At 63.7% G+C, this 57,383-nt stretch carries 53 protein-coding genes and 1 tRNA gene (1 of these 54 cut by a window edge); 25 read left to right on the top strand and 29 right to left on the bottom strand.

Annotation, left to right across the window (positions count from 1 at the left end; genetic code table 11):
• Positions 1-1,876, top strand: partial view of a M23 family metallopeptidase gene (locus EB233_RS08220; RefSeq protein ID WP_027054010.1) — the 3' portion only. 95 nt of this gene lie to the left of the window's left edge; 1,876 of the gene's 1,971 nt are visible here — the last part of the coding sequence; its start codon lies beyond the left edge, outside the window; it ends in the stop codon at positions 1,874-1,876.
• A gap of 4 nt (positions 1,877-1,880) precedes the next feature.
• Here the strand turns inward: EB233_RS08220 and EB233_RS08215 are convergent, their stop codons facing one another.
• The 9 genes from EB233_RS08215 to EB233_RS08175 all read right to left on the bottom strand — a co-directional run bounded on the left by EB233_RS08215 (position 1,881) and on the right by EB233_RS08175 (position 15,414).
• Positions 1,881-3,443 (bottom strand): MFS transporter, encoded by a 1,563-nt coding sequence (locus tag EB233_RS08215; protein ID WP_064992380.1) that lies wholly within the window; start codon positions 3,441-3,443, stop codon positions 1,881-1,883.
• 141 nt (positions 3,444-3,584) lie between these two features.
• Positions 3,585-5,105, bottom strand: coding sequence for a L,D-transpeptidase family protein (locus EB233_RS08210; RefSeq protein ID WP_064992492.1), 1,521 nt, complete (start codon positions 5,103-5,105; stop codon positions 3,585-3,587).
• Positions 5,106-5,251: 146 nt separating this feature from the next.
• The gene (locus EB233_RS08205; protein ID WP_064992381.1) at positions 5,252-5,617 is read right to left on the bottom strand and encodes an MmcQ/YjbR family DNA-binding protein; all 366 of its coding nucleotides are present in this window, start codon (positions 5,615-5,617) and stop codon (positions 5,252-5,254) included.
• Between the two features lie 115 nt (positions 5,618-5,732).
• Positions 5,733-8,339 carry an ATP-dependent chaperone ClpB gene (gene clpB, locus EB233_RS08200; protein WP_064992382.1) on the bottom strand — a complete coding sequence of 869 codons (2,607 nt, stop codon included), beginning with the start codon at positions 8,337-8,339 and terminating at the stop codon, positions 5,733-5,735.
• 220 nt (positions 8,340-8,559) lie between these two features.
• Positions 8,560-9,543, bottom strand: coding sequence for a DUF4167 domain-containing protein (locus tag EB233_RS08195; RefSeq protein WP_064992383.1), 984 nt, complete (start codon positions 9,541-9,543; stop codon positions 8,560-8,562).
• 310 nt (positions 9,544-9,853) lie between these two features.
• Positions 9,854-10,726, bottom strand: a complete 873-nt coding sequence (prmC, locus tag EB233_RS08190) for a peptide chain release factor N(5)-glutamine methyltransferase (protein ID WP_064992384.1) — start codon at positions 10,724-10,726, stop codon at positions 9,854-9,856.
• On the bottom strand, positions 10,719-11,798 hold the full coding sequence (prfA, locus tag EB233_RS08185) for a peptide chain release factor 1 (protein ID WP_064992385.1): 1,080 nt from the start codon (positions 11,796-11,798) through the stop codon (positions 10,719-10,721). The genes prmC and prfA overlap by 8 nt, the downstream gene beginning before the upstream one ends.
• 10 nt (positions 11,799-11,808) lie before the next feature.
• Positions 11,809-14,079: a phosphoenolpyruvate--protein phosphotransferase gene (ptsP, locus tag EB233_RS08180; protein ID WP_027054018.1), complete on the bottom strand. Its 2,271-nt coding sequence runs from the start codon at positions 14,077-14,079 to the stop codon at positions 11,809-11,811.
• 81 nt (positions 14,080-14,160) lie between these two features.
• Positions 14,161-15,414: an aspartate kinase gene (locus EB233_RS08175; RefSeq protein ID WP_027054019.1), complete on the bottom strand. Its 1,254-nt coding sequence runs from the start codon at positions 15,412-15,414 to the stop codon at positions 14,161-14,163.
• 261 nt (positions 15,415-15,675) lie between these two features.
• Here EB233_RS08175 and EB233_RS08170 point away from each other — a divergent pair, with 261 nt between their 5' ends.
• The gene (locus EB233_RS08170; RefSeq protein ID WP_081294383.1) at positions 15,676-17,514 is read left to right on the top strand and encodes a CHASE3 domain-containing protein; all 1,839 of its coding nucleotides are present in this window, start codon (positions 15,676-15,678) and stop codon (positions 17,512-17,514) included.
• A 103-nt stretch (positions 17,515-17,617) separates the two neighbouring features.
• Positions 17,618-18,367, top strand: a complete 750-nt coding sequence (gene ubiG / locus EB233_RS08165; RefSeq protein ID WP_064992387.1) for a bifunctional 2-polyprenyl-6-hydroxyphenol methylase/3-demethylubiquinol 3-O-methyltransferase UbiG — start codon at positions 17,618-17,620, stop codon at positions 18,365-18,367.
• A 39-nt stretch (positions 18,368-18,406) separates the two neighbouring features.
• On the opposite strand, the gene EB233_RS08160 is transcribed toward ubiG, so the two are convergent.
• Positions 18,407-19,297, bottom strand: coding sequence for a DMT family transporter (locus EB233_RS08160; RefSeq protein WP_064992388.1), 891 nt, complete (start codon positions 19,295-19,297; stop codon positions 18,407-18,409).
• Between the two features lie 114 nt (positions 19,298-19,411).
• Here EB233_RS08160 and EB233_RS08155 point away from each other — a divergent pair, with 114 nt between their 5' ends.
• Positions 19,412-19,897 carry a MarR family winged helix-turn-helix transcriptional regulator gene (locus tag EB233_RS08155; RefSeq protein WP_064992389.1) on the top strand — a complete coding sequence of 162 codons (486 nt, stop codon included), beginning with the start codon at positions 19,412-19,414 and terminating at the stop codon, positions 19,895-19,897.
• Positions 19,898-19,901: 4 nt separating this feature from the next.
• On the opposite strand, the gene EB233_RS08150 is transcribed toward EB233_RS08155, so the two are convergent.
• From EB233_RS08150 to EB233_RS08135, 4 genes are read right to left on the bottom strand one after another with little or no spacing between them, the layout of a single operon-like run.
• A complete protein-coding gene (locus EB233_RS08150) occupies positions 19,902-20,327 on the bottom strand; it encodes a DUF1178 family protein (RefSeq protein WP_064992390.1) in 426 nt (141 codons plus the stop codon).
• Entirely contained in the window at positions 20,324-21,190 is an 867-nt protein-coding gene (locus EB233_RS08145) for a carbon-nitrogen hydrolase family protein (protein WP_064992391.1), read from the bottom strand. Before EB233_RS08145 ends, EB233_RS08150 begins: the two co-directional genes overlap by 4 nt.
• A gap of 10 nt (positions 21,191-21,200) precedes the next feature.
• A complete protein-coding gene (gene grxC / locus EB233_RS08140; protein WP_027054026.1) occupies positions 21,201-21,470 on the bottom strand; it encodes a glutaredoxin 3 in 270 nt (89 codons plus the stop codon).
• A 26-nt stretch (positions 21,471-21,496) separates the two neighbouring features.
• Complete coding sequence (locus EB233_RS08135; RefSeq protein ID WP_064992493.1) at positions 21,497-22,309, bottom strand: ComF family protein; 813 nt, start codon at positions 22,307-22,309, stop codon at positions 21,497-21,499.
• A 64-nt stretch (positions 22,310-22,373) separates the two neighbouring features.
• On the opposite strand from EB233_RS08135, the gene EB233_RS08130 reads away from it, so the two are divergent.
• Positions 22,374-23,246, top strand: a complete 873-nt coding sequence (locus EB233_RS08130; protein WP_064992392.1) for a methyltransferase domain-containing protein — start codon at positions 22,374-22,376, stop codon at positions 23,244-23,246.
• A 19-nt stretch (positions 23,247-23,265) separates the two neighbouring features.
• On the opposite strand, the gene EB233_RS08125 is transcribed toward EB233_RS08130, so the two are convergent.
• The 5 genes from EB233_RS08125 to argJ all read right to left on the bottom strand — a co-directional run bounded on the left by EB233_RS08125 (position 23,266) and on the right by argJ (position 26,521).
• The gene (locus EB233_RS08125; RefSeq protein WP_027054029.1) at positions 23,266-23,448 is read right to left on the bottom strand and encodes a Flp family type IVb pilin; all 183 of its coding nucleotides are present in this window, start codon (positions 23,446-23,448) and stop codon (positions 23,266-23,268) included.
• 111 nt (positions 23,449-23,559) lie between these two features.
• Positions 23,560-23,874: a hypothetical protein gene (locus EB233_RS08120; RefSeq protein WP_064992393.1), complete on the bottom strand. Its 315-nt coding sequence runs from the start codon at positions 23,872-23,874 to the stop codon at positions 23,560-23,562.
• 199 nt (positions 23,875-24,073) lie between these two features.
• The gene (locus EB233_RS08115; RefSeq protein ID WP_064992394.1) at positions 24,074-24,505 is read right to left on the bottom strand and encodes a (deoxy)nucleoside triphosphate pyrophosphohydrolase; all 432 of its coding nucleotides are present in this window, start codon (positions 24,503-24,505) and stop codon (positions 24,074-24,076) included.
• On the bottom strand, positions 24,498-25,250 hold the full coding sequence (locus EB233_RS08110) for a GNAT family N-acetyltransferase (RefSeq protein ID WP_027054032.1): 753 nt from the start codon (positions 25,248-25,250) through the stop codon (positions 24,498-24,500). Before EB233_RS08110 ends, EB233_RS08115 begins: the two co-directional genes overlap by 8 nt.
• Positions 25,251-25,279: 29 nt before the next feature.
• Positions 25,280-26,521 carry a bifunctional glutamate N-acetyltransferase/amino-acid acetyltransferase ArgJ gene (gene argJ / locus EB233_RS08105; RefSeq protein ID WP_027054033.1) on the bottom strand — a complete coding sequence of 414 codons (1,242 nt, stop codon included), beginning with the start codon at positions 26,519-26,521 and terminating at the stop codon, positions 25,280-25,282.
• Positions 26,522-26,688: 167 nt separating this feature from the next.
• Here argJ and EB233_RS08100 point away from each other — a divergent pair, with 167 nt between their 5' ends.
• Positions 26,689-27,918 (top strand): caspase family protein, encoded by a 1,230-nt coding sequence (locus tag EB233_RS08100; protein ID WP_064992494.1) that lies wholly within the window; start codon positions 26,689-26,691, stop codon positions 27,916-27,918.
• 21 nt (positions 27,919-27,939) lie between these two features.
• Here the strand turns inward: EB233_RS08100 and EB233_RS08095 are convergent, their stop codons facing one another.
• Positions 27,940-29,157, bottom strand: a complete 1,218-nt coding sequence (locus tag EB233_RS08095) for an MFS transporter (protein WP_064992495.1) — start codon at positions 29,155-29,157, stop codon at positions 27,940-27,942.
• Positions 29,158-29,391: 234 nt separating this feature from the next.
• Between EB233_RS08095 and EB233_RS08090 the strand changes: the two genes are divergently transcribed.
• A complete protein-coding gene (locus tag EB233_RS08090; protein ID WP_064992395.1) occupies positions 29,392-29,997 on the top strand; it encodes a TetR/AcrR family transcriptional regulator in 606 nt (201 codons plus the stop codon).
• A gap of 194 nt (positions 29,998-30,191) precedes the next feature.
• Here the strand turns inward: EB233_RS08090 and EB233_RS08085 are convergent, their stop codons facing one another.
• On the bottom strand, positions 30,192-31,115 hold the full coding sequence (locus EB233_RS08085; RefSeq protein WP_064992396.1) for a peptidylprolyl isomerase: 924 nt from the start codon (positions 31,113-31,115) through the stop codon (positions 30,192-30,194).
• Positions 31,116-31,377: 262 nt separating this feature from the next.
• Between EB233_RS08085 and secA the strand changes: the two genes are divergently transcribed.
• From secA to EB233_RS08060, 5 genes are all read left to right on the top strand, one after another.
• Positions 31,378-34,110 carry a preprotein translocase subunit SecA gene (gene secA, locus EB233_RS08080; RefSeq protein WP_064992397.1) on the top strand — a complete coding sequence of 911 codons (2,733 nt, stop codon included), beginning with the start codon at positions 31,378-31,380 and terminating at the stop codon, positions 34,108-34,110.
• A gap of 411 nt (positions 34,111-34,521) precedes the next feature.
• Positions 34,522-35,922 (top strand): lipopolysaccharide biosynthesis protein, encoded by a 1,401-nt coding sequence (locus EB233_RS08075; protein ID WP_064992398.1) that lies wholly within the window; start codon positions 34,522-34,524, stop codon positions 35,920-35,922.
• Positions 35,922-37,202 carry a GNAT family N-acetyltransferase gene (locus tag EB233_RS08070; RefSeq protein ID WP_064992399.1) on the top strand — a complete coding sequence of 427 codons (1,281 nt, stop codon included), beginning with the start codon at positions 35,922-35,924 and terminating at the stop codon, positions 37,200-37,202. The genes EB233_RS08075 and EB233_RS08070 overlap by 1 nt, the downstream gene beginning before the upstream one ends.
• 121 nt (positions 37,203-37,323) lie before the next feature.
• On the top strand, positions 37,324-38,160 hold the full coding sequence (locus EB233_RS08065; protein ID WP_064992400.1) for a creatininase family protein: 837 nt from the start codon (positions 37,324-37,326) through the stop codon (positions 38,158-38,160).
• Positions 38,157-39,329: a YncE family protein gene (locus EB233_RS08060; RefSeq protein WP_064992401.1), complete on the top strand. Its 1,173-nt coding sequence runs from the start codon at positions 38,157-38,159 to the stop codon at positions 39,327-39,329. The genes EB233_RS08065 and EB233_RS08060 overlap by 4 nt, the downstream gene beginning before the upstream one ends.
• 139 nt (positions 39,330-39,468) lie before the next feature.
• Here EB233_RS08060 and EB233_RS08055 read toward each other — a convergent pair.
• Positions 39,469-39,553, bottom strand: a tRNA-Leu gene (locus EB233_RS08055).
• 214 nt (positions 39,554-39,767) lie between these two features.
• On the opposite strand from EB233_RS08055, the gene EB233_RS08050 reads away from it, so the two are divergent.
• Together EB233_RS08050 and EB233_RS08045 are read left to right on the top strand one after the other, a co-directional pair.
• Positions 39,768-40,352, top strand: coding sequence for a YqaA family protein (locus EB233_RS08050; protein ID WP_064992402.1), 585 nt, complete (start codon positions 39,768-39,770; stop codon positions 40,350-40,352).
• A gap of 31 nt (positions 40,353-40,383) precedes the next feature.
• Positions 40,384-40,902, top strand: coding sequence for a disulfide bond formation protein B (locus tag EB233_RS08045; RefSeq protein ID WP_027054044.1), 519 nt, complete (start codon positions 40,384-40,386; stop codon positions 40,900-40,902).
• 191 nt (positions 40,903-41,093) lie between these two features.
• Here the strand turns inward: EB233_RS08045 and EB233_RS08040 are convergent, their stop codons facing one another.
• Positions 41,094-41,651, bottom strand: coding sequence for an HNH endonuclease (locus tag EB233_RS08040; protein WP_008874122.1), 558 nt, complete (start codon positions 41,649-41,651; stop codon positions 41,094-41,096).
• A gap of 128 nt (positions 41,652-41,779) precedes the next feature.
• Entirely contained in the window at positions 41,780-42,421 is a 642-nt protein-coding gene (locus EB233_RS08035) for a DNA-3-methyladenine glycosylase family protein (protein WP_064992496.1), read from the bottom strand.
• Between the two features lie 75 nt (positions 42,422-42,496).
• On the opposite strand from EB233_RS08035, the gene gluQRS reads away from it, so the two are divergent.
• Together gluQRS and EB233_RS08025 are read left to right on the top strand one after the other, a co-directional pair.
• Positions 42,497-43,372: a tRNA glutamyl-Q(34) synthetase GluQRS gene (gluQRS, locus tag EB233_RS08030; protein ID WP_064992403.1), complete on the top strand. Its 876-nt coding sequence runs from the start codon at positions 42,497-42,499 to the stop codon at positions 43,370-43,372.
• Positions 43,373-43,523: 151 nt separating this feature from the next.
• On the top strand, positions 43,524-44,411 hold the full coding sequence (locus tag EB233_RS08025) for a DMT family transporter (protein WP_064992404.1): 888 nt from the start codon (positions 43,524-43,526) through the stop codon (positions 44,409-44,411).
• Positions 44,412-44,437: 26 nt separating this feature from the next.
• Here EB233_RS08025 and EB233_RS08020 read toward each other — a convergent pair whose 3' ends face one another.
• Positions 44,438-45,289, bottom strand: coding sequence for a YihY/virulence factor BrkB family protein (locus EB233_RS08020; RefSeq protein ID WP_027054048.1), 852 nt, complete (start codon positions 45,287-45,289; stop codon positions 44,438-44,440).
• A 58-nt stretch (positions 45,290-45,347) separates the two neighbouring features.
• On the opposite strand from EB233_RS08020, the gene EB233_RS08015 reads away from it, so the two are divergent.
• From EB233_RS08015 to EB233_RS07985, 7 genes are all read left to right on the top strand, one after another.
• Positions 45,348-46,214: an SDR family oxidoreductase gene (locus EB233_RS08015; RefSeq protein WP_081294384.1), complete on the top strand. Its 867-nt coding sequence runs from the start codon at positions 45,348-45,350 to the stop codon at positions 46,212-46,214.
• Between the two features lie 25 nt (positions 46,215-46,239).
• Positions 46,240-46,431 (top strand): twin transmembrane helix small protein, encoded by a 192-nt coding sequence (locus tag EB233_RS08010; protein ID WP_027031242.1) that lies wholly within the window; start codon positions 46,240-46,242, stop codon positions 46,429-46,431.
• A 25-nt stretch (positions 46,432-46,456) separates the two neighbouring features.
• Positions 46,457-47,038, top strand: coding sequence for a cob(I)yrinic acid a,c-diamide adenosyltransferase (locus EB233_RS08005; protein WP_064992406.1), 582 nt, complete (start codon positions 46,457-46,459; stop codon positions 47,036-47,038).
• Positions 47,039-47,070: 32 nt separating this feature from the next.
• Positions 47,071-47,871, top strand: coding sequence for a rhomboid family intramembrane serine protease (locus EB233_RS08000; protein WP_027054051.1), 801 nt, complete (start codon positions 47,071-47,073; stop codon positions 47,869-47,871).
• A gap of 234 nt (positions 47,872-48,105) precedes the next feature.
• Positions 48,106-48,855 carry an electron transfer flavoprotein subunit beta/FixA family protein gene (locus EB233_RS07995; protein WP_064992407.1) on the top strand — a complete coding sequence of 250 codons (750 nt, stop codon included), beginning with the start codon at positions 48,106-48,108 and terminating at the stop codon, positions 48,853-48,855.
• Positions 48,856-48,875: 20 nt separating this feature from the next.
• Complete coding sequence (locus EB233_RS07990; protein ID WP_027054053.1) at positions 48,876-49,805, top strand: electron transfer flavoprotein subunit alpha/FixB family protein; 930 nt, start codon at positions 48,876-48,878, stop codon at positions 49,803-49,805.
• A 118-nt stretch (positions 49,806-49,923) separates the two neighbouring features.
• Complete coding sequence (locus EB233_RS07985; RefSeq protein ID WP_027054054.1) at positions 49,924-50,802, top strand: 3-hydroxybutyryl-CoA dehydrogenase; 879 nt, start codon at positions 49,924-49,926, stop codon at positions 50,800-50,802.
• A 28-nt stretch (positions 50,803-50,830) separates the two neighbouring features.
• On the opposite strand, the gene EB233_RS07980 is transcribed toward EB233_RS07985, so the two are convergent.
• The 4 genes from EB233_RS07980 to EB233_RS07965 all read right to left on the bottom strand — a co-directional run bounded on the left by EB233_RS07980 (position 50,831) and on the right by EB233_RS07965 (position 55,333).
• Positions 50,831-52,792 (bottom strand): PAS domain S-box protein, encoded by a 1,962-nt coding sequence (locus EB233_RS07980; RefSeq protein WP_064992408.1) that lies wholly within the window; start codon positions 52,790-52,792, stop codon positions 50,831-50,833.
• A 179-nt stretch (positions 52,793-52,971) separates the two neighbouring features.
• Entirely contained in the window at positions 52,972-53,610 is a 639-nt protein-coding gene (locus EB233_RS07975) for an NrsF family protein (protein WP_064992409.1), read from the bottom strand.
• A gap of 1 nt (position 53,611) precedes the next feature.
• On the bottom strand, positions 53,612-54,163 hold the full coding sequence (locus EB233_RS07970) for a sigma-70 family RNA polymerase sigma factor (RefSeq protein ID WP_064992410.1): 552 nt from the start codon (positions 54,161-54,163) through the stop codon (positions 53,612-53,614).
• Positions 54,164-54,286: 123 nt separating this feature from the next.
• The gene (locus tag EB233_RS07965) at positions 54,287-55,333 is read right to left on the bottom strand and encodes a hypothetical protein (protein WP_155765469.1); all 1,047 of its coding nucleotides are present in this window, start codon (positions 55,331-55,333) and stop codon (positions 54,287-54,289) included.
• A gap of 196 nt (positions 55,334-55,529) precedes the next feature.
• Between EB233_RS07965 and EB233_RS07960 the strand changes: the two genes are divergently transcribed.
• Complete coding sequence (locus EB233_RS07960) at positions 55,530-56,063, top strand: N-acetyltransferase (protein ID WP_155765470.1); 534 nt, start codon at positions 55,530-55,532, stop codon at positions 56,061-56,063.
• Positions 56,060-57,286 (top strand): cytochrome P450, encoded by a 1,227-nt coding sequence (locus EB233_RS07955; RefSeq protein WP_064992413.1) that lies wholly within the window; start codon positions 56,060-56,062, stop codon positions 57,284-57,286. Before EB233_RS07960 ends, EB233_RS07955 begins: the two co-directional genes overlap by 4 nt.
• Positions 57,287-57,383 lie beyond the last annotated feature (97 nt).

Raw genomic sequence — 57,383 nt, 5'->3', positions numbered from 1 at the left:
TGCGCGCTGGCTGTCGGGCACGTTCCTGACCGGCGTGACGTCGAGCGTGCTGATGGGCGTGGCGCTGTTCGCCGCCCTGGACGGGCGCCAGCAACTGGCGACCCCACCCGAAATCGCGGAACTGATCGGCCTTGCCAGCAATGGCGATTCTGGCGAGGTGGCCAAGACGACCAGGCTGGTGGCGCCGCGTCAGATCGCCAAGGCCAAGGATCGCCGTCGCATGGAAGTGTCGATGGTCACCAAGGTCGGTGACCGCGATGTCATCCACACCATGCCTTTCGTGCAGATCAAGATGGCGCTCGCCGCCGGCCACACCACCAGCCGGCCCTACCCGCCTTTCGACCCGATGCAGGTGTTCGGCAACGACGGCGACGATACCCCGGCGCAACCGGCGACGGCCTCCGCTGCCTCCGGCCAGATCTATGGCGCCAAGGTCGAAAGCGAGATGAGCCTGAAGACCGTCGATTTCCCCGTCGAGACAGCCTCCTTTGACGAAAAGAGCGACCTGTCCGCCGACGAGGTGGAAAAAGTGGTGCGCGAAGCCGGCACCGACCTCAGCGACGGCGCCGTGCAGGTCGCTTCACTCCATTATGTCGACCCGCAGCGATTCGGCGAAGCGTTCGCCGAGAGCATGGCCGGCTCCTATGACGTGAAGATCGTGCCTGAAAACGTCTCGGTTTCACCTCGCGCTGCCACTGACGACCAGGCGCCGGCTTTCGCCGAAGAAATCATTCCCTTCACCAAGGACACCGATCTCACCGAAGCCTTCGCCGATTCGGGCTACACGGGTGACGACGCCACCGGCATGGCCGAAGCCATCGCCAAGCTGTTGAACGCGCCGACGCTCAAGGCCGGAACGGTGCTGCGTGTTGGTCTGGAAGTGCACGGCGATGCCGCAAAGGTCGTGCGCACCAGCGTCTATGACAAGACCACGCATATCGTCACCATCGCGCTCGACGACCGCGGCCAATATGTGCCCGCGCAGGAGCCGGACCCGAATCCCGAACTTTTGACGGCGTTCGACGATTCGTCGGCACCCGTGGTGGTGCGTGGCAACCTGCCCAATGTCTATGACGGCATCTACCGCACCGCCTATTCCTACGGCATGTCCAAGGCGATGACCCAGCGGCTGATCAAGCTCTTGGCCTCCGATGTCGACTTCCAGTCCCGCCTCAATCCGGCCGACCGCCTCGAAGTGCTGTTCTCGCAGCCCGATGGCGACGACCAGACCTCGGACGATTCCGAGCTTCTGTACGTCTCGGCGACCTTCGGCGGCACGACGCGCAACTTCTACCGCTTCCAGATGCAAGATGGCAGCTCGGACTATTTCGACGAGAACGGTTCGAGCGCCCAGCAATTCCTGCTGCGCAACCCCTTGCCCAACGGCAGGTTCACCTCCGGGTTTGGCGCTCGAAAGCATCCGATCCTGGGCTATGTCCGCATGCACACCGGCACGGACTGGGCGGCCCCCATCGGCACCCCGATCATTGCCGCCGGCAACGGCGTCATCGAAAAAGCCGGCTGGGCCGGGGGCTACGGCAAACAGATAATGATCCGCCATGCCAATGGCTACGAGACATCCTATAACCATCAGAGCGCATTCGCCAAAGGCATTGCCGTCGGCGTGCGCGTCCGCCAAGGCCAGGTTATCGGTTACCTCGGTCAAACGGGCCTCTCCACCGGACCGCATCTTCACTACGAGCTGATCGTCAACGGCACCAAGGTTGATTCGATGCGTGTCCGCCTGCCGGTCGGCAAGGTGCTGAAAGGCGACGACCTCGTTGCCTTCAAGCGCGAACGCGAGCGCATCGACGATCTGCTGAAGCAGGAAGATGGCAACTCGCTGAAGGTCGCCAGCGCCAAGATCGACGGCTGAACCTCTACCGATCCGGCAGGGGCGAATCAATTTCTCGGCGACGCCGCCAGGGCAGTGCCTGACCCGGAACGGTAATCCAGGCGATGATCGCTGCAACCAGGCAGAGCACGGCGGTCGTCAAGGATACGGCCGAAAAAGCCATGTCGCTGGCAGCAAGCCGCGTTGCTTCAAGTTCGGGCGGCAGGCCTGTCGATACAGGTTCGCCAAAACCCGGAATGCCCGGCCTGATGCTGGCGTCGAGCATCCTTGAATAGACCCAGGTGGCAAGCGATCCCATTGCCGCCACCGCGATCAGGCCGCCAATACGCGAGACGGCATTGTTGATGCCGGAGGCGGCCCCCGTATCCTTGTCTTCCACCGCCGTCATGATCGCCGTCGACAGTGGTGAGACGACCAGGGCCATGCCGAGCCCCATCAACGCCATCAGCGGAAATGTTCCGGTCCAGAAATGGTGGATGCCGGCATGGCTGAGCAGGGCAAGTCCGGCGAAGGCGAAAGCCACGACCAGGCTGCCGCAAGAGATCGGGAAACGCGGTCCGATCCGGTCCGACAATTGGCCGACCGGTCCTGACAGGAGCGCGATCGATGCCGACAGCGGCAGGAAGATGAAGCCGACCTCGGCCGTGCTCAATCCCCAGCCTGCAATCAGCAGCATCGGCAGATAGAACAGATTGGCCGAAAGCGCGAAATAGAGGAAGAAAGTCGCCACATTGGCGCCGGCGAAAGCCCCGATACGAAACAGGCTGAGGTCGATCATCGGCTCGCGCCGCCGTTGCTCGAACAGGATGAAGACGACAAGCAGCACGGCGCCGGCGGCGATGCTCGGCCCCGCCATGTGGCCCTCGCCACTGGAACTCATCGAAGTCAGCCCATAGGCGAGCGCGCCGAAGGCCAGCGTCGCCAACGCCCCACCGCCAAGATCTAGGCTGCGTTTTTCCGTCGGCGCATCGGCCGGAACCTTGAAGAGCAGGAGATAGATGGAGATCAGGCCAAGCGGCAAGTTGACGGCAAAGATCGCCCGCCAGATACCGCCGCCGAAAGCTGAAAGTACCAAACCGCCGAGCACGGGGCCAAGCGCGGTGGTCAGTGCCGAGGCAGCGGCCCAGATGCCGATCGCCCGGCCGCGTTCTTTTTTCGGATAGGCCTTGGCGATGATGGCGAGGCTGCCCGGCACCATGATCGCCGCGCCTATGCCCTGGAGTGCGCGAAACGCGATCAGGACGACAGCATTCGGCGCCAGCGCACAGGCGAGCGAGGCTGCGACGAACAGCATAATGCCGGCCACGAAGGCGCGGCGCAGCCCGAACCGGTCGCCAGCGGCGCCGCCGGCGAGGATCAGCGCCGACAGCGTCAGCGCATAGCCATTGGAAATCCACTGCGCCTCGGCAAGACTGGCGCCGAGATCGATCCGGATCGCGGGCATGGCGATGGCCAGGATGGACCCATCGATAAAGCCGAGCGCCGAGGCCAGGATCGCCGCGATCAACACGTAACGTCGCTGCGATTGCGAACAGAACGTCCCGTTGGTCGCGGTTATGGAAATAGCGGCTTCGTCAGAGGATTGCATGAGCTTGCTTAGACCGTTGGCATAGGCTCAACAACAAGCCAGCAAGTCGATCTCGTTAAAACCAGATAGAACTGGCCACAAGGTCAGGGTCGCGCCGGCTCGTTGGTCGTGCAGCTGGTCTATGCCGCTGCACTGCGCGGCTCATTGCTGCGCAACGTCATCGGCTGAAGGTCCGCCAACGAATTCCACGGTAACGCCTGGCGAGACCAGCTTGGCCAGTTCGCGCGCGTCCCAGTTGGTCAGGCGCACGCAGCCATGGCTTTCGGTCTTGCCGATCTTCGACGGCTCGGGCGTTCCGTGGATGCCGTAGGTCGGCTTGTCCAAGGCGATCCAGACCGATCCGACAGGTCCGTTGGGGCCTGGCGGAATGGTCAGAATCTTGTCGTTCTGGCCCTGCTTGAAGTTGATGTTGGGGTTGTAGGTGTAGTTCGGGTCGAGTGCGATGCGTGACACGGCGTGGATGCCGGTGGGCGACGGTGTATCGGCCGAGCCGATGGTTGCGGGATAGGCCGCGACCAGCTTGCCGCCCGCATCGTAGGCGTACACTTCCTTCTTGGTCTTGTCGGCGACGATGCGCGCGACCGGCGTCGACACCAGCTTGCCGAAATTGGCGACCTTGATGATCGTGCCGGGGCTGTTGAAGTCGAGGCCCTTGTTGATCGACTTCAGATAGTTCTCATCCATGTGGAAGCGCTCCGCCAGCGCCTCGGTAACAGAGGTGTAGCACATGCAGTTGAGCTGCGCCTTCTGGCTGTAGTCTTCCGGGATCGAGGCGACATAGGGTCCGGCTGCGTCCTCGGCTGTGATCGTGTAGTTGGCAAAGGGGTCACCGCCGGACTGCGAAAGAGCCGCCTGAATGCCGGCCGAATCGGTCGACTTCAAATTGCTGCCGTTAATCTCATTGTAGGCAGCGAGCGCCTTGTCGACATTCGAGCCAAAGCGGCCGTCGATGACGCCGGGCGAAGCACCGCCCCGGTCGAGTAGCACCTGCAGTGCCGCGACATCTTGGCGTGCTCCCAGCGCCAGCGACGGATCGACCGTGGTCTTGCCCATCTTGGGCGGCAGTCCTGCCTGGTCGGAGGGCGCGGCCTGTTCCGTCGGAGCCGACGGCTGCATAGGGTCTATCGAGGCCTCGTTGAGCGGCTGACGCTTGATGCTGCCCGGCTTTGCCGGCGGCCGCGCATCGGGATAAGTATTGTCGTAAGTGCCGTCGTCCTGCGGCGCCGGCGGAAAGGACTCCACCGAATTGTCGCCATTGGCGTCATATTCGTCGGCCGGCGGCGGGATGACCCGGCCCTCCTCTTCCAGCTGCTTGCGACGGAACCGAGCCATGTCTTCCGGATCGTCGAGATAGTAGCGATCATCACCGCTGGGGGCACGGCCCAACTCGCGCAGCCTTGTCTCGCGGCGCAGCGCGCGGCGGTCGAGCCGTGTTTGCGGCGGCTGGATGGCGATGACCTTGCCGGTATCGGCATCGACGATGACGCGGTTGCCGCGGGCGTCGTAGTAGATGTCCAGATTTCCATCCTGGGCAACGAGAATGCCGCCATTATCGGCAGCGCGGACAACCCTTGTCGCGTTGTCCTGTGTCGGCGAGGCAAGCGCGGCAAAAGGCACAAACCCGGTGGCAAGCGCCGTAAGGGCAAAGATCGTGCGGAACATCGTGGCCAAACTCTCCGGTCCGTAATTGCCGCCGTCCGGCATTATTGTCCAGCGAACCCATTCGCCAGCAAACCATTTACCCTACCATATGGTTCCAACATGAACCGGGCATGAAGATGGCGGTTTTCCGGCATGTCGACGAATAGCTAGTTTGCGGCGAAACCCAATTCCCTCCGCGCCTGTTTGGTCAGCTTCAGGGCGACAAGGCGATGGCTCTCGCGCAGATAGTCCTTCAGCGCGGCATCATCCATGCTCTGGCTTGTCCGACGCTGGATCCATTTCATCCCACGCGAGGCCAGGTAGGGCGCCGGCCGCAGCCCGGGCTGCTCCTTGAGCACATCATAGGCAATATCGGAACATTTGAAGGTGACGAAGAGCTGCTCGCCCTGGTCCCAGCCGCCGATGGCGAACACCTTGGTCCCGACCTTCCAGACGTGGGCGCCGCCCCACTGCACGACGTGGTTTGTCGCGGCCAGCGAGGCGCAGAAGCTGTTGTAGTCGTCCAGCGTCATTCGCCCCCCATCATTGCTATGAAAACGCCGCGCGTCCGGGATGGACGCGCGGCATCCTTGTTTTTATGCATGTCGTTCACCCAAACCGAGTTCAGTTTTGGGCGACATATATTGATCAGGCCGCAGCCTCGGTCGCGACGACCGTCGGCTTCGAGCGGAAGTTCAGCCGGTCGGAACCGGACGTGACCTTGACGGTCGAGCCATCGAGGATCTCGCCGAGCAGAATCTTCTCGGCCAGCGGATCCTGCAGTTCCTTTTGCATCACCCGCTTCAGCGGCCGCGCGCCATAGGCCGGGTCGTAACCCTTGGCCGCGAGCCACTCGATCGCCTCATGATCCAGCGACAGCGCGATCTTGCGATCGACAAGCAGGCTTTCCAGCCGTTTGAGCTGAATTTCGACGATGCGGTCCATGTCCTTGCGGCGCAGCCGGTGGAACAGGATCACCTCATCGACGCGGTTGAGGAACTCCGGCCGGAACGATGCCTTGACCACATTCATCACCTCGTCGCGCACGGCGTCGACATCCTGGTCCTCGCCGAGATTGACCAGATATTCGGCGCCGAGGTTCGACGTCATTATGATCAGCGTGTTGCGGAAATCGACCGTACGGCCCTGCCCGTCGGTGAGCCGGCCGTCATCGAGCACCTGCAAGAGCACGTTGAAGACATCGGGATGTGCCTTCTCGATCTCGTCGAACAGCACGACCTGATAGGGCCGGCGCCGCACCGCTTCGGTCAGCGCGCCGCCCTCCTCATATCCGACATAGCCGGGAGGCGCGCCGATCAGCCGGGCGACCGAGTGCTTCTCCATGAATTCCGACATGTCGATGCGCACCATGGCGCTGTCGTCGTCGAACAGGAAGCTTGCCAGCGCCTTGGTCAGTTCGGTCTTGCCGACGCCCGTCGGCCCGAGGAAGATGAACGAGCCGATCGGCCGGTTCGGATCCTGCAGACCGGCACGGGCGCGCCGCACCGCCTTTGAAACGGCCTGCACTGCCTCGCCCTGGCCGACGACGCGTTTGCCGATCTCGTCTTCCATGCGCAGCAACTTGTCGCGCTCGCCCTGCAGCATCTTGTCGACCGGAATGCCGGTCCAGCGCGAGACGATATGGGCGACGTGGTCGGGGGTGACCACTTCCTCGACCATGCCGGCCTTGCCATCCTGGGCCTCGGCTTCCTTGAGCTTCTTTTCCAGTTCCGGGATCTTGCCATAGGCAAGCTCGCCGGCGCGCTGGAACTCACCCTTGCGCTGGGCAATGGCCAGTTCGTTGCGCGCCTCGTCGAGCTGCCTCTTCAGATCGGCGGCGAGCCCGAGCTTCTGCTTCTCGGCCTGCCATTTCGAAGTGATCTCAGCCGATTCCTCTTCGAGGCCGACAAGTTCTTTCTCGAGCCGTGCGAGCCGGTCCTTCGAGGCATCATCCGTCTCGACCTTCAGCGCTTCGCGCTCGATCTTGAGCTGCATGATGCGGCGGTCGATCTCGTCCAGCGCCTCGGGCTTGGAATCGACCTGCATCCTGAGCCGCGACGCGGCTTCGTCGACCAGGTCGATCGCCTTGTCCGGCAGAAAACGGTCGGCGATGTAGCGGTTGGACAGCGTCGCCGCCGCCACCAGCGCCGAATCCGAGATACGCACCTTGTGGTGCTGCTCGTACTTTTCCTTCAGGCCTCGCAGGATCGAGACCGTGTCCTCCACCGTCGGCTCGTCGACGAAGACGGGCTGGAAGCGGCGGGCCAGGGCGGGATCCTTCTCGACATGTTTTCTGTACTCATCAAGCGTGGTCGCGCCGACGCAGTGCAGTTCGCCGCGCGCAAGCGCCGGCTTCAACAGGTTCGACGCATCCATTGCACCATCCGCCTTGCCGGCACCGACCAGCGTGTGCATCTCGTCGATGAACAGGATGATGTTGCCGTTGGCCGAGGTGACTTCCGAGAGCACGGCCTTCAGCCGCTCCTCGAACTCGCCGCGATATTTGGCGCCGGCGATCAGCGCCCCCATGTCGAGCGCCATCAGCTGCTTGTCCTTCAGCGATTCCGGCACGTCGCCATTGACGATGCGCAGCGCCAAGCCTTCGGCGATCGCCGTCTTGCCGACACCCGGCTCGCCGATGAGCACCGGATTGTTCTTGGTGCGGCGCGACAGCACCTGGATGGTGCGGCGAATCTCGTCGTCGCGGCCGATGACCGGATCGAGCTTGCCGGCGCGGGCGTCGGCCGTGAGGTCACGCGCGTACTTCTTCAGCGCGTCATAGCCCTGCTCGGCGCTCGCCGAATCGGCGGTGCGGCCCTTGCGGACATCATTGATGACCTGATTCAGCGCCTGTGCGGTGACACCTGCCTTGGCCAGGATATCGGCGGTCTTTGCCGACTTCTCCATGGTGAGCGCCTGCAACAGCCGCTCGACGGTGACGAAGCTGTCGCCGGCCTTCTTGGCCAGTTCCTCGGCGGTCGAGAACACCTTGGCCAACGGCTGTGCCAGATAGAGCTGGCCATTGCCGCCCTCCACCTTCGGCATCGCCTCGAGGGCGGTCTCGACACCGAGCTTGACGTCGCGGACGTTGCCGCCGGCGCGTTCGATCAGCGACGCGGCAAGGCCCTCATCATCGTCGACGAGCACCTTCAAAATATGTTCGGGAGTGAATTGCTGGTGATTGCGGGAGAGCGCCATCGTCTGCGCGGACTGGATGAAGCCGCGCACGCGCTCGGAGTACTTCTCAAGGTTCATATCTGTCTCCTTCCGTCACCGGCCCGCTTTGCGGCACCGGATCAGATTGCGGTGACGGACCCGCCCATTCGAGCCGGATCCTGTTCAGCCGAGATATGGTGCATGGACCATTCCGTCTCAAGACGCCTTGATATTGGTCAATGCATAATATTCCACGTCAGCCCAAACGGAAACGGCGGAGATTTCTCCCCGCCGTTCAACGCCTTGAAATGCTGTTCGATCAGTTGTCGATGTCGACAATCACCGGCTCCGCATTGCCGCTGTCGGCCGGGGTCGCTGCCACCTCGCCGGCATTCGCATTGTCGTTACCGCCGTCGACCTGGTCAATATTGGCGCGCGGACGGCGCGGACGCCGGGGGCGACGGGCAGCACCGCTCTCGGCAGCCGCCTCGTTAAGCTCGGCCTGGGCGGCAAGAGCCGCCGGCGAAAAACCCCCGAACAGCGGAGCCGGCTCGGCCGCCGCAACGGTCTCGACCGGCGTACCGGGATCGCCCTGCAACTCTGCCTGTACCGGGGCCTCGCTGCGCTGCTGCTGGCCGCCTTGTTCCGCGGAAGAACCGTAGTCGCGCTGGCCGTTCTGGCCATAGCCGCCATTGGGACGGCGATCGCGGTGGCGCCCGCCATTGTTGTCGCGGCCGCCATTGTTGCGCCCATTATTGTCGCGCCCGCCACTGTCGCGCCCGCCACTGTCGCGATTGTCGCGACCGTTTTCGCGGTTGAGCGCAACCTCGGCCGGCATGCCTTCGATCACCGGCTGCGGCCCGGCGCCATGGTTGATCACCGGAATTTGTGGGTCGGAAACGGTGTTGCCGCTGTTGCCCGCCCCGCTGTTGCCGGCATTGTCGAAATCGTCGCGATCCTCATCGCCGTCATCGTCGAAATCGTCGCGATTCTGCTGCGTGTTCTGGATCGGCATCTGCGCCTGCGCGGCTGCTATGATGCGATTGTAGTGTTCGGCGTGCTGGAGATAGTTCTCCGCCATCACCCGGTCGCCGGAGCTTTGCGCGTCACGGGCCAGAGTGGCGTATTTTTCGGCGATCTGCTGAGCCGATCCGCGGATCTTCACGTCCGGGCCGTTGCTCTCGTAGTTGCGCGTCAGGGGATTCGGCCCCTTGCGGTTGTTGTTGTTATTATTGTTGTTGCCACCGCCGCCGCCATTGTTGTTGCGACCGCGCATGCGCCTGTTCTGCTGTTGTGGCCTCATTCGACTCTCTTCATCTTGAAATTTTCGAAAACTCGTCACGAACGGAGGCGCTCATGCAGCCAGCCGTTTCGTTTCTTCACCGGCGTTCGCCCGCATCAATTGCGTTGGCGCCACGTGCCATCCTGTTCCGGTTACATCACTTGCCGGACGATTCCCGCACGAAGCTTGGGCGTCGTTTGCGCAAGAAGGCAGCTATTTCCAAGGAGGACCGAATCGCTAAGAGCACTGCCTGCTTCGTCTCATCCGGTTGAGGCGACCCTAGCCGCATTCCCTGGTATTGCCAAGCGGTTTTTTCGCACTGCGTCAAGGCTTATCCCCTTTGAAAGACAAGAACCCTGTCGTTTCCGCCGAGATCACGCATGGCAACGGCCGATGCGTAACCAGCCGCCTTGAATATATCCGTAACCTCATTGCGTTGCGTGTAGCCGATCTCGACCGCAATCCTGCTTTCGGCCTCTAGAAACCGTGCCGCCTCGGCGGCAATGATCCTGTAGGGGTTCAGCCCATCCACGCCGCCATCCAGGGCAAGACGTGGATCGAAATCGCGGACCTCGTCCTGCAGATTTCCAATGTCTGTTGATGGTATGTAGGGAGGGTTTGCGGCAATTACATGGTATCGGCCGGAAACTTTTTCGAACCAGTCCGACCGGACTGTGGTGAGCCGGTCGCCGAGCCCGAGCCGCCCGGCATTGCGGGCCGCCGTAGCCAGCGCGCCGGCGGAAATGTCGACGCCGGTGGCGGTCGCGGCCGGCACCGCACTCAGCAAAGCCAGGGCGATGGCACCCGTCCCGGTGCCGAGATCAAGGATACGGCATACGCCCTCCCGCGCGGCAGTCGTCTTGACGAAGGGCAGGATCGCCTCGACGAGCGTCTCGGTGTCCGGCCGCGGTTCCAGCGTGTCCGGTGACAACGACAGGTGCAGACCGTAAAATTCGCGATAGCCGAGGATGCGATGCACCGGTTCGCCGCCGGCTCGCCGTGTCAGGGCGGCATCGATCGCGGCGATGGCGTTCCTGTCGATGTTGCGTTCGGGCTCGGCAATGGCCTGCGTGCGCGTCGTGGCGGAAAAATGTTCGACGATCAGCCGGGCATCGAGCTCCGGATCATCGACAGCTGCCGACGTCAGCCTGGCCCGCGCCTCGCGCAGCAGAAGCCCCAGCGTATCAGGCAGCTTGTCAGCCATCCAGGCCGATATCGGCCAGCAGCTTCGACTGATGATCGGCGATCAGCGCGTCGATGATCTCGTCGAGTTCACCCATCATCACCCGGTCGAGCTTGTAGAGCGTCAAGTTGATGCGGTGGTCTGTGACGCGGCCCTGCGGGAAATTGTAGGTGCGGATGCGCTCCGAGCGGTCGCCCGAGCCGACCTGCGACTTGCGTGATTCGGAACGTTCCTCATCCGCCTTGCTGCGCTCCAGATCATAGAGCCGGGCGCGCAAGATCTGCATCGCCTTCGCCCGGTTCTGGTGCTGTGACTTCTCCGCCTGCACCACCATGATGCCGGTCGGCAAATGGGTGATACGGACGGCCGAATCAGTAGTGTTGACATGCTGACCGCCGGAGCCGGAGGCGCGCATCGTGTCGATGCGGATGTCTTCGGCCCGGATCTCGATATCGACCTCTTCGGCCTCTGGCAGCACGGCGACGGTGGCCGCGGACGTGTGGATGCGCCCGCTCGCCTCGGTCGCCGGCACGCGTTGCACCCGATGCACGCCGGATTCGAATTTCAGATGGGCAAAGACCCCCCTGCCGGAAATGGTGGCGATGATTTCCTTGAAACCGCCGGCATCGCCGTCACTGGCCGACACTGTCTCGAACCGCCAGCCGCGTCCGGCGGCATAGCGCTCATACATGCGAAACAGGTCGCCGGCGAAAAGCGCGGCCTCATCGCCGCCGGTACCGGCGCGGATTTCGAGGATGGCGTTCTTGTCGTCGGCGGCATCCCTGGGCAGAAGCAGGACCTGGATGTCCTTCTGCAGCGCCTCGATACGCTCCTCCACACCGGGCAGATCCGCCTCGGCGAGCGCCCGCATCTCGGCATCGGTACCCTTGTCGGCAAGCATCGCCTCGAGGTCAGCCTGCTCATGCTCGGCCGAGCGCATTTCCCGAACCTTGCCCACCATGTCCTGCAGCTCGGCATATTCCGATGCCATTTTCACATAGGCATCCGGCGCCGGGCCGGCCGACATCTGCGCTTCGAGCATCTCGAAACGCTTGACGACTTGATCCATACGATCGCGGGGCAAATTGACCATGACGGGGGCGCTACAACGGGATCGAGCGGTCGTCGGCGAAGGCCTGGAGCAGCGCCCGCATCGGCAGCCCCTGCGCCGGCGCCATCAGGTTGTCGTCGAAAAACGCCGTCAGTTCATCCAGAGGCAGTTCCGTCAGCATCGCCTTGACCGGTCCGATCGAGGCCGGCGACATCGAGATCGAGCGGAAGCCGAGACCGATCAGCGCCATGGCCGAGATCGGCTTGCCGGCGAGTTCGCCGCACAGCGTCACCGGAGTGTGGTTGCGCGCGCCGGCATCGGCGATCTGCTTGAGCACGCGCAGGAACGGCGCCGACAGCGTGTCGAAGCGGTTGGCCAGCTGCGTGTTGCCGCGATCGACCGCCATGACGAACTGGAAAAGATCGTTCGAGCCGACCGAAACGAAATCGACCGCCTTCATCAACTCGTCGAGCTGGAACAGCAGCGACGGCACTTCCAGCATGGCGCCGAGCTTGAGGCTGGTCGGCAGATGATGGGCAAAGCGCGACAGATGCCGCACCTCGCGGTCGATGATTTCCCGCGCTTGCGCAATCTCGCCGAGCTCGGTCACCATCGGCAGCATCAGCTTGAGCTCGCGCCCGCCGCTGGCCTTCAGCAAAGCGCGGATCTGGGTGCGCAGCAGCCCCGGCCGGTCGAGCGTCAGCCGGATCGCCCGCCAGCCAAGCGCCGGATTCTCTTCCTGGATGGCGCCCTTGAAATAGGGGAGCACCTTGTCGCCGCCGATGTCGATGGTGCGGAAGGTGACCGGTTTGCCGCGCGCCGCCTCAAGCACGTCGCGGTAGAGTTTTTCCTGCGCCTCGGCGCGCGGAAAGGTCGAGGCGACCATGAACTGCAATTCGGTGCGGAACAGGCCGATGCCGGCTGCGCCAGCCTCGGCAAGCTGCGGCAGGTCGACGGCAAGCCCGGCATTCATCAGGAGGTCGACCTGAACGCCGTCCCGGGTCATCGACGGCTTCTTGCGCAGCTCGCGGTAGACCTCTTGCCGGCGGGCACGGAACCGTACCTTTTCGGCATAGGCGGCTTCGAGATCCGACTGCGGCCGCAGATGGATCGTGCCTTCCTCGCCGTCGACGATGATGGCATCGCCGTTTTCCGCCATGGAAACGGCGCCTTTCATCTGGCCGGCGACCGGAATGCCCATGGCGCGCGCGACGATGACGACGTGGCTGGTGGCCGCACCGTCCTCAAGCACCAGTCCGCGCAATTTGTCCCGGGGATAATCGAGCAGTTCGGCCGCGCCCATCGAGCGGGCGACGATGATGGCATCCTTCGGCAGCGAGGCCGCGACGTCCTCCGGCCCGCGCCCCATCAGCTGGCGCAGCAGCCGGTTGGCGAGGTCGTCGAAATCGCTCATCCGCTCGCGCAGATAGGGATCGGTCATGTGCAGCATGCGGGCGCGCATGTCGCTTTGCACCTTTTCCACCGCGGCCTCTGCGGTCAGGCCGTTGCGGATTGCCTCTTCAAGGCGCCGCACCCAGCCACGGTCGTTGGCGAACATGCGGTAGGCTTCCAGCACCTGGCGATGCTCGCCCTCGAAGGCGACGTCGCGGCGCTCCAGCATGTCGTCGATAGAGAGCCGGAGCGAACCGAGCGAGCCATCGAGGCGACGCACCTCCTCCTCGCTGTCCTCATTGAACAGATTGGTGACGACGATGCGCGGCTCGTGCAGCACGACATGGCCAAGCCCGACACCATCGTTGAACGACAGGCCGGTGAAGCTGACGGGCCGGCGCAGGTCGAGTTCGAGGCCCGGCCGGGTCAGCCGCGCCAGATCGCCGGTGGCGATCATCTCGGCGATGACCATCGCCGTGGTCTCCAGTGCCTCGACCTCGTCGTCGCGGTAATGGCGCATGGTCTTGTTCTGCACGACCAGGACGCCCAGCGTGCGCCCTGCTCTCAGCACCGGCACGCCAAGGAAGGAATTGTAGATCTCCTCTCCGGTCTCCGGCAGATAGGCGAAAGCCGGATGTTCCTGCGCATTGGACAGGTTGAGCGGCCGCGCGCTAGCGGCGATCGTTCCGACAAGGCCTTGTCCCAGCCGCAGCTGCGCCAAGTGGACGGCGTTCGGGTTCAGACCTTCGGTGGCGTAGAGCTCGAGCACCGAATCGGCGCGCAGCACATAGAGCGAGCACACCTCGGCGACCATGTTGGAGGCGATGTCGCGCACGATCCGGTCAAGCCGCTCCTGCGGCTCCAGCGGCTCTTGCATGAGCTCGCGGAGCCGTTTCAGCAAAACGCGCGGGCCACTGGCCTGGTCACGCATCGCGGCTTCTTCTCCAATGAAACACTTGCCGGCGCAGTTTCCGCCGCTGTCGGCACGCGCGCAACAACTGATTCAGTCTTGCTACTGCTTATCCAGACCGTAGACGGAATGCAAAGTGCGAACTGCCAGTTCGGTGTACGGACCGTCGATCAGTATCGAAATCTTGATCTCGGAGGTGGTGATGGCGCGAATGTTGATCGCCTTGTCGGCCAGCGCTTTGAAGGCGGTCGCCGCGACACCGGCATGGCTCCTCATGCCGATGCCGATGACCGAAACCTTCGACATGCCGGCTTCGGACTGCACGACATCGTAGCCGACATCCGCCTTGATGCGCTGGAGCACGGCCAACGCCTTGTCGACGTCACCGGACGGCACGGTGAAGGTCATATCGGTGAGCTTGCCGTCCTCGGAGATATTCTGGACGATCATGTCGACATTGATGTTGGCCTCGGCCAGCGGTCCGAAGATGCCGGCGGCGACGCCTGGGCGATCGCCGACGCGGCGCAGCGAAATCTGGGCCTCGTCCTTGGCGTAGGCAATTCCGGTGACGACCTGCTGTTCCACGATCTCTTCCTCGTCGCAAATGAGCGTTCCCGGAGGATTGAGCAAATCCCCCATTCCGGGCGCGTCGGGATCGTCGAAGGACGACCGCACGAAGGTACGCACCCTGTGCACCATGGCAAGCTCGACCGAACGCACCTGCAAAACCTTGGCGCCGAGCGAAGCCATTTCAAGCATTTCCTCGAACGAGATCTTGGCCAGCCGCCGCGCCTTCGGCTCGATGCGCGGATCGGTTGTGTAGACCCCGTCGACGTCGGTGTAGATGTCGCAGCGATCGGCCTTGACCGCCGCGGCGATGGCCACCGCACTTGTGTCCGAGCCGCCGCGACCGAGCGTGGCGATGCGATTGTCGGGGCCGATGCCCTGGAAGCCGGCGATGACGGCCACCTGACCCTCGCCGAAGCGCTTGATCAGGAATGCGCCGTCAATGTCGAGGATGCGCGCCGCGCCATGTGCATTGTCGGTCTTGATCGGGATTTGCCAGCCCTGCCAGGAGCGGGCATGCACGCCCATGTTCTGCAAGGTGATCGCCAACAGGCCGGCGGTGACCTGTTCGCCCGAAGCAACCACCGCGTCATATTCGCGTGCGTCGTGCATCGGCGAGGCCTCGCGCGTCCAGGCGACCAGTTCGTTGGTCTTGCCGGCCATCGCCGAAACCACCACCGCCACCTCATGGCCGGCGTCGACCTCGCGTTTGACGTGACGCGCCACATTGCGGATGCGGGCGATGTCGGCGACGGAGGTCCCGCCGAATTTCATCACGATACGCGCCATGGAAGCGAAATGCCTTTGACTGAAGCCACTCCCTGCCAAGAACGGGGAGCCGAAAGCGGAGGAAAGCGCCCGGCTGACGCCGGCCGCTGAATGCGCGGCCTCCTTAGCCAAATGCTTTCGGTTTCGCAAGGCTGGCGGCAATATGCCGGCTTCAACAAGATGGCATATTGCCTTGGGGGACGGCGCCGCTTACCAAATGCTGCCCGCGGGGGAATTGCTTTTGGTCCGGCATAACAGATGATTGCTCGTCTTCGGCGCGCTATGCGATTGCAATCGCTGCCGCTTGTCGTCGGTTTCGCCGTGCTGGCTCTGATCGTCGGCACCCGCGCCCTGCTGGTCGAAGGACAGCGGGCCAACCGTGCCGCCGCTCGCGAGACGATCGAGTATCAGGAACAGCTTTCCGGGCTGCTTTCATTGGCGCAGGATGCCGAGGCCGGCCAGCGCGGCTACCTGCTGACTGGCGAGACATCCTACCTCGAGCCGTACCAGAAGGCTGTCGATGCGATCCCGGGGCAACTAGCCCGCATCGACGCCATGACGCCACCCAATGATCAGCTTGCCCCACAGATCAGCCACATCAAGGACGCGCTTTCCCAAAAGCAGGCCGAATTGTCCGAAACGATCGCGCTCTACGACAAGGGCGATGCGACGAAGGCGCTGGAACTCGTCCGAGGCGGCCAGGGCAAGGCGGCCATGGACGAGATCCGTGCCAGCATGGACACGATCCGGCGCATCGGCGCCGCCGACATCGCCGCGCGCGACGAACACACGGACAAGGTCGAGGCCTGGCTGCGCATCGCTTCGCTGGCGGCGCTTATCGCGATCTTCCTGCTCGGCGCCTACACGATCCGCCAATCCCGCCGTCGCTTTCGCGAGGTCGCCGCCGCCCAGGAAGAGCTGATGCGCAAGAACATCGAGCTCGGCAGCGAGATCGACACGCGTGAAAAGGCCGAATCCCAGATCCGCCAGATGCAGAAAATGGAGGCGGTCGGGCAACTGACCGGTGGCATCGCCCACGATTTCAACAACATGCTGGCGGTCATCCTCAGTGCCATGAACCTTGCCCAGCGCAAATTGAAGCGCGGCGAGAATGACATCGAGAAGTTCATCGAGGCCGCGACGGACGCGGCCAGCCGTGCCGCCAATTTGACCTCGCGGTTGCTTGCCTTTTCCCGTCTGCAGCCGCTGGCGCCTCAGGTGGTCGACACCAACCGGCTGGTCACCGGCATGTCCGACCTTCTGCACCGGGCGCTCGGCGAAGGCGTCCGCATCGAAACGGTGCTGGCGGGCGGCCTTTGGAAAACCCACGCCGATCCCAGCCAGATCGAGAACGCGATCCTCAACCTGGCCGTCAATGCCCGCGACGCCATGGACAATGAGGGCAAGCTGACCATCGAGACCGCCAACAGCCATCTCGACGAGGCCTATGCCGCGACCCATGCCGAAGTCACATCAGGCCAGTATGTGATGATCGCGGTGACCGACACCGGCACCGGCATGTCGCCCGACATCATCGCCAAGGCCTTCGAACCCTTCTTCACGACCAAGCCGGTGAACAAGGGCACGGGACTTGGGCTGAGCCAGGTGTTCGGCTTCGTCAAGCAGTCGGGCGGTCACGTCAAGATCTACTCCGAACCGGGCCAAGGCACGACGATCCGGATCTATCTGCCCCGTTTCTTCGGCCCGGAGGAGCCGGCGACGTCAGCCGGACGTGGCAAGAGTACCGCCAACGTCACCGAGACGATCCTCGTCGTCGAGGACGACGCCCGCGTGCGGGCCGCCACCACGGACGCCATGCGCGAACTCGGCTACACGGTCATCCACGTCGAAAGCGGCGAGGAGGCGCTGCAGAAACTGGCCGCGACCCCTGACATCGCCCTGCTTTTCACCGACATCGTCATGCCGGTGATGAACGGCCGCAAGCTCGCCGAGGAAGCGGTGGCGCGCCAGCCTGGTCTGAAGGTCGTCTTCACCACCGGCTTCACCAGGAATGCCGTCGTCCACAACGGCGTGCTCGACCATGACGTGCACTTCCTGGCCAAGCCCTTCACCATCGAGCAGCTCGGGGCCAAGCTACGCGAAGCGCTTGACGTGAAATAGGCTGCGCGTTCAGGTCAGCCGGTCTCTTTGTCACCCTGGAAAATTGTTGCCTTGACATTCCCTCCCCCACGCCCGACTTCCTAGCGTTCGAGGAGACCAATCCATGCCAGAAGCCCGACGATCGACGATCGATGCCGGAGAAGTGGAACGCTTTTCCGCCCTTGCCGCCGAGTGGTGGAACCCGAACGGCAAGTTCCGGCCGCTGCACAAATTCAATCCAGTCCGACTTTCCTATATCCGCGACCAGATAGCGACGCGCTTCGGCCGTGATCCGCGCGCGGCGCGGCCTTTCGAAGGCCTGCGCATCCTCGACATCGGCTGCGGCGGCGGCCTGTTGTGCGAGCCGATGGCGCGACTTGGCGCCGACGTCGTGGGAGCGGATGCCTCGGAAACAAACATCGAAGTGGCAAAACTGCACGCGGCCGAAGGCAATGTGAGCATAGACTACCGCGCCACGACGGCCGAGGACCTCGCTGACGCCGGCGAGACATTCGACGTCATCCTCAACATGGAAGTGGTCGAGCATGTCGCCGACATCGACCTGTTCGTCGCTATATGCGGGCAGATGGTCCGGCCCGGCGGCATCATGTTCGTGGCTACCATCAACCGCACGCTGAAGGCGCTCGGCCTGGCCATCATCGGCGCCGAATACGTGCTGCGCTGGCTGCCGCGCGGCACCCACCAGTTCGGCAAGCTGGTGCGCCCGGAAGAACTCGAGAAAGCCCTCGGCGGCGCCGGCCTGACGACCATCGACCGCACCGGCGTCTCCTACAATCCGCTCGCCGATCGCTGGGCGCGATCGAAGGACATGGACGTCAACTACATGGTGCTGGCGGAAAAGGGCTCTGTCTGATCCTGTTGAACTGTTCAGAAGTCGAGCAATCGACAGTTGCTACGCCTTCTGGCTTTGCGCCCTGGTGGTGATGAAGACGCCGGCGGTGATGATGATGGCGCCCGCCCAGGTCCGCAGTTGATAGTGTTCGCCAAGGAAGATGGTGCCGGCAAAGAGCCCGACCGCGGCCGCCACATAGCCGATCTGGCTGAGATAGACCGGGCCGCCGACCGCCTGCAGCCGGAAGAAGAACGCGAACATCGCCGACGCCGATGCGACCTGCGCGACGACGACCATCGGCACTCCGCCGAGCGGCGCGAAAGCCTTGAGGCCGAACAGGGCAAGAATACCGATGAACAACAGCGTTGCCGACGCCAGATGGCTGCCGACGGCGAGCTCGATCGGACCGGTGCCATCAGGCCAGTCGACGGTGCGGTAGATATTACCCGCGGCAAGGCTGACCGGGATCAGCAGCCCCATCACCACCCAGAACAGATCGGCCGGCTGGCCAGCCTCGCCGCGCGTCACCGCCACCATAATGGCGCCGACGAAGCCGACGGCGATGCCGATGACGCCCAGCATGTTGGGGCGCCGCACACGCAGCAGGATCGAGAACACCAGCGTGATGACTGGCGACAGCGTGAACATGATGCCCGTATAGCCGGCGCCAAGGTGCGGAATGGCCGAGAACATCAAGAGATTGGGGACGGCATAGGACACGGCGGCCGTGACGAAGAAATAGCGCAGCTTGTGCGCGGAGAGCCGGATCCGTTCGCCGCGTGCCAGGAGCACGCATAGAAGCACGCCGCCGGCGCCCAACGAGATGACGAAGGCCCAGACCGTGGCTGGGACGCCCGCGGCCGTGGCCAGTTTGCCGAAGGGCAGCGTCAGGCCGAGCAGGCCGCCGGTGACGACCAGCAGGCCGAGCGCCGAATCCCAAAGATATTTCATCCGATGTCCCGTCACGCCATTCGAAATTGGAACTTGCGGCGCTTGGCCGGTTCTGTATCTTCAGTTAAGATAACGAAGAGATTCTTAACGTCAAGATATTTAACGGTGAGATAGATGGATCGCGCGGCAAAAGCGATCGAGCAGTGGAAACGGGAGCGGCCGGACCTTGATGTCTCGCCGATGGCGGTGCTCGGCCGATTGAACGAAGCATCCTCCCTGATCGCACGTGACCGCCTCGCCCCGCTGTTTGCCCGTTTCGCACTGCAGGCCGGCGAATTCGATGTGCTGGCGACTCTGCGACGCTCCGGGTCGCCTTACGCGCTGACGCCGACCGCACTTTATGAAGCGACGATGGTGACATCGGGCGCCATGACAAACCGGCTCGACCGGTTGGAAAAGGCCGGATTGATCCTGCGCGGCCCGCACCCCAACGACAGGCGCGGGATTGTCGTGCAGTTGACTGAAAAGGGGCTGGCCCTGATCGACGAGGCTGTCACCGCCCATGTCGCCAACGAGCACGAAATCCTCGCGTCCTTGACGTCGGCGGAACGGGAGACGCTGGCCAGTCTGCTGGAGAAACTGATTGGCAGCGTAAGCTGATCGCTCAGTTGCGGTCGTCCGGGAACACCGGGATCGGCATGAACTCCACGCCGTCATCGGCCAGGCTCTTGGCCTCGTCCAGCGTCGCCTCGCCATAGATGCCGCGCGCATCGGTTTCGCCGAAGTGGATTTTTCGCGCTTCCTCGGCGAACTTGTCGCCGACATAGTCGGCATTCTCGCGCACCTTCTCGGCCATCGCCTTCAGCTGCGCCAGGGCCTGTTTCTGCGCCTCTCCCATGGCAAGCGCTATGGTCTCCTGCTTGCGCGCCGTCGAAACGGCGGGCGCCATCAGGGCCTTCTCTACCTTGTGCGAGCCGCAACTCGGGCAATCGACAAAGCCACGCTTCTTCTGAATGTCGAAATCGTCGTTGCTGCGAAACCAGCCCTCGAATTCGTGCTCGTTCTCGCAGGTCAGGGAAAAGCGGATCAAGAGGCGGCACCCCTGAGGCGCGGCGCGTCCACTCCATCGGTATTGACGGTGAAATCCCGCGCATTTTTGAGGTTCGGGATCTTCTTGCGCGCCGCAAGCGACTGCGCCGGATCGATCTCGGCGACAATCACGCCGGGCTCGTCATGCGCGGCTTCGGCGATGATGCGTCCCCACGGATCGACGATCAGCGAATGCCCGAAAGTCTCGCGGCCGTCCTCATGCACGCCGCCTTGCGCGGCCGCAATGACATAAGCGCCGTTCTCGATGGCGCGGGCCCTCAGCAGCACATGCCAGTGCGCCTCGCCGGTCTGACGGGTGAAGGCGGCGGGCACGGTCAAGACATCGGCCCTGGCCAACGCCTCGGCACGGAACAATTGGGGGAACCGCAGATCGTAGCAGACCGCAAAGCCCAGCTTCGCGCCCGCAACCCCGGTCACGACGGCCTCGGTGCCGGGTTCGTAGGCCGCGGATTCGCGCCAGCTCTCGCCATTGTCGAGATCGACGTCGAACATGTGGATCTTGTCATAGGTGGCGAGCACGGCACCGTCCGGACCGAACAGCAGTGCCCGATTGGCAAGCTTGCCGTCGGCGCGCAGGATGGCGGTCGAGCCGATATGCAGGAAGACGCCGAGTTCCCCTGCCAGTCGGCGCGCGGTGGCGACGATGATGTCCTTGTCCTCGGAGGTGAAGGAGGCGGCGCGCGCTTGTTTGTCGCGGATCAGCGCACCGGTCATTTCCGGCGTCTGGATGTAGGTCGCGCCCTGGGCGGCCGCGTCACGCAACAGCCGTTCTAGATCGACCGCATTGCGTTCCGGGCTTTCGCCTGAACGCATCTGGACCGCGGCGGCCTTGAAAACACCCATCGTCACACCCTCAGATTGCCGAGCCGTTGGCGAGCAGTTTGTCCAGCCGGCCTTCGGCCTCCAGATCATGGAGGTCGTCGCAGCCGCCGACATGCGTGTCACCTATGAAAATCTGCGGAAAGGTCGTGCGTCCGTGAGCGCGCGACATCATCTCCTGGCGCAATTCCGGCGAAAACGATGCATCATGCTCGGTATAGGCGACGCCTTTGCGCTCCAAGAGCCGCTTGGCCGCCGTGCAGTAACCGCACATCATGCGCGTATAGATCGTGACATCGACCATGACGAATTTCCGTTTGCGTTGCCGACTTATATAGTCGCGGACTCGTCCGCCCGGAAGTCCCCCGGTAACACACGCGCAAAGGTCAGTACGTCGACCGCGGCCGCACCTCCCCTTTTCAACGCCTTGGTCGCCGCGCGCACCGTGGCGCCCGTGGTGTAGACGTCGTCGATCAGAAGCACCCTGCGCCCGGCGATCTCGATTTCCGCTTCGGCAGGCACGCGGAAGGCGGCCCGCACGTTCTCCTCGCGCTGCTGCCGCTCCAGTCCGACCTGCTGACGGGTGAGCTTCACGCGCCGCATCGCGGAAGGCGCGAAGGACAGGCCGCTCAGCTCGCAAACCGCACGAGCCAGTTCCGCCGACTGGTTGAAACGCCGCCTGAAAAAGCGTCGCCAGTGCAGCGGCACCGGCACCACCACATCGGCCTCGGCGATGAGATCGGCGCCGGCGCGCACCATCCAGCGCGCCATCCACGGCGCCAGGTCGGTGCGATCCTGGTATTTCAGCCCTTGCACCATCTGGCGGGCGACGCCGGAATAGGCCACGGCTGCACGCGCCCGCTCGAAGGGCGGCGGATCGGCGATCGCCTCGGCCGACAGAAAGCCTTCGCCCATATGGTGAGTGAACGGCGTGCCCATCACCGGGCACCAGGGCCGTTCCAGGAGCCGCAGCTTCGGCCAGCAGGCGCCGCACAGCACGCCGGGCTGCGAGACATGACGGCGGCAACCGGCACAGACGGGCGGAAACAAGATGCGCGCCGGCCAGGCCAGGGCTGACCGGGCTGCCGAGCGGGCGAGGTTCCTGATCTCGATGGACTTGATCTCCGGCATCGGATCGGCCACGTGGATGGTTCTCCGCGCCACCATACCAATTGTTTCAAGGCGCGGACAAACAAGGACGCGCCCGTTGCAGCCCATTATGGATACCTCTTTGTGGCTGGCGCACAAGCGGCGCGCACTCGCCCAGCCGCTCGACGGCGCCGATTTCCTGATGGACCGTGCCGCCGATGACCTTGCCGACCGGCTGGGCGCCGTCGAGCGCCGGTTCGGCAAGGCGGCGGTGCTGTTTTGCCAGACACCGGCCGCGGCCGGCGTGCTCGCGGCGAGCGGCAAGGTGACGGATATCGTCCGCGTCGAGACCGACGCGGCCTTCCTGAATGGTGCCGCCGGCTTGATCGCGCCGCTGGAAACCGTGCCCTTCGAGCCGCAAAGCCTCGATCTGGCGGTGTCGCTGCTGTCGCTGCAGGCGATGAACGACATTCCCGGCATGCTGATCCAGATCCGCCGCGCACTGCGGCCGGACGGGCTGTTCCTTGGTGCCTTTGCCGGCGCCGGCACGCTCGGTGAGTTGCGCGAAAGCCTGCTTGCGGCCGAGACCGAGCTTTACGGCGGCGTCAGCCCGCGCGTCATCCCCTTCACCGACGTGCGCGATGCCGGCGCGCTGCTGCAGCGCGCCGGTCTCGCTCTGCCGGTCGCCGACGTCGAGACCGTGACGGTGCGCTATGCCAATCTGTTTGCCCTCATGGCCGATCTGCGCGCCATGGGTGAAACCAGCGCGCTCGCCGATCGCAGCCGGCGGCCGGGCACACGCGGGCTGTTTGCCCGTGCCGCTGAAATCTACGCCGAGCGGTTTTCCGACCCCGACGGTCGGATCCGGGCAAGTTTCTCGATGGTCTGGATGTCCGGCTGGGCCCCCGATGCGTCGCAGCAGAAACCGCTGAAGCCCGGTTCAGCCAAGGTTTCGCTGAAGACGATCCTGGAAGGGTCCGACGAACACTGAACGGCCGTCGAGATTGTGCTCAAGGCGCAGCGAATGCGTTCGCAAGCCTGCTGGTGTTGTCGCTGAACAGCCATGTGATCGAATTGAAGACCTGGCCGATGCCGCCGATGATCGTCAGCGACAACACGCAGACGATCAGGGCGTATTCGACCGCCGTCGCGCCGGTCTCGTCCTTCAGAAAACGCAGCAGCACTGTTTTCATAGCCCTCGATCCCTCTTGCCAGGACCTTACCGCCGATCTGTTAAGAAAGGTTAATGGCAAAGCCTTAACAGGCGGTGAAGCCGCCGCCTTTTCGCAAATATCTTAACCATGTCAGCAGTCGCCGCTGGTCCTCCCGTCGGATCCGATGATGCAGACCGCACCGGGCTGTGCCTGCAGCACGCTGCGCCGAACCGTATAGGTGCTGCGATGACTGATCGAGCCGGTGGCCGTCATGTCGAGGCCGGGAAAATCGTTGCGCGCCGATTGCGAGCGCGTCTGGCTGTCGAGGAAAGGGGTGGCGATCAACGCCAGCGCCACCGCGGCCGACCCGAACAGCAGCGTGATGCGCAGGATGCCCATGCCCGCATCGGCGGCACGGAAGCCGCGGTCGGGCCGGATCGAATCCCAATCCCTGTCCAGGCTCATACTATCGCTCCCCAGCAAATCGGCGACATGGCCGCGAAACCACGGCCATCCATCAATTTTTCATGATCAGATAAATCTTCCATTAACGCTGGCTGATATGGACCGGGAGCCGGTCCTCAGAGCAATTCAAGGAAAGTGTGAAGCGGTTTTCCCGGGAGAAGCGCATAGCGCTTCCCCTTGGGAATGCGTCAAAAAATAGTCAAAGCAGGTCGATGAGGAACGGGATCAGCGGCGCGTCGGCCGGCGGCATCGGATAGCCGCGCATCTCTTTCGGCCGCACCCATTTCAGCGCCTGCCCTTCCAGAGGCTGGGCAATGCCGCGGAAGCGGCGACAGACGAACAGCGGCATCAGGAGATGGAAGTCGTCATAGGAATGGCTGGCGAAGGTAAGTGGCGCGAGGCACGGGATCTCGGTCTCGATGCCGATCTCCTCGTGCAGTTCACGGATGATGCATTGTTCCGGCGTTTCGCCGGGCTCGACCTTGCCACCGGGAAATTCCCACAGGCCGGCGAGTTGCTTGCCCTCGGGCCGCTGCGCCAGGAGCACGCGACCGTCGGCGTCGACCAGCGCACAAGCGGCGACCAGGAGCAGGCGCTTGCCGGTTTTCGTCAGGTCGTCGACTTCACTCATGACCGGGCGGCCGGCGATAGTGATAGCGGTAGACTTCCTCGAAGCCGAGCGACCGATAGAGCGCCAGCGCCGGCATATTGCCGGCCTCGACCTGCAGCCAGGCTTCCCGCGCGCCGCGCAGCCGCGCCCATTTCAGCGCCGACAGGATCAGGTTGCGGCCGTGGCCCTTATTGCGGGCCGATTTGTCGGTGGCGACCTCGAACAGGCCGGCGAGATCGCCATCATGCACGCAGATCAGCGTCGCCAGCGCCTCGGCTCCATCTTCTAGCGCGAACAACCCGGCCTCCGGCTGGATGGCGCCGATGATCTCCGACAGGCCTGGCCGCAGCGACACGTCCGAGCCGCTGACCTTGAGCGACGCGCCGATGAAGCGGCTGATGTCCTTGAGCGGAATCTGGTCCATGGCGGCATCGAGCTGGGCATCGGCCAGCGGCAGCCGCATGACCAGCGATTCGTCGAACCGGCTCCAGCCCTCCTTGTCGAGATGACTGGCCAGATCGGGACCCGACAGTGGTGACATGCGGAACGTCAGCGGCCTGCCATACGCATCGAAACGTCGGCTGGCCCGGCCGATACGGTCGGCCATGTGCTGGGTGTCGCCGGGATCGAGCGGGTTGACCGAATTCAGCCGCTTGGCCGGATGGCCGGCCGTCAGCCGCACCACCCAGGTGCCGTCATAGTGGACGGCGGCCGCCGGCCAGGCGCGAAAGCCGGCCGCCTCGTAGCGGCGCACGATCGCGAGCATGCTTGCCGGATGCCTGGAAGCCAAAACCGTCAGCTCCGGTAGTCGCCGTTGATGGCGACATATTCCTTGGTGAGGTCGCAGGTCCACACCGTCGCCTTGCCGCGACCGATGCCGATATCGGCGCGAATGCGGATATCGTCGCGTTTCATGTAGGCCGAAGTCTTTTCTTCCGAATAGGCCGGATCGCGTTCGCCCTCATGTGCCAGCCGGTTGTCGCCGAACCAGATCGACAGCCGGTCGCGGTCGGCGGGCTCGCCGGCCTTGCCGACGGCCATGACGACGCGGCCCCAATTGGCGTCCTCGCCGGCGACCGCCGTCTTGACCAGCGGCGAATTGGCGATCGACAGGGCGATACGCTTGGCCGAGCGGGCCGATTTGGCGCCAGTGACGGTGACTTCGACCTGCTTGCGGGCGCCCTCGCCGTCGCGCACCACTTGCAGCGCCAGCGACTTCAGCACCTTGCCTAGCGCCCGGCGGAACTGGCCAAGGCGGGCATCTTTCGGGTCGGTTATCTCAGGCGCACCGCGCTTCGCGGCCTTGCCGGTGGCGAAGATGAGCAGCGTGTCGCTGGTCGAGGTGTCGCTGTCGACGGTGACCGCGTTGAAGGTCTTGGCCGTGCCGCGCGACAACAGGTCCTGCAGTACGGGGGCCGCGATCGGCGCGTCGGTAGCAACGAAGGACAGCATCGTCGCCATGTCGGGCGCGATCATGCCCGCGCCCTTGGAGATGCCGTTGATGGTGACGTCGGTGTCGCCAAGCTTGACCGTCTGCGTCGCCACTTTCGGATAGGTATCCGTGGTCATGATGGCCTTCGCCGCCTCTGTCCACAGATCGGGCTTGCCGTCGCTGACCAGCCCGCCGAGCAGATGGCTGAACTTGGTCGTGTCGAGCGGCTCGCCGATGACGCCGGTCGAGGCCAGGAAAACCTCACCTGGCGTGCAGCCGGCCGCCTTGGCCGCCGCCTCGCCCGTCAGCGCGGTGGATTCGCGGCCCTTCTTGCCCGTGAAGGCATTGGCGTTGCCGGAATTGACGACCAGCACCCGCGCCTTGCCGGCGGCAAGGTTCTGCCGGCAGAAATCGACCGGCGCCGAGGGACATTTCGACTTGGTGAACACGCCGGCGACCGTGGTGCCGGCATCGAAGACCATGGCCAGCAGGTCGGTGCGGTTCTTGTACTTTATCCCGGCTTCGGCGGTGGCGATGCGCACCCCTTCGATGACGGGCATCTTGGGGTATTTCTTCGGCGCGAGCGGCGAAATCGTCGTGGACATGGGGACCTCGGGCGGGAAAATCGCAAAGGGAAGGCCGGTTTGCCCGATACGGGGCGCCGGCGCAAGGGCGTTTTCGCCGCGCCTGCCGGGCGGTGGACCAAGCCGGATTAAGCCTGCATTTCAAATCCGTTGGCGTCGCCAGGGCCTGTGGCGCTATGATCGTGCCCATGGGCAGGCTTGCGATCCTCGCGTGGGCGTTTCTGGGTCTTCTTCTGTTGCGCGCCGACGCTGAGCCGGCGCGGCGCGTGGCGCTCGTCATCGGCAACGGAACCTATGCCGAGGCCGGCACGCTGGCCAATCCGGTCAACGATGCGCTCGATATCGCCGATAAGCTGCGTTCCATCGGTTTCGAGGTCATCGAAGGCAATGATCTCGGCAAGCGCGAGCTTGAACGCAGCATCGGCGAGTTCTCCGATGCGCTCGAAGGTGCTGGCGTCGGCCTCTTCTATTATGCCGGCCACGGCCTGCAGGTCGACGGGCGCAATTACATCGTACCGGTCGACGCCAGGCTCGACATGCCGGTTAAGCTGCAGCTCGAAGCGGTGCCGATCGACGAAGTCCTCGACATCATGGAACAGCAGACCAAGGTCAGCCTGGTGTTTCTCGACGCCTGCCGCAACAACCCGTTTGCCCGCAGTCTAAGCCGCACCGCCACCACGCGCTCGGCGACGGCGCTCGCCGGCCTGGCGCAGTTCGATTCGACGCGCGGCTCGTTCATCGCTTTCTCGACGGCGCCGGGCGCCGTCGCCATGGACGGCACCGGGCGCAACTCGCCTTTTGCCGCCGCCCTCTTGCGGCACATCGCCGAGCCCGGCCAGAGCATCAACGACATGATGATCGCGGTGCGCCGCGACGTGGTTTCGCAAACCCACGAAGGCCAACGCCCCTGGGAGCAGGGGTCGCTGCTCGAACGCTTCGAATTCGTCCCAGGTGATGGGCCTGCCCCGGAGCCCAAGGCGACGGCCGAGCCGGCGCCGGCCTCGCAGGTCGCGGCGCTGGAACGCTCGGTGGGAGACGACAAGGCCTCGATCGAAAAATTCCTGCGCCGGGACTACCTGACGCCGGACACCAAAGCCATGGGCGAGACCGTCAGGCGGATCTACGGCTCGTCGGCCACCATTTTCGGCACACGCTACGACGCCGATGCCATCGTCAAGGTGAAGACCGACTGGTTCGCGCAATGGGTCTCGTGGTCGCTCGGGCTGGAACCGGGCAGCCTGGAGATCACCCCGCATAGCGCGGACCGCGCCGATGCCGCCTTTGCCATGCGCTATGACTATGTGCCGAAGGACAAGGCGTCGGCGCGGCTGACCGGCAAGGCGCGGGTCACGCTCGGGCTGGTCAAGGCCGAGGACGGCTGGCGCATCGAATCCGAAACCTCGCAAGCAATGCAATGACGCGTTGATCCGGGCGCGAATTCACGCGCTTTCGCGCGACATGAACTCGGCCGCGAAACAGAGCAGCGCTGCAACCGGCAGCGCCAGGCCGATCCAGGACACCGGCGGCCAGCCGCCTTGCGCGTAGGCCCAACCGCCGACGCCCGAGCCGATCGCACCGGCGATGAAGAATGTCGCCATGTAAAGCCCGTTCAGGCGGCTGCGATGCGCGGCGCCGAGCGCGAACAGGTCGCGATAGCCGAGGACAAGGTTGGTCTGCACCCCGAAGTCGAGCACGATGGCGGCCGCGACCAGCAACGCCAGCGAAAGCGGCGAACCGCTGCGGGCGATGTGGGTTATGAGAAACGCCACGGCGACGCACAGCATGGCAAAGACGGTCGCCGGCCGGCTCCATCCGCGGTCGGCAACCCTTCCCGCGAGCGGCGCGGCGATCGCGCCGGCGACGCCGGCCAGCGCGAACAAGCCGATGCCGCTCTGCGTCAAGCCATAATCAGGCCCGGCCAGCAGCAGCGGCGTCGTCGTCCAGAACAGGCTGAAAGCCGCGAACAGGAACGCCTGATAAAGCGCCCGGCGTCTCAGCACCGGCGTCGTGCGCGCAATGTCGACCATGGACGACAAAAGCGCGCCGTAGCTCAGACGTGCGGTCGGCACGCGCCTGGGCAGCGCAAACCGCAGCACCACGATCAGCAGGATCATGACAGTGCAGGAGGTGAAGTAGACCACATGCCAGGACGACAGCGCGGTGATGAAGCTGGAGAACGGGCGTGACAGCATTATCCCCAGCAACAACCCCACCGAGACATTGCCGACCACGCGGCCACGCCTGGCTTCCGGTGCCAGGTGCGCAGCATAGGGGATAAGGCTCTGCACCGCGACCGAGCCCAGGCCGACAAACAGCATCGCGGCCAGAAAGGCCGCCGGCCGCGTTGAAATCGCCGCGCCCAGTAGGCCAAGCGTTGCAACGGCGAGTATGCCAAGCACCAGCCTGCGATTCTCCATAAGGTCGCCAAGCGGCACGATAAAGAGCAGGCCTACCCCGTAGCCGATCTGAGCCATCGTAACGATCAGGCCCGCCGCATATGGCGGCAGGCCAAGCTCGGCACCGATCGGGCCGATCAAGGGCTGCGCGTAATAGATGTTGGCAACGATCAGCCCGCAGGCGGCCGCCAGCAAGAAGGTCATCCAATTCGAGATTGTCGTCTCGGCGGGGGCTGAGCCGGATGCGATAACGGTCGTCATGGCGATACCCATCGGAACGGAACGTTTCGTTGAATAGAACGAACCGTTCCGTTTCGTCAAGCGATGATGTATGAACATCTCTTGGCATCGGCACATTTTGCGGCCAGATGGCTTATTGGCGTCCGCTGGGATGCTGCAAAGGAACGCGCGCTTTTCCCGGGCGGGACAGGCGAACAGTTGCCGGCAGGTTGTCGTTTCAGCCGGGACGAGCAACCGCTTTGGGAGGAACGGTTAATGGGCGAAATCGCCGATCCTGCACGCAAATCGATTGGCGCCCGGCGCAATCCCGACAGCGCCGATGCGATTTTGGAGGCTGCCGAAGCCGTGCTGATCGAGGCCGGTTATGCCGGTTTCTCGATCGAGGCGGTAGCGCGGCGTGCGCGCGCCGGCAAGCCGACCATCTATCGCTGGTGGCCGAGCAAGGCGGCCCTGCTGCTGGAGGTCTATCAGCGCCAGAAGCGCGTCGACATCCCCGATACCGAGAGCCTGGAAGAGGATCTCGTCGGCTTCCTGATCAACCTGTTCACGCACTGGCGCGAGACATCATCGGGCAGCGTGTTCAGGTCGCTGATCGCCGAGGCACAATCGGATGAAACCGCCGCAGCAGCCCTTGCCGGCTATGCCGGGGGGCGCCGCAGCCACACCGGCCAGATCATCGAACGCGCCAAGGCACGGGGAGAGATCGCCGGCGATATCGACCCGGCCGTGGTCGCCGACCTCGTCGCTTCCTATGCCTGGCGGCATCTGTTGATCAACCGGCTCGACGAGCCCGAGGCGGCGATACGCAAGATGGTCCGCTATCTCCTCCAAGGCATAGAAGCGCGCGGCGGACAGCGGTAGGGCAATTCCAGGAAAAGTGTGTAACGGTTTTCCCGGGAGAAGCGCATAGCGCTTCCCCTTGGGAATTGCTTAAAAACAGGGAGTTAGAGCGGTTCGGCGATTCCATCAAACGCTGAACCGCTCTGGGGCGGCCAACAAAAAGGGCGCGGCAACCCTTGGCTGCCGCGCCCTTTCCTTGAAAAAATCGTCCAGGCTTACTTGCCGGCTTCCATCGTATCGACGGCCTGCTTCAGCTTGGCGTCCGGAATCTCAACCTTGGCGCCGGCGCGCAGCGACTTGACCAGGGCGAAATACTTGTCGCGGATGACAGCCTGCTTGGCCTGGTCCTTGACCTCGTCGAAGGCCGGCGGCTGCTTGGCGCGCTTGTCCTCGAGCTTGATGACATGCCAGCCGAACTGCGACTGCACCGGCTGCTCGGTGTACTTGCCGACCTCGAGCGCGAAGGCTGCCTTGTCGAACTCCGGCACCATCTGGCCAGGTCCGAACCAGCCGAGGTCGCCGCCATTGGACTTGCCCGAGGGATCGCTGGTGTGTTCGTTGGCGAGCTTCTGGAAATCGGCGCCGCCGTCGAGCTGCTTGATGATCGCCTCGGCCTCTTCCTTCGTCTTCACGAGGATGTGACGGGCATGCACTTCGTTGACCGGCGGGGTGTTGGCGATTTCCTGGTCGTAGCGGGCGCGGATCTCGGCGTCGGTGACTTTGTCGACGACGCCCTTCTCGACCATCTCGCCATGCAGCGCGCGCTGCTGCAGGAAGGCCATGCGACGCTGGAAGTCGGGGTCCTTGTCGAGGCCGTCGGTAACGGCCTTGGCGGCCATGACGCGGATCTCGATGGCGGCCGAAAGGGCCGCGGCGCGGCGCTGTTCGGGCGGCAGCTGCGCGAATTGCTGCGACAGTTCGCCTTCGGCAAGCACCAGATCGGCTTCTGTCAGCGGTTGGCCGTTGACCGTGGCGACCACCGCGTTCGGATCGACCGGCGCTGCCGCGGGGGCCGCCGCGGCATCGGCCGGAGCAGCAGGAGCGGTTTCCTGCGCCATGACGGGCGACAGGCAAAGAGCCGACAGGCCGAAGGCCAGACCAAGGCTGGCAAGCGACGCACGGCGGAACAACAAGGGCATAAGGATGACTCCGGTGAAGGATTGTAAGGAGGGGTGGCTTCCAGATCAGCCAGATTGTGGCGGAATTTGGCGCGACCGGCAGGGCCAGCGCGGCGTTGACATCAGTTGAGCCCCCTCTTATCTGTCCAACGACTTTGCGTCCAGAACCGTTTTCCGGGCGCTTTTTGTGTTTGCCCGCATTCAGGCGGTGCGTTCACGCGGATTTGATGGGGCCGGCCGGCGCCTGTCTCAAGATTGAGAATTCTATCGAAAGGGCCATTGGATGGTCAGTCTCGGCGGTCTCGCCCGTAAGGTTTTCGGTTCCTCTAACGACCGTCGGGTCAAATCGACCCGGCCCCGTGTCGAGGCGATCAACGCCATGGAAAACGAGATGCGGGCGCTCTCCGACGCCGAACTCGCCGGGCGCACGGAAAAATTCCGCCAGGATATCGCCAACGGCGCCAGCCTTGACGACCTGCTGATCCCGGCCTTCGCCACCGCCCGCGAGGCGGCACGCCGCGTGCTCGGCATGCGCCCCTTCGACGTCCAGTTGATCGGCGGCATGGTGCTGCACAATGGCGGCATCGCCGAGATGCGTACCGGCGAGGGCAAGACCCTGGTCGCGACGCTGCCGGTCTATCTCAACGCTCTCGCCGGCAAGGGCGTCCACGTCGTCACCGTCAACGACTATCTCGCCACCCGCGACTCAGAATGGATGGGTCGCGTCTACAAATTCCTCGGCCTCTCGGTCGGCGTCATCGTCCACGGTCTTTCCGACGAGGAACGCAGCGCCGCCTACGCGGCCGACGTCACCTATGCCACCAACAACGAGCTCGGCTTCGACTATCTGCGCGACAACATGAAGTACGAGCGCGCCCAGATGGTGCAGCGCGGCCACAATTACGCGATCGTCGACGAAGTCGATTCCATCCTGGTCGACGAGGCGCGCACGCCGCTGATCATTTCGGGTCCGCTCGAGGACCGCTCGGAAATGTACAACACCATCGACACCTTCATCATCCAGCTGCAGCCGCAGGATTACGAGATCGACGAGAAGCAGAAGACATCGATCTTCACCGAGGAAGGCACCGAAAAGCTGGAGAACCTGCTGCGCGATGCCGGCCTGCTCAAGGGCGAGTCGCTCTACGACGTCGAGAACGTCGCCATCGTCCACCACGTCAACAATGCGCTGAAAGCGCACCGGCTGTTCCAGCGCGACAAGGACTATATCGTGCGCAACGGCGAGATCGTCATCATCGACGAGTTCACCGGCCGCATGATGCCCGGCCGCCGCTATTCCGAAGGCCTGCACCAGGCGCTGGAAGCCAAGGAGCATGTGGCGATCCAGCCGGAGAACCAGACACTCGCCTCCGTCACCTTCCAGAACTACTTCCGCCTCTACAAGAAGCTGTCCGGCATGACCGGTACGGCGCTGACCGAGGCCGAGGAATTCGGCAATATCTATGGCCTCGAAGTCACCGAGATCCCGACCAATTTGCCGGTCATCCGCAAGGACGAGGACGACGAGGTCTACCGGACGGTCGAGGAGAAGTACAAGGCGATCGTCAAGGAGATCCGCGAGGCCAGCGCCAAGGGTCAGCCGACGCTGGTTGGCACCACCTCGATCGAGAAGTCCGAGCAATTGGCGGAGCGCCTGCGCAAGGAAGGCTTCAAGGATTTCGAGGTACTGAACGCCCGCCACCACGAGCGTGAGGCGGCTATCGTCGCCCAGGCCGGCAAGCCCGGCGCCATCACCATCGCCACCAACATGGCCGGCCGCGGCACCGACATCAAGCTCGGCGGCAATGCCGAGATGCGCATCGCCGACGAACTGGGCGACATGCCCGCGGGGCCCGAGCGAGAGGCGCGCGAGAAGGAAATCAACGCCGACATCGAGCGCCTGAAGGAAAAGGCGCTCGCCGCCGGCGGCCTCTACGTGCTCGCCACCGAGCGTCACGAATCGCGCCGTATCGACAACCAGCTCAGAGGCCGCTCCGGCCGCCAGGGCGACCCCGGCCGCTCGAAATTCTTCCTGTCGCTGCAGGACGATCTGATGCGCATCTTCGGCTCCGAGCGCATGGACGGCATGTTACAGAAGCTCGGCCTCAAGGAAGACGAGGCGATCATCCACCCATGGATCAACAAGGCGCTGGAAAAGGCGCAGAAGAAGGTCGAGGCGCGCAACTTCGACATCCGCAAGAACCTGTTGAAATATGACGACGTCTCCAACGACCAGCGCAAGGTGGTGTTCGAGCAGCGCATCGAGCTGATGGACGGCGAAGGCCTGTCGGAGACCATCGCCGAAATGCGCGAGGGCGTCATCGACGAGATCGTCGCCAAGGCCATTCCCGAAAACGCCTATGCCGAGCAATGGGACGTCGCCGGCCTGAAGGCCGAGGTCACCGAATTCCTCAATCTCGACCTCCCGGTCGAGGACTGGGTCAAGGAAGAAGGCATCGCCGAGGACGACATTCGCGAGCGCATCACGCAGGCCGCCGACGCCGCCGCCAAGGAGCGCGCCGATCGCTTCGGTCCCGAGGTGATGACCTATGTCGAACGCTCCGTCGTGCTGCAGACGCTCGACCATCTGTGGCGCGAGCACATCGTCAATCTCGACCATCTGCGCTCGGTCGTCGGTTTCCGCGGCTACGCCCAGCGCGATCCGCTGCAGGAGTACAAGAGCGAGGCCTTCGAGCTGTTCCAGGCGATGCTCGGCAATCTGCGTCAGGCTGTCACCGCGCAGCTGATGCGCGTCGAGCTGGTCCGCCAGGCCGCCGAAGCCCCGCCTCCGGAAGCACCCGACATGTTCGGCACGCACATTGACGGCACCACCGGCGAGAACGATTTCGAAGGCGGCGAAACGGCCCTTCTGGTGCGCCAGGATCAAAACGTCATCGTCGCCCCCGAAGACCGCGACCCGAACAACCAGGCCACCTGGGGCAAGGTCGGCCGCAACGAAGCCTGCCCCTGCGGCTCCGGCAAGAAATACAAGCACTGCCACGGCGCTTTCGCGTAAAGGCGTAGCGCTCTTCTTTCTCCCCGGTCCAAGGGGGTGAGGCGTGGTCCGCGCAGCGGACGAAAAACCAATTGCTTGGCTTTTCGAATAACGAACCCCCGGAGCGATAGCGAAGGGTTGGTGCCCCAAGGGCGGATGAGGGGCGGCGCTACTTTCAAGATTCCGCCTATTTCGCTCTAATCGTATCGCCGTTGGTGTCCGCAACACGGCGGATCTGGGAAAGCGGTTTCTTGGCTTCACCCACTTAGGCGCCTGCCGGCCCTCCGCTATGGCTCCGGGCGTTCGTCGCTCGAAAAGCCAAATCGTTGGCTGTTCGTCCGCTGCGCGGACTGCTCCTCACCCAACCGTTTCTTAAGGTGTCTCCGCTACACCAAAGCCTGAAAAAGAGGCGGAAAACGGAGAATATTCGGGGTGCGCTTCTCCGCGGCCACGACAGCCGGGCGGTTCCTGCCGCAGCGTTTGGCGCTGCGCGTGGAGCCGTTGCTTGGCCGCATCGACGCCGTGCTTTTCACCGCCGATGAACGCGGCGAGGCCGGCCGCATGTCGGTCATCGCCTTCTCCATCCGCATCGTCAGCGCAGTCATCGCCTTCATCAGCCAGGTGCTGATGGCGCGCTGGATCGGCTCGTTCGAATACGGCATCTTCGTGCTTGTCTGGGTGACGATGGTCATCGTCGGCAATCTCGCCTGCCTCGGCTTCCATACCTCGGTCATCCGTTTCATTCCCGAATATCGCGAGCGCGGCCTGATGGACGAGCTGCGCGGCATCGTCGTGGCCAGCCGCCTGTTCGTGCTGATCGCCTCGACGTCCATCGCCGGGCTCGGCGCGCTGGGCGTCTGGCTGGCGGCGCCATGGATCGAGAACTACTACGTGATACCGTTCATCCTCGGCGTCATCTGCCTGCCTATGATCGCGGTGTCGGATCTGTTGCAAGGCCAGGCGCGCGCCAATTCATGGGCGCTGTTCGCCCTGTCGCCAACCTACCTGATCCGGCCCGTCCTCATCCTGCTGTTCATGGCGCTGATGCTCCGTGCCGGCTACGCCGCCGATGCCAGGACGGCGATCTTCGCCTCGATCGCCGCCACCTATGTCACCACGTTGGCACAGCTGATCGGCGTCACGCACCGCATGGAAAGGCAGATTCCGGCCGGACCGATGAAGGTGCATTTCGCGCAATGGTTCATCGTCTCGCTGCCGATCTTCCTGGTCGAAGGCTTCTTCTTCCTGCTCACCAATGCCGACGTGCTGATGGTCGGCGCCTACATGGATCCGAATGACGTGGCCGTCTATTTCGCCACGGTCAAGACGCTGGCGCTGGTGCATTTCGTCTATTTCGCCGTCAAGGCCGGCGTTGCCCAGCGCTATGCGCAGTTCACCCATGGCGAGCCGGAAAAACTCGCCGCCTTTGCCCGCGAGACCGTGTCGTGGACCTTCTGGCCTTCGCTGCTGATGGCGCTGCTGGTGCTGGTGCTTGGCGAACCCATGCTGGTGCTGTTCGGCCCGGAATTCACGTCGGGCTATCCACTGCTGTTCCTGCTCGTCTTCGGCGTCGTGGCGCGCGCCGCCGTCGGTCCATGCGAAAGCCTGCTGACCATGAGCGGGAACCAGAACATCTGCGCCGCCGTCTATGCCATGACACTGGCCTTCAACATCGGCCTCAACGTGGTGCTGATCCCGATGTTCGGCCTGTGGGGCGCGGCCATGGCCACCGCCTTTGCCATGATCTTCGAGGCGAGCGCCCTGTCCTTCACGGTGTGGCGCAAGCTCGGCATCGTCATGGCGATCTTCGTGCCAGCCAAAGGAGCCGCCTGATGGCCGCCATCCCATTGCTCGAGGAAACCAGCGGCGGCACCGCCGGCGCCATGGTGTCCGGCCTTGCCGGACTGGCGCGCGACCCCGACCCCGCCCATATCGAAATCCTCGCCAACAACCGGCCCGAGCGCAAGCTTGCCATCTATCCGGCGTCCGCCGGCTTCGACCTGGTCGAGGAACTGGACTATCTCTGCGCCCGCACGATCGAGCCCAACGTCTTCTTCAACCCGCGCTTCCTGGCGCCGGCCATGCCCCGGCTGGAGGATCGCGAGGTGCGGCTGGCGGTGATCCGCGACGGCGACGAATACCGCAACCGGCTGCGCCTGCTGGTGCCGATTTCGGTGGAGCGCCCGGTGGTGCCGCTCGGCGTACCGGTGATGCGCACCTGGGCAAGCCCGTTCGGTCCGCTCGGCACGCCGCTCATCGACCGCGACGATCCGGTCGGGGTCGTCGAGGATTTCTTCTCGATGTTGTCACGCCCACACCTCAAGTTGCCGAAAGTGTTCGTCCTGCCCGACATCAGATTGGATGGTCCCGTGGCGAGCCTGATCGGCACAGTCGCCGAGACCCGTGGCTTGACGCTGGTCCCGACCAGCCAGACGATGCGCCCGGTTCTTGAGAGCCAGGCCGATGGCGACGACTATCTGAAGGCTTCGCTGCGCTCGCACCATTATCGCGAGTTCCGGCGCCTGAAGCGCCGCCTTGCCGACCTCGGCAGGCTGGAGCATCTGGTGGCGCGCGGTCCGGAAGAAATCCGCCATGCCATCGAAGGCTTCCTGACGCTGGAAGCGTCCGGCTGGAAAGGCCGCGAGCGCACCGCCATGGCGATCGACCGCTTCCGCGCCGCCTTTGCCCGCGAGGCCGTGCACCGGCTCGCCGAGCAGGACATGTGCCGCATCCATTCGCTGACGCTCGACGGCCGCACCATCGCCTGCCTGATCGTCTTCGTCGAGGCCGGCGTCGCCTATACCTGGAAGACGGCCTATGACGAGACGCTGGCTGCCTATTCGCCCGGCACGCTGCTGATGATCGAGGTCACCAGGCAGCATCTCGACGATCCCAACATCATGATGACCGATTCCTGCGCGGTGCCGGACCATCCGGTGATGAGCAGGCTGTGGAGCGAACGCAAGCCGATCGGCACGTTGGTGATCGGGCTGACGCCGGACGCCGACCGCCTGGCGCGGCAAGCCGCCTCGCAGCTGCATCTCTACCGCGAGACCCGGAACATAGCCCGCCTGCTGCGCAACCGCATGAAGAGTTTGTTGCGGCGGCGATAATCCATGATCCGGAACGACCGCGACAGCATAGGCAGCCGACGTCACGCGGCTCACGGCAATCGCAAAACTCCACAAATCGGCGCGCGGCTTTGCCCGTACCGGTGTGACGTATGAGGCAGGAATGATCGCACGGCACAGGTTCAGTTTCGCGAGCGCCGCTGTCGCAGTTTGGGCCCTGTCGGCTCCCTTGTCGGCAGCGAACGCCGCCAATGGGTCGGTCTTCCTCGAAGACAAGACCTGGACCGAACTGCGCGATCTTGTCGGCGCCGGCACGACCACGATCATTGTCCCGATAGGCGGCACCGAACAGAGCGGTCCTGCCATGGCCTTGGGCAAGCACAATGTACGGGTCAGATTCCTGGCTGGAAAGATCGCCAGCCAGTTGGGCAACGCCCTGGTTGCCCCGGTGATCTCCTATGTGCCGGAAGGGAGCATCGATCCGCCGACCGCCCATATGCGGTTTCCTGGAACGATCACCATCAGCGACAAGACCTTCGAGCAGCTGCTCGAATCCGCGGCCCGCAGCTTCAAGCTCCACGGCTTCACGACCATCGTCCTGATCGGCGACCATGGCGGCTATCAAGCCGATGAGAGCCATGTTGCCGATCGCTTGAATGCCGAATGGCGCAAAACCCCGGTCCGGGTCTTTGCGGCGCGCGAATACTACCAGATCACCCAGGGCGCCTACATCGACAAGCTTTTGTCGGCCGGCGCGACGCGGCCGGAGATCGGGACGCATGCCGGCCTGGCCGACACATCGCTCATGCTTGCCATCGATCCCTCCATGGTGCGCAAGGACCGGCTCGCGGCCACGCCGAAGCTCGATGCCAGCGACGGCGTCTATGGTGGCGACCCGGCACGATCATCGGCCGAGTTTGGCCAGATCGGCGTGGATCTGATCGTCAATGGCACGACCGAAGCAATCCGCGGATTCATCGCAAAGCAGCCGCCCAAATGATCAAGACATACTGGTGTTTCACGAGCTTCTGCGCGCCGCTCGTGTTGTCGCTCGCGCTCTTGTCGGCGCCGGCCTCGGCTGGCTCATGCCCAGAGGATTGCAGCGAGCCGCCGGCTTATCGCCATCCCGTCAACATCTACAGCCAGACGACGGCCGATCATCTGAGCCCGGCTACCGCCGGCGCGTTGCCGCGCGTCTATGTGCCAAACCGTTCGTCCAACAGCGTATCTGTCATCGACACGACGACGCTGAAGGAAGTGGATAGGTTCACTGTCGGGATAAGACCCCAGCACGTCGTTCCGTCCTGGGATTTGAAGACGCTCTGGGTCGCCAACAACGCCAGCGGCACCAGCAAGGGCAGCGTGACACCCATCGACCCCAAGACAGCCAAGGCGGGTCACGAAATTCCGGTCGATGACCCCTACAACATATACTTCATGCCAGATGGAAGTTCGGCGATCATTGTCGATGAAGCCTACCAGCGGCTCGACCTGCGCGATCCGCAGAGCATGGCGCTGAAATCAACCATCCCGACGCCAACCTGCCCGGGCATCAATCACGCCGACTTTTCCCCCGACAACGCCTATGCCATCTTCACCTGCGAATATGGCGCCGGCGGCCTTCTGAAGGTCGACCTGAAAAATCAGAAGGTGCTCGGCCACCTCGCACTGTCGAAGATGGGCATGCCGCAGGACGTCAGGCTCTCCCCCGACGGCAAGGTCTTCTATGTCGCCGACATGATGAACGACGGCGTGTTCCTGATCGACGGAGACAGCTTTTCCGAGATCGGCTTCATCGCCACCGGCATCGGCACGCATGGATTTGTCGTCAGCCGTGACGCAACGAAGCTCTACGTTTCCAACCGCGGCTCGCACAAGATGGAGCAAGGCCGTGCAAAGGGGCCCGGCAGCGTGACCGTCATCGATTTCGCCACCCGTTCGGTCGTTGCGCAATGGCCCATACCGGGTGGCGGCAGTCCCGACATGGGAAATGTCAGCGCCGACGGCAAGCAATTATGGCTGTCCGGCCGCTTCGACAGCGAGGTCTACATGATCGACACCATTTCGGGCGCTGTCACGAAGATCCCGGTTGGCGTCGAGCCTCATGGACTGACGGTCTGGCCTCAGCCCGGCAGATACTCGCAGGGTCATACCGGCAACATGCGGTAGGGCGGCATTTCACCACGAGGCCTGCCTCGAACGCGTGTCGCAGCCGGTTGCGGAAAAGGCCTGCCGCAGCCCTAGGCAAGTGCGCGATATTTACGACGTCAGCGAGTGGCTCGCCATCCGAAGCTCGGAGAGCGAAGGGTGGTGCCCCTAGCCGGGATCGAACCAGCACTCCTTGCGGAACTCGATTTTGAGTCGAGCGCGTCTACCAATTCCGCCATAGGGGCTCAGGCCGGACGGCCTGGATGGGCGCGGACTATACGGTTGGAGGCCTGTTCGTCAACTGGCCAATTCTCAGTTGCCCCGGCTGCGACCAATCTTCGCCTTTTGATTTGGTGACAGTGCTGCCATTGTGCAGCGCGGAAAATCTTTCTAGACAGGCGGCGCATGCTTTTGCCTCGGGCATCTGCGGACTTTTGGGCGACACGCATAGGAGAGCCGATGCTTCGCGGACTGTATGACTGGACCCTGTCGCTGGCGGCGCGCAAATCCGCGGAATGGTGGCTGGCCTTCATCGCTTTCGTTGAAAGCTCGGTGTTTTTCATACCGGCCGACGTCCTGTTCCTGCCCATGGCGTTGGCGCGCCCCGAACGTGCCTATCGCTACGCGCTGACCGCCACTGTTGCGTCCGTTCTGGGCGGCATTGCCGGCTGGCTGATCGGCTACTATGCCTATGACGCGATAGCACGGCCTATCCTGGAGCACTTCGGCGGCATTGCCACTTTCGAGAAGTGGCAGTCGTCCGGCACCGGGCTGATGCTGGTGCTGCTCGTAACATCCGGCGCTGCGCACCTGCCGCCGATCAAGGTGGTCACTATTCTGGCCGGGGCGCTTCACGTCAATCTTGTTGTCTTCGTCGTCTCGGCCATCTTGGCGCGCGGTGCCCGCTTCCTGCTGCTGGCCTGGCTGCTGCGCCGCTATGGCGAATCGATCCGGGAGTTCATCGAAAAGCGCTTGGGATTGATTGTCGGGGCCGGCGCCGCTGCCCTGATTTTGCTCTATATTCTCGTCAGATACGCATTTTAGGCGGCCGACGAATTCAACGGACAAAAGAACCATGACAGCGACCATGACTGCCGACACCGGACGCCAGCGAACGCGGGCAGCTTTGTTTCTCGCGGTCGCGATGGCCGCGACCGTCGGTTCGGCGCTCGGCTTCCAGTACATTGGCGGCTATATCCCTTGCCACCTCTGCCTGGAACAGCGCACTCCCTACTATGTCGGCGCGCCTTTGATGGTGCTGGCGGTGATTGCCTCGATGCTGCGCGCGCCGGCCTGGCTGACGCGCGGCCTGCTGGCTGTCGGCGGCCTGTTGATGCTCTACGGCCTCTATCTCGGCGTCTACCATTCCGGTGTCGAATGGCAGTGGTGGGCCGGGCCGACCGACTGTACGGCGGGCGCCGGGCCGGTCGATACCGGCGGCAAGGGCGTTCTCGACGCGCTCGACAAATTTGTGCCGCCCTCCTGCGACAAGGCCGCCCTGCGCATACTGGGCCTGTCGCTGGCCGGCTGGAACGCCATCGCCAGCCTTATACTGGCGGCCGTCGCCTTCCGCGGCGCGCTGGCCCGTGATTGAATCGGCGCGGCGCAGAGTTCGTCCAGAAATTCGGCAGCCAGAAATTCGGAAGGCCGAGTCGAATGGCGCGGCTTTCGAGAACTGGAGCGGAGCGTACTGAAGTACGTGAGCTCGGTTCTACTGCGACGCAGTAGAACCGAAAGCGCAGAAAGCCGCGTCAGGCGGCCAGCATGGCGAATTTGTGCCGAACTCTATGGTTCGAGTTCGACGTCCCAGTATAGATAATCCATCCAGCTTTCATGCAGATGGTTGGGCGGGAACAGCCGGCCATTGTTGTGCAGGTCATGCACGGTCGGCTGGTACGGCTTCTGCAGCGGCCACATCTTGGCATGCGCCGGCATCATGCCGCCCTTCCTCAAATTGCAGGGCGAGCAGGCGGCAACGACATTCTCCCAGGTCGTGGCGCCGCCGCGATGGCGGGGAATGACATGATCGAAGGTAAGATCTTCGGGCGTGCCGCAATACTGGCACTGAAAGCGGTCGCGCAGGAAGACGTTGAAGCGGGTGAACGCCGGGTGCCTGGACGGCTTCACATAGGCCTTCAGGCTGACCACGCTCGGCAGCTTCATCGAGAAGGTCGGCGAGGACACCGCGTGCTCGTATTCGGCGACGATGTTCACCCGGTCGAGGAACACCGCCTTGATGGCGTCCTGCCAGGACCAGAGCGACAAGGGGTAATAGCTGAGCGGACGGTAATCCGCATTCAGCACCAGTGCTGGAAGCCCATCCGGAGATACGGCAACCGTCACGTGTTTACCTCCTTGGTTCTAGACCCGAACGGCGCGGATACTGTAAGCCCGACATGACAGGGATGTGAAGCGGATTGTCGTTTGCCCGAAGCGTCAAAAACCCTCGATTTTTATGCTTTTTTGCGGATTCAGGACGGCGGCGCGGCGTCCCTGCCCCTGGTTTCGCGATAATAGGACCAGAAAAGCCGCGATGCGACACCTCGCCACGGGCTCCATGATTCGGCCAGGGCGATCAGTGTTTTCTCCGGCGGACGCGGATCTATGCCGAGCGCATGGCCGACCGCGCTCTGCAGCGCGACATCGCGCGCCGGGAAAATGTCGGGGTGCCCGGCGGCGAACAGAAGGTACACTTCCGCCGTCCAGGGGCCGATACCCGGCACGGCCGTCATCGTCGTGATCGCCTCGGTTGCATCGAGCGAACACAAATGATTGAGGTCGAGCCCGTCGGCCACGGCCTGGGCAACCGCCATCAGGCCGCGCTGCTTGGGTCGCGACAGGCCGGCCTCGCGAAAAGTGTCCTCGCCGGCGGCCAGGATCGCCTGCGGCGTCAGCGGGTCGACGAGCTTCGTCAGCCGGCCGAAAATGGCATCGGCGCTGGCCCGGGAGACCTGCTGCGAGACGATGATCGAGGCCAGGCTCCTGAACCCCGGCTCGGATAGCCTGAGCGGCACTTCGCCGGCCACGCCGCGCACCTTTTCCAGGCGCGGATCGATGATGCAAAGCGCATCGAGCCCGCGCGCAATGTCGTCCAGTGTCGCGATGCGTTGCATGATATCCTTGTCCGCGAATGTGCCGCAAAGTAGCAACGGTCAAAACCGCAGCACAACCCGATTGCCGCTCGAGACATGACGCTCCTGACATTCCGCTTCGCGCCCAGCCCCAATGGCGACCTGCATCTCGGCCACGCCTATTCGGCGCTGCTCAACCAGAAGCTGGCAAGGGCCGGCGGCGGCCGCCTGCTGCTGCGTATCGAGGATATCGACATGGCGCGCTGCACGCCGCAATTCGAGGCCGGCGTGCTCGCCGATCTGAAATGGCTGGGCCTTGATTGGGAACAGCCGGTGCGCCGCCAGTCCGAGCATTTTGGCGAGTACCAGGCGGTGCTTCAGCAGTTGATCGGCGAGGAACTGGTCTATCCCGCCTTCATGAGCCGTGGCGACATCAGGGCTTTCATCACCGGCAGCGAAAAGCGCGGGCGCGACTGGCCGCGCGATCCCGACGGCGTGCCGCTCTACCCCCCGTCCGACAAGGCGCTGCCGATGAAGGAACGCAAACGGCGCATCGCCGATAACGAACCCTTCGCCTGGCGGCTCGATACCGATGCTGTCATGGCGCGTGTCGGCAGGGATCTCGCATGGGCAGAATTCACCGACGAGACGCTATCGGCGACGCGTTCGGTCGAGGCCCGTCCGCGGGACTGGGGCGATGTGATCGTGGCGCGCCGCGACATCCCGACCAGCTACCACCTCGCCGTCGTCATGGACGATGCGCTGCAAGGCATCAGCCATGTCGTGCGCGGCCAGGATCTGTTTTCCGCCACCGGCGTGCAGCGCCTGCTGCAGGAAGTGCTTGGCCTGCCGCGGCCCGCCTACTTCCACCATCGGCTCATCCTCGGGCCTGACGGCCGAAAACTGTCGAAGAGCCTTGGCGACACCGGACTTGCCACGCTGCGCCGAGCCGGCGCGACACCTGACGACATCAGGCGGATGATTGGCCTCTGATCCGGCTAAATTCCGGGAAAAACACGGGGGGCCTTCACCAGCGATTGAATTCCCGTGATGCATGGATCAATCGTTTCATTTTGCGCGCCCGGCTGAACCGGACTAGAGCAACGCCACGGTCAGGTCTCACCAGCGTCGCGGTTTCCGGAAAATGCACAGCATCAAGCGGTTCATCCCCGCCACCTTCGTTGTCCTGTGGGCGACCGGCTTCATCGGCGCGCGCTACGCCATGCCTTGGGCGGAGCCGTTCACCTTCCTTGCCGCGCGTTTCGTCATCGCCGCTATCCTGCTGGCCGTACTGATGCTGGTGCTGGGGTCGAAGCGGGCCACCCGCGAGGAGGCGCTGCACGCCACCGGCGCCGGCGTGCTGATGCACGGCGTCTATCTCGGTGCCGTCTTCTGGGCCATCCACAGGGGCATGCCGGCCGGGTTTTCAGCGCTGATCGTCGGCCTGCAGCCGCTGATCACAGCGGTACTTGCCGGCAAGTTCCTGGGCGAGGCCATCCTGCCACGCCATTGGCTTGGCCTTGGCATCGGCCTGATCGGCATCGTCATCGTCGTGTGGCCAAAGCTCGGGGCGCTTGGCGGCGGCGTCACTACGGCGACGCTGACCGCCTCGCTGGTCTCGGTGCTCGGCATGAGCGCCGGCACCATCTGGCAGAAGCGCTTTGCCTCCGGCGGCGACCTCGTGGCGGCTACCATGTGGCAATATGTCGGCGGCGCCGCGCTGATGATCCTGGCCGCGCTCGCCTTCGAAACGCACACCGTCGTCATCAACGGCGAACTGATCTTCGCCATGGCCTGGCTGGTGCTGGTGCTGTCGCTCGGCGCCATCTTCCTGTTGATGGTGATGATCCGCGACGGCGAAATGTCGAAAGTCGCTTCGCTGTTCTACCTGGTGCCGGCGGTGACGGCGATCATCGCCTGGGCCTTGTTCGACGAGCACCTCAACGCGCTGCAGATTGTCGGCATGGCGATCACCACCTTCGGCGTCGGCCTGGCAACGGCGCGGCAGGCAAAGAGAGAGTTGCGAAGTTAACAGCCATTTCTGGCGCCGCTATCGCCTCACCCAACCCGCGCACGTGCCTCCAGATAGCGGCTGATCGCGGCGTTGAGCTCGCCGCCGAGGATGAAGATCGCCGAGACGATGTAGAGGAAAACCACCGCGATCATGATCGAAGCGAGACCGGCATAGGTCGTCACATAGGACGAGAAATGGTCGAGATAGGTGGCGAACATCGTCGAGCCGACAAGCCATGCGGCCAGTGTGAAGATGATGCCCGGCACCAGCGAGACGAAGCGGCGCTTGCCGGCCGGCAGCCAGTAATGCACGGCAAACAACCCGCCGATGATGACGGCAGAGGCGATGACGTAACGCCACAGCGTGATCGTGCCCGTATAGGGCTTGATCCATTCGAAATGGGCTTCCGCCAACCGCGCCAGCAAGGGTGCGAACACCAAAAGCACGCTGATCGCCAGGAACCCGGCCGTCGCGATCAGCACGAAGAAGATGCTCTGCACCCGGCGGTAGATGATGCCGCGCGTTTCGGTGACCCGATAGGCGCGGTTGAGCGAGGTGCGCAGCGCCTCGATGCCGTTTGATGCGAAGTAAGCGGCCAGCAGCACGCCGTAGGTCAAAAGGTCGGTGCGCCGTACCGTCAGCACGTTCAGCACCTCGTGCGCGATCGGCTTGGCGATCTGGTCCGGCCAGGTGTCGAAGACCAGGTGCACCGCCGTGTCGGCGAAGGCCTGGGCGCCGAGGAAGCTGCCCAGCGTCGTGGCGAAGATCAGGAACGGAAACAGCGCCATCAGCGAGGTGATAGCCAGATGGCTGGCCATCGCCCAGCCGTCGTCGGTGTTGAAATGACCGAGCGCGTCGTAGAGCACGCGGCGCAGGGCGACAATATTCCGCAGCAAGAACCCGCGCTCCCTTCGATTGTCTCGACGCCGCGAATATGGGAAGTGAATGCGGCAAATGGCAACCCTTCATCAAACCACGAATTCGCCAGCGACAGAGTTGCGCACCATCATCGTCACCGGTGCGTCCTCCGGCATAGGCGCCTATTGCGCCCGGGCGCTCAAGTCGGAAGGCTGGCGGGTGTTCGCGACGGCGCGCAAGCCGGAAGACATCGCCGCGCTCGAAGCGGACGGTATCGAGGCATTCTACCTCGACTACAGCGAACCGGACTCCATCGCCGCTTTGGTGACTTCGGTGCTCGACCGCACGGACGGAAGGCTTGGCGCGCTCTTCAACAACGGCGCCTACGCTCAGGCCGGCGCGGTCGAGGACCTCTCGGTGGCCGCGTTGAAAGAGCAATTCGAGGTCAATTTCTTCGGCTGGCACGACCTGACCCGCCGGCTGGTGCCGGTGATGCGCCGCCAGGGCCATGGCCGTCTCGTCCATTGCTCGTCGATCCTTGGCCTGGTGCCGGTGCGCTTTCGCGGCGCCTATTCGGCATCGAAGCATGCGCTCGAGGCGCTGATGCTCTGCCAGCGCCAGGAACTGGAAGGCAGCGGCGTCCATGTTTCGCTGATCGAACCGGGGCCGGTAAAATCGAAGATCGCCAGCAACGGCCTGCCCTGGTTCCTGAAAAACATCGACATCGAGAATTCCGTGCACCGCGCCGACTATACCGCGCAATTGGAACGGCTGCGCGCCGGCGGCAGCCAATCGGCGCTGAAGCCTGGACCGGAAGTGGTCCACAAGGTTCTGCGACATGCACTTCTGTCGCGGCGCCCGCGCCCGCACTATGTGGTAACGGTGCCGGCCAAGATCGGCGCGGCGCTCAAACGCTTCCTGCCGGCATCGATACTCTACCGCCTGATGGCCAAGCGCGCCTGAACGCGAAACAACTGGAAACGCAACAATGGCAACCGTCTTCAACATCCTCGCCATTCTGGTCATGGCCGCCGTGGTGATCGTGCTGATCCGAGGCCTGATCAACATGATGCGTGGCGGTTCCGGCGTCACCTCGAACAAGCTGATGCAGGCGCGCGTCATGCTGCAGGCCGTGGCGCTGGTGCTGATCCTGCTGGCCGTGTATTTCACGCGCAAGTAAGGATATCGGCGGCGGGGGAGACGACGTGGTCAAGCTCAACAAGATCTACACCCGCACCGGCGACGATGGCACGACGGGTCTCGGCACCGGCGAAAGGCGGCTGAAATCCGACCTGCGGGTGGATGCCTACGGCACGGTCGACGAAGCCAACGCCTGCATCGGCATGGCGCGCGTGCACACGGCAGCCAGCCACCCGGCGATCGATGCCATGCTGTCGCGCATCCAGAACGATCTCTTCGACCTCGGCGCCGACCTCGCCGTGCCCGATGACGGCAAGCCGCTCGGCTATGAGCCGCTGCGTATCGTGGCCGTGCAGACCGACCGCGTCGAGAAGGACATCGACCTCCTCAACAAGGACCTCCAACCGCTCAGATCCTTCGTGCTCAACGGCGGCACGGCGGCGGCGGCGGCACTGCATCTCGCCCGCACTGTGGCACGGCGGGCCGAACGGCTGATGGTGGCGCTCGCCCAGAATCCGGGTGAACATGTCAACCAGGACGGGCTGAAATACATCAACCGCGTCTCGGATTTCCTGTTTGTCGCCGCCCGGGCGGTCAATGACAATGGAAATGCCGACGTGCTATGGGTTCCCGGCAAGAACCGCTGAACGGATCGAAAAGCGGAGGGGGCCGGCGACCGATGTTCATCCCGCTTTACGACACCAACAGGCTGCGCCATATCCGCCTGCAATATGTGACAATCGGCCTGATCGTGCTCAACGCGCTGGTCTATTGCGCCACCGCACTCGGTGGCGAGAATTTCACCAATGCGGCGGTGCTTGGCCTCGGCTTCATTCCATCGGTCGTTCACAACACGGCCGAGCTTGACCCTCGCTTCGTCGTCATCCCGGAAAGCCTGAGCTACCTAACCTATTCCTTCCTGCATGCCGACATCCTCCATCTCGGCGGCAACATGCTGTTCCTGTGGGTGTTCGGCGACAATGTCGAGGACGCGCTCGGTCACGTCCGCTATCTGATCTTCTATCTCCTGTGTGCGGTCGCCGGCGCTGCCTTCCAAGGGCTCGTCGCCTGGGATTCGCAAGTGCCCCTGATCGGCGCCTCCGGCGCCATCGCCGGCGTCGTCGTCGCCTATCTCATCCTCTATCCCAGGGTGAAGGTCTGGGTGCTGGCCTTTGCCCGCATCCCTTTGCGCATTCCGGCGTTCATCCCGCTCATCCTGTGGGTGCTGTTCCAGGTCGTCATGTTCGCAACCGGTGGCGAGGACCAGATTTCCTGGGCCTGCCACATCGGCGGCATCATCGCCGGTGCGGTGCTGGTGCTTGTCCTGCGCAGCCGTGGCGTGCCGCTTTTTGCCGCCGCCGACGAGGATGCCGTGGTTCCCACCCCAGACCAGCCGCCGGTTGCCGCCGAACCGGCGGCGCCCGAGCCGCCGGCCACCGCGGCGCGCTGGGGCCGGGGAAACCCTTCTGGCTCAAACTGAACCGATTTGAGGCGCTTGCAGCGTATTGACGTCAGGGATTGCCCCAACTACGGAAACGTCTCCGTCTGAGCCCAAGGTTGTTAAGGAGCAGCCCAAGGCGAGCAAAGACCAGAATTTCCATCCGGCCGGAATTCCGTCTGGCCGGAATTCCGTCAGGAATGTCGGCTTTCGACAACTCAGAAAGGGCGCAAGCTGTTATAGCGCGCCCAACTAGCGTGAAGAGGTGACAGGCAAATGAAAATCCTTGTGCCCGTGAAGCGGGTTGTGGATGCGAACGTGAAGGTTCGCGTGAAGGCTGATGGTTCGGCGGTGGAACTCGCCAACGTCAAGATGGCGATGAACCCGTTCGACGAGATCGCGGTCGAAGAGGCGATCCGTCTCAAGGAAGCCGGCAAGGCAGAGGAAATCATCGTCGTCTCTATCGGCCCGCAGCAGGCGCAGGAAACCTTGCGCACCGCGCTCGCCATGGGCGCCGACCGCGCCATCCTGGTCAAGACCGACGAACAGACCGAGCCGCTCGGCGTCGCCAAGGTGTTGAAGGGTGTTGTCGAAGCCGAACAGCCCGGCCTCGTCATTCTCGGCAAGCAGGCGATCGACGACGATTCGAACCAGACCGGCCAGATGCTGGCGGCGCTGCTCGGCTGGGCGCAAGGCACCTTCGCTTCCAAGGTGGTGATCGACGGCGACAAGGCCAAAGTGACGCGTGAAGTCGATGGCGGCTTGCAGACGGTGGAACTGAAGATGCCGGTGATCGTCACCGCCGACCTTCGCCTCAACCAGCCGCGCTATGCCTCGCTGCCCAACATCATGAAGGCCAAGAAGAAGCAGCTCGACGAGAAATCGCCCGCCGACTACGGCGCCGACGTCAAGCCGCGCCTCAAGGTCATCAAGACCGAGGAGCCGAGCGGCCGCAAGGCGGGCGTCAAGGTCAAGAGCGTCGCCGAACTGGTCGACAAGCTCAAGAACGAAGCCGGCGTGCTCTGAGATCGGAAGGAACAGATAAAATGGCAATTCTCCTCATCGCCGAACACGACAACGCCAGCCTTTCCGACCAGACCGCCAAGGCGCTTTCGGCCGCCCTGCAGATCGGCTCGGACGTGCATGTGCTGGTGGCCGGCAAGGGCGCCAAGGGTGCAGCGGATGCCGCAGCCAAGCTCAAGGGCGTCACCAAGGTGCTGCTCGCCGAAGCCGACGAACTCGCTGAGCGCCTCGCCGAACCGACGGCCGCACTGGTCGTGTCGCTGGCCGGCGGCTATGATACCATCATTGCGCCGGCGACCTCGTCGGGCAAGAACGTCGCGCCACGCGTCGCGGCCCTGCTCGATGTCGCGCAGGTCTCCGAGATCATCGAAGTGGTCTCGCCCGACACGTTCAAGCGGCCGATCTATGCCGGCAACGCCATCCAGACCGTGCAGTCGACCGACGCCAAGAAGGTCATCACCGTGCGCACCGCCTCTTTCCAGGCAGCGCCCGAGGGCGGCTCGGCAGCGGTCGAGACCGTCAAGGCGGCGGCCAATCCCGGCCTCTCGACCTTTGTCGAGAACAAGCTCTCGGAGACGGACCGCCCGGAACTGACCTCGGCCAAGATCATCATTTCGGGTGGGCGCGCGCTCGGCTCCTCGGAGAAGTTCCAGGAGGTCATCCTGCCCGTCGCCGACAAGCTCGGCGCGGCGGTCGGCGCTTCGCGCGCGGCGGTCGATGCCGGCTACGCTCCGAACGACTGGCAGGTCGGCCAGACCGGCAAGGTCGTCGCTCCCGATCTCTACATCGCGGTCGGCATATCCGGCGCCATCCAGCACCTCGCCGGCATGAAGGACTCCAAGGTCATCGTCGCCATCAACAAGGATGAAGAGGCGCCGATTTTCCAGGTTGCCGACTACGGCCTCGTCGGCGATCTCTTCGTCGTCCTGCCGGAGTTGCAGAAGGCGCTTTGACGCTGTCTGGCAAAGCGTATTAAATGCCTGGGGTGGGGTAGACGAAGTCGCCCCGCCCTTTTAGTTTGCACCGCACAAAAAGCAGGCCGCAAAGGCGTTTTTCGACGGGATCGGTGTAATGAGCAAGATCGAGACGATCGGCATCATCGGCGCGGGGCAGATGGGTGGGGGTATCGCCCACGTCTCCGCGCTTTCGGGCTACAAGGTGCTCATCTACGACATTTCGCCCGACCGTATCGAGAAGGGCATCGCCACCATCAGCGGCAACATGGCCCGCCAGGTTGGGTCCGGCAAGCTTGACGAGAAGCTGCGCAACGAGGCGATGGGGCGCATTGCCTCGGCACCGGCGATGGCTGATCTGGCCGGCGCCGATCTGGTGATCGAGGCGGCGACGGAAGACGAGACGGTCAAGCGCAAGATCTACGCGCAGCTCTGTCCGCAGCTCAATCCCGAAGCCATACTTGCGACCAACACCTCGTCGATCTCGATCACGCGGCTCGCGGCGCAGACCGACCGGCCGGAGCGCTTCATCGGCATACATTTCATGAACCCGGTGCCGCTGATGAAGCTGGTCGAACTGGTGCGCGGCATCGCCACCGAGGACCAGACCTTCGAGGCGGCCAAGACCTATGTGAAGCAGCTCGACAAGACGATCACGGTCTCGGAGGATTTCCCGGCCTTCATCGTCAACCGCATCTTGCTGCCGATGATCAACGAAGCGATCTACACGCTCTATGAGGGCGTCGGCTCGGTCGACGCCATCGACACCGCCATGCGGCTCGGCGCTAACCATCCGATGGGACCGCTGCAGCTGGCGGATTTCATCGGCCTGGATACCTGCCTGTCGATCATGCAGGTGCTGCATGACGGCCTGTCGGATTCGAAGTACCGCCCCTGCCCGCTGCTGGTGAAATATGTTGAAGCCGGCTGGCTCGGCCGCAAGACCGGGCGCGGCTTCTACGACTATCGCGGCGAGCATCCCGTTCCGACGCGCTGAGCCAGACGATCCTTGTCCGGCCCGGCGCTCACGACGCGGCCGCTAGCGGCCGTTCCGACCTGTCGTCTGTGATCATCCCGTCCGGCGCCACGCAAACGCATCCCCGGCCAGAGGCCTTGGCTGCATAGCAGGCGGCGTCGGCCCTTGCGATGATCTCGTCCGCCTCGCCGCAATCGGAATTGATGGCCGCCAGCCCGATGCTGGCGCCGATCGCGTGCGGCCGGCCATCCCACGTGAAGTTCAGTCCGGCTATCGCATCGATGATCGAGCGTGCCGCGATCCTGGCGCTGGCGGTCGAGCCCGATTTCAGGATGACCGCGAATTCGTCGCCGCCCAGGCGCGCGACGATGTCCTCAGGCCCAAGCACGCCGCGCACAGCCTCGGCGACTCGCTTGAGCAAGGCGTCTCCCGCGGCGTGACCACCCGTGTCGTTGACCAGCTTGAAATGATCGAGGTCGACGAACATGAATTGACGCCCGCTGCTGCCGGTCGCGGTAGCATCCTTGCGCGCCTGATCGACCATCTCCTCCATCGTACGGATGAAACTGGAGCGATTGGCAAGGCCGGTCAGCGCATCATGCGCGGCGGCGTGGGCCAGTTGCCGCTGCAGGGCGCGCGCATCGGTAAAATCCTGGAAGACGATGACCAGCCCGCAGAACTCGTGGCGCTCGTTCATGATCGGCGACACGACCTGGCGGATGCTGCAGCGTGTGTCGTCGCGGCGGATCAACACGGCGCGGCTATTCTGGTCGGAGGGCACCTCCGCGCCGATCGCCGGCCGGCTCACGCCGATCCTGTGACCCGTCTCTTCGTCGACCGCCCAATAGACATGGCCGAGCGTCTTGCCGAGAGCCGCCTCCCCGGAAACGCCGGTCAGCTTCTCGGCAACCGGGTTCATGAAGGTGACGCGGTTGGCCGCATCGGTGCAGATAACGGCGTCGCCGATCGACTGCAGCGTCACCCGGAGCCGCTCCTTCTCGTCGGCCAGCATCGCCGCCGACACCGTCAGGCGCTCCTCGGTCTCCTTGCGCCGAGTGATGTCGGTCAAGCTGCCGATGGCCCTGATCAGACGCCCGTCCCCGTCGCGCTCGATGGCCTTGCCGCGGTCGAGAATCCAGATCCAGCGGCCATCCTTGTGACGCATCCTGAACTCGGCTTCGAAAAAATCGGTCTTCCCGGCAAGGTGCTCGTGATCAGCGTCGGCGACGGCCTCGCGATCGTCGGGATGGATCATCGTCAGCCAATGGTCGGGATCGCCATTAAGTTCGCCGTCCTCATAACCCAGCATCTTGACCCACGTCGACGAGTAGGTCGTGCCACCCCTTCGCATATCGAGGTCCCAGACGCCCTGGCCGGCGCCGGCGAGTGCGAAGTTCCAGCGCGTCTCCGCCTCGGCGATGCGAGCCTCGGCCTGCTTGCGCGCGTCGATGTCCTCGATCTGAGAGACCAGGTAGAGCGGACGCCCGTTTTTGTCGTCACGAATGACCGAGCCGGCGAGATGCGACCAGACGGGTGTACCGTCCTTCTTGAGGTAACGCTTTTCGAATTGGAAGGCGTCGACCGTGCCCGCTTCGATGCCTTCCATGGTTTCCCGCCCGATGTGCAGGTCGTCAGGATGGGTGATCTGGAGAAAGGTCAGCGCCTCGATCTCTCCACGGCTGTAGCCAAGCATCGAGGCGAAGGCCGGATTGGTTTCCATAATGCGCCCGTCCAGCCCGACAATGGCGATGCCGATCGCCGAATCCTGCATGGCCCGGCGGAAGCGCTGCTCGCTCCGCGCGATCTGCCGCCGGTCGTCCGAGATGCGAACGACAAACAGGCCGGCGAGGAGAAGCGCGCCCGCTGTCACAACTACCGACACTTGAAGACAAAGTCTGAGCGCTTCCGCGCCAAGGTCCAGCCTCGACAGCACAAGCAAGGCCGACACCACGCCAATACCGGCCACAAACAGTGCCAGCGCTGCACGCCTGTAGGGTCCCGGCCCAATCATTCCACGCAAAGTCACGATCCGTGCCACCCCCGTGGGCAATCGCTTTTCCCGTTAAAACCCTGAAGGATCGATTTTAAGGAAAGGTTGCCCCCGGAGCTCTGGCGACAGGGATAACCGGCAAACAATTGCCGGCATGATTAAGGATCGGTGTGCATGGGGCCGTGGTCGCGGATAGGCTGCTACCAGCGCACGAAAAACCGCCCGCCGAGCGCGCCAAGCAGAGCAAGTGCCGCAATCGCGATCGTGTACCAGGTGGCGACGAAGAGTGGCGAATCGTCGAAACAGTGCGCGGCATAGAAGGTCGCCGCCAGTCCGCCGGCAAGCAGACCGGCGACCGCGCCGGCAAGCACGGGCCGCGTTGGTGCACCGTAGCGCAACATCCACAGGAAGATGGCCAGCGGGCCGATGCCGATCAGCGGGATGAAGCCCATGCAGATCATCATGTTGGAGCCGACCATGCGCGTGCCCCACAACGCCTCCGGCACCATGAACAGCTCCAGCACCACCGCCACGGCCACCAGCAGCGGCGCGGCCAGCATCCATGCCATCGCCCGGCCTGTCGAGGCACCTGGCGTGGACAAGGCCCGGATCGAGGCGAAGGCGCTGACGGCCAGCACGATGGTGAAAACGAACTTGGCGAGGAAGCGTATCGTGTGCGCGGCGACCATGAAGTCGGGGCGCGGGCCGATCGTCAGCACGAAGACGATCGCCGCCATGACGATGGCAGCGCCGGCGGCCAGCCACCAGGCCGAGCGCAATGGCATCGCCTTGCTGCTTGCATCGGCGTCAAGCGCCTTGATGAGATCCTCGGTCCTCATGTCATTCCCGTCCAACTCGACCCTGCCCGAATCGCCTGGCTATCGCGGCAAGCCCGCGATGCAGCGACACACGCACAGCCGTCTCGCTGATGCCGAACTTCGCCGCCGTCTCGCCGATCGAGCGGCCCTCCACCGATACGGCCGAGACCACGGAACGCTGGGCCGGCGGCAGCCCGTCCAGGGCCCTGTTGATGTCGCGCTCGCTGACGGTTTCGGTTTCCGGCTCGGCAAAGGTCTCGGCGATATCGTCGACATCGATCTCGATGCGCCGTCCGCGCCGCCGGAACGCATCGATCAGCTTGAAGCGGGCGATCGCATAGACCCACGGCAGCACCGGCGCATCCTGGCGCCAGGTATGCCGTTTCACATGAATGGCCAGCAAGGTTTCCTGCACGACATCCTCGGGATCGACTCCGCCTTGCACGATCTTGCGCCGGATAAAGCCGCGCATCAGCGCGGCAATCCGATGCAGAAAGTCGGCATAGGCCTTTTCATCTCCGGCGATCGCGGCCCGCAACAGCCGGGAAAGCTCGGCCTCGTCCTTGCCGCTCACAAGAGTTCACTCCCCCGATTTCGTGCCTCGGCACTGATTTGTTACGTGGCCGGCGAAATAATGTCCAAGGCAAAGTACCGGCAAATCAAGAAAGTTTGAGGGGGCGCGCCTGACGTCGGCGCGTCATCTGCTTTGATTGCCCGTATCCGTCGACGCCTTGGCTCCCAGGACAGTGTCCTTGAACAAGCTGAAGCCCTTGCGCACCGTCAGCTTGACCCGTCGCCTGCGGTACTTTGTGCGCAGGCGGCCGAGAAGGTGCAGATGAGCCCTGTCGATGTCAGGATGGGATACGCGGTCTTGCGCATGCGGGAGACGCATCAAGGCATCGGCATGCATGTTGGCGTAAGGCAACGAATCGTACGAATCGAAAATGGTCGGCGGATAGTTCAGCACGGTTGGGTTGGTATTGATCTCGAACACCTGGATGCGCGCATCGACGATGGTGTAATCAATACGGCCGTAGGAAATCGCAGCCTTTTCGAAAATGGGCATCAACTCGGCCGCGTGCGGGTTGTCACGAACATAGGCCGCATGCTCTGCCAGATGCGCTCCCGCCATCCCCTTGCCTGGATCCTTGATGAACCAGTCCCGGCTGGCGAAGCAGTGCTGCGCATAGCTGTGGTCACCGGCGCGATAGGCGGCGTATTTCCGGTAATACCCGTCGCGAAGAGGCTTCGATTCAAATTCCACCACCATCGGACGCACAAAGCGCGCGGCGCCCAGATTGGCGATCTCGACTCGGAGTTGTTCCGGGGTATTCAACAGCCTTGGCGTTTTGTACGTCGCGCCTGCCTCGTCGCGCAGAAACACAGGAAAACGCAATTCGTCAGGCAGCTTTTCCGGTCGGTACACGTTGAAGCGGTTGCTGCCGTCGGCGTAGAGCAAACGCAGCAGGTCGAACCGCTGGAGGGTCTTTGCCGGGTGATTGAGCTGCACAATATCAGGTTGCCCTATCCTCAATTGTTCGCTGAGTTCGGCGCTCGACTGTATCTCGGATTGGCTCAGGCGATCCAAATCGGTCCAGATGACAGTAGCACTGGATATCGCCAGCAGGTGATTCCTCTCTTCATAAGGAACAATGCGGACAAAATCCTGGAGGTCGCGCCGGAAATAGATGAGCAGACTTGCGAGCGTGTTGGCATGTAGGCGATGGCATAAATAGAAAATCACTGGACACCCTCCCCATGGACTCACTAGCAGCTAACGTAAATCATTCAACGGCGGATTGGTGAGGCCGCATTCTACGATGGGACCTGTCATTTTTCGTCAGCTCGTTGAAAATGATATTCCAGACATGGCCGCGATGGAGGCGGCGGCTTGGGGGCCTCTCGGCGCCAGCCAAGAAACGATCAGGCGCCGTCTTTCCTTGGGACATACAACGATCATCGCCGTGGCCGAACATCTCGTTGCCGGCGCTATCGGTTTCGTGGAGACCAGCCAGGACCCTCACGACAGGGAAGAATTCCCGAAGACCTTCTCCGCTTATTCTTCGCTAGCCCGGACCGGACCGGCCAGATCGCTCTACGTTTACAACCTTGGTTTGCGGCCTGACTTTCGCGGCACCGACATGGCACGCCGCCTCTTGTCGCAACTGACCGAGCACGGCCGTCGGGTTGGAGCCCGCTGGCTGGTCGGCGATGGGCGATGTCCGTCCTATGCGGGAGCCCAGGACGATTTCCCCGACAAGGTTCGGCCGAATCCAGCGTTTCGCCGGACCATCGACCATTGGCATCGGACCGGCGTGACGCCCGCGGTCGAGGCTCTAACGAGGGACCCGCTGCTGCGGTTCTACAGGCGCGTTCTGCAGTGCGAATTCCTTCACTTGGCGCCCGATTTTCTGCCGCAGGACATCAGTTCTGGCGGGTTTCGCGTCATCTTTGCCGTTGATCTCGCCCCATGACGATCCAGCCCGATCTTTTCGATCCTTTCGCCCTTGGCAGCGATCCTTTTCCTGAATTCGCTCGTCGTCGGACAGAGGGTGGCGCCAGTTGGGGCAAGCCTCCCTATCCGGAGGTCGGCGTGGCCTTGTACGTGTTCAGCCACGCTCTCGTATCCGAGGCCTTGAAACACCCCTTTTTGTTGCAGGCACCTCCAGGCACCTACCAGGAGGTCAGGCAGAAGATCAGCGCCAATCCGGCGTTGGATTTGTTGACACGCTCGATGCTTCTGTCCGACCCGCCGCGACACATGCATCTGCGGCGTCCCCTGGCTGGCTCCCTGACGTTTTCCGCCGGCAAAGGGCTGTTCAACCAGCTCATGCCCAAGGCATCGGAGCTGACCCGGGCAGCGGCGGGCAAGCCTTGGTTCGACGCGATTCGCGACATAGGCTTGCCGCTATCGTTTTCGGGCCTTGAACAGATCCTCGGCATCGACATCGACGATCCCTGGCTGATCGGAAGCGACGCCCAGCGCATGGCCAAGGCCCTGGATATCCGCACCGGGAATGTCGACAACGACGCCAATGAGGCCTGCCGCCGGCTGGAGGCATGGGCGTCGCAAGCCATCGAGGGAGGCGGCGTGCGCCCAAACGGCATTTCGGCCCAGATGCTCGCCGAGGTTGAGGCTGGTCGCTGGCGCAGAGACGACGCCATTGCGAACATCGTCTTCCTGCTCTTTGCCGGACAAGCCACTGTGGTCGATACCTTTGGCAATGCGCTGGCCGCACTGGCAGAGGCCCCGGACCAATTGTCGTTGCTCGAAGGCGGGACTGTCGGCTGGTCGGCTGCAGCGGAGGAACTGCTTCGTTTTTGTGCGCCGGTGCATTTTGCCGGGGCCCGCATTGCCGCGCAGGACCTGGAGATCGGCGGCGCGACCATCGCGGCTGGCCAAGCGGTCGTACCGGTGCTGGCGAGCGCCAACCGGGATGTTTCGGTTTTCCCGGCCGGCGACCGCCTCGACCTGCGCTCGGGTGTTTCATCTGCGCTGGCATTCGGCACCGGGCTTCACGCCTGCCTTGGTCAGCACGTTGCGCGGGCAGAGTTGGCTGTCCTTCTGGAAGCCCTGTTTACAGAAGCCAGCGGCTGGCGTCTGGATATCCCGAATGTCGTCCGGCGTGATTCCGTCCTTTTCTACGGCCTGGAAACCGCGCCGATGATCCGGGCGGCAGGTCTGCCAGCGATCTGAAGCACGCGGTTATTGCATCGCCATCACGAGGAATTGTTGGTCCGGCACGGGGGCTTGTGCCCTCGCGACCGATTGTAGCAGATCATAAATGTTGACT

The organism is Mesorhizobium erdmanii, from assembly GCF_013170725.1.
Lineage (GTDB): Bacteria > Pseudomonadota > Alphaproteobacteria > Rhizobiales > Rhizobiaceae > Mesorhizobium > Mesorhizobium erdmanii.
The sequence above is the reverse complement of the archived record's forward strand: the minus strand, read 5'-3'. Positions and strand labels throughout refer to the sequence as shown.

Coding starts and splice junctions, on each gene's coding strand:
- EB233_RS08215 (WP_064992380.1), bottom strand. CDS start 3,443: ATGCAATCCTCTGACGAAGCCGCTATTTCCATAACCGCGACCAACGGG.
- EB233_RS08210 (WP_064992492.1), bottom strand. CDS start 5,105: ATGTTCCGCACGATCTTTGCCCTTACGGCGCTTGCCACCGGGTTTGTG.
- EB233_RS08205 (WP_064992381.1), bottom strand. CDS start 5,617: ATGACGCTGGACGACTACAACAGCTTCTGCGCCTCGCTGGCCGCGACA.
- clpB (WP_064992382.1), bottom strand. CDS start 8,339: ATGAACCTTGAGAAGTACTCCGAGCGCGTGCGCGGCTTCATCCAGTCC.
- EB233_RS08195 (WP_064992383.1), bottom strand. CDS start 9,543: ATGAGGCCACAACAGCAGAACAGGCGCATGCGCGGTCGCAACAACAAT.
- prmC (WP_064992384.1), bottom strand. CDS start 10,726: ATGGCTGACAAGCTGCCTGATACGCTGGGGCTTCTGCTGCGCGAGGCG.
- prfA (WP_064992385.1), bottom strand. CDS start 11,798: ATGGTCAATTTGCCCCGCGATCGTATGGATCAAGTCGTCAAGCGTTTC.
- ptsP (WP_027054018.1), bottom strand. CDS start 14,079: ATGCGTGACCAGGCCAGTGGCCCGCGCGTTTTGCTGAAACGGCTCCGC.
- EB233_RS08175 (WP_027054019.1), bottom strand. CDS start 15,414: ATGGCGCGTATCGTGATGAAATTCGGCGGGACCTCCGTCGCCGACATC.
- EB233_RS08170 (WP_081294383.1), top strand. CDS start 15,676: ATGCGATTGCAATCGCTGCCGCTTGTCGTCGGTTTCGCCGTGCTGGCT.
- ubiG (WP_064992387.1), top strand. CDS start 17,618: ATGCCAGAAGCCCGACGATCGACGATCGATGCCGGAGAAGTGGAACGC.
- EB233_RS08160 (WP_064992388.1), bottom strand. CDS start 19,297: ATGAAATATCTTTGGGATTCGGCGCTCGGCCTGCTGGTCGTCACCGGC.
- EB233_RS08155 (WP_064992389.1), top strand. CDS start 19,412: ATGGATCGCGCGGCAAAAGCGATCGAGCAGTGGAAACGGGAGCGGCCG.
- EB233_RS08145 (WP_064992391.1), bottom strand. CDS start 21,190: ATGGGTGTTTTCAAGGCCGCCGCGGTCCAGATGCGTTCAGGCGAAAGC.
- grxC (WP_027054026.1), bottom strand. CDS start 21,470: ATGGTCGATGTCACGATCTATACGCGCATGATGTGCGGTTACTGCACG.
- EB233_RS08125 (WP_027054029.1), bottom strand. CDS start 23,448: ATGAAAACAGTGCTGCTGCGTTTTCTGAAGGACGAGACCGGCGCGACG.
- EB233_RS08120 (WP_064992393.1), bottom strand. CDS start 23,874: ATGAGCCTGGACAGGGATTGGGATTCGATCCGGCCCGACCGCGGCTTC.
- EB233_RS08115 (WP_064992394.1), bottom strand. CDS start 24,505: ATGAGTGAAGTCGACGACCTGACGAAAACCGGCAAGCGCCTGCTCCTG.
- EB233_RS08110 (WP_027054032.1), bottom strand. CDS start 25,250: ATGCTCGCGATCGTGCGCCGCTACGAGGCGGCCGGCTTTCGCGCCTGG.
- argJ (WP_027054033.1), bottom strand. CDS start 26,521: ATGTCCACGACGATTTCGCCGCTCGCGCCGAAGAAATACCCCAAGATG.
- EB233_RS08100 (WP_064992494.1), top strand. CDS start 26,689: ATGGGCAGGCTTGCGATCCTCGCGTGGGCGTTTCTGGGTCTTCTTCTG.
- EB233_RS08095 (WP_064992495.1), bottom strand. CDS start 29,157: ATGACGACCGTTATCGCATCCGGCTCAGCCCCCGCCGAGACGACAATC.
- EB233_RS08090 (WP_064992395.1), top strand. CDS start 29,392: ATGGGCGAAATCGCCGATCCTGCACGCAAATCGATTGGCGCCCGGCGC.
- EB233_RS08085 (WP_064992396.1), bottom strand. CDS start 31,115: ATGCCCTTGTTGTTCCGCCGTGCGTCGCTTGCCAGCCTTGGTCTGGCC.
- secA (WP_064992397.1), top strand. CDS start 31,378: ATGGTCAGTCTCGGCGGTCTCGCCCGTAAGGTTTTCGGTTCCTCTAAC.
- EB233_RS08070 (WP_064992399.1), top strand. CDS start 35,922: ATGGCCGCCATCCCATTGCTCGAGGAAACCAGCGGCGGCACCGCCGGC.
- EB233_RS08065 (WP_064992400.1), top strand. CDS start 37,324: ATGATCGCACGGCACAGGTTCAGTTTCGCGAGCGCCGCTGTCGCAGTT.
- EB233_RS08060 (WP_064992401.1), top strand. CDS start 38,157: ATGATCAAGACATACTGGTGTTTCACGAGCTTCTGCGCGCCGCTCGTG.
- EB233_RS08050 (WP_064992402.1), top strand. CDS start 39,768: ATGCTTCGCGGACTGTATGACTGGACCCTGTCGCTGGCGGCGCGCAAA.
- EB233_RS08045 (WP_027054044.1), top strand. CDS start 40,384: ATGACAGCGACCATGACTGCCGACACCGGACGCCAGCGAACGCGGGCA.
- EB233_RS08035 (WP_064992496.1), bottom strand. CDS start 42,421: ATGCAACGCATCGCGACACTGGACGACATTGCGCGCGGGCTCGATGCG.
- gluQRS (WP_064992403.1), top strand. CDS start 42,497: ATGACGCTCCTGACATTCCGCTTCGCGCCCAGCCCCAATGGCGACCTG.
- EB233_RS08025 (WP_064992404.1), top strand. CDS start 43,524: ATGCACAGCATCAAGCGGTTCATCCCCGCCACCTTCGTTGTCCTGTGG.
- EB233_RS08015 (WP_081294384.1), top strand. CDS start 45,348: ATGGCAACCCTTCATCAAACCACGAATTCGCCAGCGACAGAGTTGCGC.
- EB233_RS08010 (WP_027031242.1), top strand. CDS start 46,240: ATGGCAACCGTCTTCAACATCCTCGCCATTCTGGTCATGGCCGCCGTG.
- EB233_RS08000 (WP_027054051.1), top strand. CDS start 47,071: ATGTTCATCCCGCTTTACGACACCAACAGGCTGCGCCATATCCGCCTG.
- EB233_RS07995 (WP_064992407.1), top strand. CDS start 48,106: ATGAAAATCCTTGTGCCCGTGAAGCGGGTTGTGGATGCGAACGTGAAG.
- EB233_RS07990 (WP_027054053.1), top strand. CDS start 48,876: ATGGCAATTCTCCTCATCGCCGAACACGACAACGCCAGCCTTTCCGAC.
- EB233_RS07985 (WP_027054054.1), top strand. CDS start 49,924: ATGAGCAAGATCGAGACGATCGGCATCATCGGCGCGGGGCAGATGGGT.
- EB233_RS07980 (WP_064992408.1), bottom strand. CDS start 52,792: ATGATTGGGCCGGGACCCTACAGGCGTGCAGCGCTGGCACTGTTTGTG.
- EB233_RS07975 (WP_064992409.1), bottom strand. CDS start 53,610: ATGAGGACCGAGGATCTCATCAAGGCGCTTGACGCCGATGCAAGCAGC.
- EB233_RS07955 (WP_064992413.1), top strand. CDS start 56,060: ATGACGATCCAGCCCGATCTTTTCGATCCTTTCGCCCTTGGCAGCGAT.